Source organism: Pedobacter sp. (assembly GCF_031119335.1).
GTDB lineage: Bacteria > Bacteroidota > Bacteroidia > Sphingobacteriales > Sphingobacteriaceae > Pedobacter.
This window is the reverse complement of the sequence record NZ_JAVHXT010000001.1, coordinates 1-57,671: the sequence shown is the minus strand read 5'-3', so window position 1 is coordinate 57,671 and position 57,671 is coordinate 1. Positions and strand designations below refer to the sequence as shown.

The 57,671-nt window shown below is 37.2% G+C and carries 44 protein-coding genes (1 of these 44 running past the window's edge); 29 read left to right on the top strand and 15 right to left on the bottom strand.

Translation table 11 applies throughout. The annotated features are described in order from the left end of the window. Together REI64_RS00220 and asnB are read left to right on the top strand one after the other, a co-directional pair. On the top strand, nucleotides 1–1,607 hold the 3' portion of the coding sequence (locus tag REI64_RS00220) for a C25 family cysteine peptidase (RefSeq protein WP_308848064.1). The gene continues 3,325 nt to the left of window position 1, outside the view; the window shows 1,607 of its 4,932 coding nt (coding positions 3,326–4,932); its start codon lies off the left edge, out of view; it ends in the stop codon at nucleotides 1,605–1,607. Continuing rightward, nucleotides 1,607–3,433 carry an asparagine synthase (glutamine-hydrolyzing) gene (asnB, locus tag REI64_RS00215; protein ID WP_308848063.1) on the top strand — a complete coding sequence of 609 codons (1,827 nt, stop codon included), beginning with the start codon at nucleotides 1,607–1,609 and terminating at the stop codon, nucleotides 3,431–3,433. Before REI64_RS00220 ends, asnB begins: the two co-directional genes overlap by 1 nt. On the opposite strand, the gene REI64_RS00210 is transcribed toward asnB, so the two are convergent. From REI64_RS00210 to REI64_RS00200, 3 genes are all read right to left on the bottom strand, one after another. Continuing rightward, nucleotides 3,434–4,390, bottom strand: a complete 957-nt coding sequence (locus REI64_RS00210) for a hypothetical protein (RefSeq protein ID WP_308848062.1) — start codon at nucleotides 4,388–4,390, stop codon at nucleotides 3,434–3,436. It lies immediately after the preceding gene. A 78-nt stretch (nucleotides 4,391–4,468) separates the two neighbouring features. Beyond that, the gene (locus tag REI64_RS00205) at nucleotides 4,469–5,458 is read right to left on the bottom strand and encodes a polysaccharide deacetylase family protein (RefSeq protein ID WP_308848061.1); all 990 of its coding nucleotides are present in this window, start codon (nucleotides 5,456–5,458) and stop codon (nucleotides 4,469–4,471) included. A gap of 132 nt (nucleotides 5,459–5,590) precedes the next feature. Next, entirely contained in the window at nucleotides 5,591–6,457 is an 867-nt protein-coding gene (locus REI64_RS00200) for a TonB family protein (protein WP_308848060.1), read from the bottom strand. A 205-nt stretch (nucleotides 6,458–6,662) separates the two neighbouring features. Between REI64_RS00200 and REI64_RS00195 the strand changes: the two genes are divergently transcribed. The 5 genes from REI64_RS00195 to REI64_RS00175 all read left to right on the top strand — a co-directional run bounded on the left by REI64_RS00195 (nucleotide 6,663) and on the right by REI64_RS00175 (nucleotide 13,938). Further along, entirely contained in the window at nucleotides 6,663–8,846 is a 2,184-nt protein-coding gene (locus tag REI64_RS00195; RefSeq protein WP_308848059.1) for a glutamine synthetase III, read from the top strand. Nucleotides 8,847–9,082: 236 nt separating this feature from the next. Next, a complete protein-coding gene (gene lysS, locus REI64_RS00190; protein ID WP_308848058.1) occupies nucleotides 9,083–10,792 on the top strand; it encodes a lysine--tRNA ligase in 1,710 nt (569 codons plus the stop codon). Nucleotides 10,793–10,869: 77 nt separating this feature from the next. After that, a complete protein-coding gene (locus tag REI64_RS00185) occupies nucleotides 10,870–11,850 on the top strand; it encodes a Gfo/Idh/MocA family oxidoreductase (RefSeq protein WP_308848057.1) in 981 nt (326 codons plus the stop codon). A 298-nt stretch (nucleotides 11,851–12,148) separates the two neighbouring features. After that, nucleotides 12,149–13,405, top strand: a complete 1,257-nt coding sequence (locus REI64_RS00180; protein ID WP_308848056.1) for a type IX secretion system plug protein domain-containing protein — start codon at nucleotides 12,149–12,151, stop codon at nucleotides 13,403–13,405. Between the two features lie 5 nt (nucleotides 13,406–13,410). Next, nucleotides 13,411–13,938, top strand: coding sequence for a YfiT family bacillithiol transferase (locus tag REI64_RS00175; RefSeq protein WP_308848055.1), 528 nt, complete (start codon nucleotides 13,411–13,413; stop codon nucleotides 13,936–13,938). On the opposite strand, the gene REI64_RS00170 is transcribed toward REI64_RS00175, so the two are convergent. The 3 genes from REI64_RS00170 to REI64_RS00160 all read right to left on the bottom strand — a co-directional run bounded on the left by REI64_RS00170 (nucleotide 13,935) and on the right by REI64_RS00160 (nucleotide 17,164). Further along, nucleotides 13,935–14,702, bottom strand: a complete 768-nt coding sequence (locus REI64_RS00170; protein WP_308848054.1) for a hypothetical protein — start codon at nucleotides 14,700–14,702, stop codon at nucleotides 13,935–13,937. The two genes, REI64_RS00175 and REI64_RS00170, sit on opposite strands and share 4 nt — an antisense overlap. 136 nt (nucleotides 14,703–14,838) lie before the next feature. After that, nucleotides 14,839–15,609: a hypothetical protein gene (locus REI64_RS00165; protein WP_308848053.1), complete on the bottom strand. Its 771-nt coding sequence runs from the start codon at nucleotides 15,607–15,609 to the stop codon at nucleotides 14,839–14,841. Nucleotides 15,610–15,613: 4 nt separating this feature from the next. Then, complete coding sequence (locus REI64_RS00160) at nucleotides 15,614–17,164, bottom strand: phosphodiester glycosidase family protein (protein WP_308848052.1); 1,551 nt, start codon at nucleotides 17,162–17,164, stop codon at nucleotides 15,614–15,616. Nucleotides 17,165–17,431: 267 nt separating this feature from the next. Here REI64_RS00160 and REI64_RS00155 point away from each other — a divergent pair, with 267 nt between their 5' ends. From REI64_RS00155 to REI64_RS00140, 4 genes are all read left to right on the top strand, one after another. Beyond that, nucleotides 17,432–18,025: a sigma-70 family RNA polymerase sigma factor gene (locus REI64_RS00155; RefSeq protein ID WP_308848051.1), complete on the top strand. Its 594-nt coding sequence runs from the start codon at nucleotides 17,432–17,434 to the stop codon at nucleotides 18,023–18,025. A gap of 58 nt (nucleotides 18,026–18,083) precedes the next feature. Further along, nucleotides 18,084–19,301, top strand: coding sequence for a FecR domain-containing protein (locus REI64_RS00150; RefSeq protein WP_308848050.1), 1,218 nt, complete (start codon nucleotides 18,084–18,086; stop codon nucleotides 19,299–19,301). Between the two features lie 123 nt (nucleotides 19,302–19,424). Continuing rightward, entirely contained in the window at nucleotides 19,425–22,901 is a 3,477-nt protein-coding gene (locus REI64_RS00145) for a SusC/RagA family TonB-linked outer membrane protein (RefSeq protein WP_308848049.1), read from the top strand. A gap of 10 nt (nucleotides 22,902–22,911) precedes the next feature. Beyond that, entirely contained in the window at nucleotides 22,912–24,528 is a 1,617-nt protein-coding gene (locus REI64_RS00140) for a RagB/SusD family nutrient uptake outer membrane protein (protein WP_308848048.1), read from the top strand. Nucleotides 24,529–24,647: 119 nt separating this feature from the next. Here the strand turns inward: REI64_RS00140 and guaB are convergent, their stop codons facing one another. Next, nucleotides 24,648–26,120: an IMP dehydrogenase gene (gene guaB, locus REI64_RS00135; protein ID WP_308848047.1), complete on the bottom strand. Its 1,473-nt coding sequence runs from the start codon at nucleotides 26,118–26,120 to the stop codon at nucleotides 24,648–24,650. 348 nt (nucleotides 26,121–26,468) lie between these two features. Here guaB and REI64_RS00130 point away from each other — a divergent pair, with 348 nt between their 5' ends. The 4 genes from REI64_RS00130 to REI64_RS00115 all read left to right on the top strand — a co-directional run bounded on the left by REI64_RS00130 (nucleotide 26,469) and on the right by REI64_RS00115 (nucleotide 32,757). After that, on the top strand, nucleotides 26,469–26,858 hold the full coding sequence (locus REI64_RS00130) for a hypothetical protein (RefSeq protein WP_308848046.1): 390 nt from the start codon (nucleotides 26,469–26,471) through the stop codon (nucleotides 26,856–26,858). A 122-nt stretch (nucleotides 26,859–26,980) separates the two neighbouring features. Continuing rightward, on the top strand, nucleotides 26,981–28,807 hold the full coding sequence (locus tag REI64_RS00125) for a PQQ-binding-like beta-propeller repeat protein (RefSeq protein ID WP_308848045.1): 1,827 nt from the start codon (nucleotides 26,981–26,983) through the stop codon (nucleotides 28,805–28,807). Nucleotides 28,808–28,871: 64 nt separating this feature from the next. After that, nucleotides 28,872–30,860, top strand: coding sequence for a transglutaminase domain-containing protein (locus REI64_RS00120; protein ID WP_308848044.1), 1,989 nt, complete (start codon nucleotides 28,872–28,874; stop codon nucleotides 30,858–30,860). 1 nt (nucleotide 30,861) lies between these two features. Further along, complete coding sequence (locus REI64_RS00115) at nucleotides 30,862–32,757, top strand: DUF3857 domain-containing protein (protein WP_308848043.1); 1,896 nt, start codon at nucleotides 30,862–30,864, stop codon at nucleotides 32,755–32,757. A gap of 174 nt (nucleotides 32,758–32,931) precedes the next feature. On the opposite strand, the gene REI64_RS00110 is transcribed toward REI64_RS00115, so the two are convergent. Next, entirely contained in the window at nucleotides 32,932–34,206 is a 1,275-nt protein-coding gene (locus tag REI64_RS00110) for a pitrilysin family protein (RefSeq protein WP_308848042.1), read from the bottom strand. Then, on the bottom strand, nucleotides 34,199–35,437 hold the full coding sequence (locus tag REI64_RS00105) for a pitrilysin family protein (RefSeq protein WP_308848041.1): 1,239 nt from the start codon (nucleotides 35,435–35,437) through the stop codon (nucleotides 34,199–34,201). The genes REI64_RS00110 and REI64_RS00105 overlap by 8 nt, the downstream gene beginning before the upstream one ends. 540 nt (nucleotides 35,438–35,977) lie before the next feature. Here REI64_RS00105 and REI64_RS00100 point away from each other — a divergent pair. Then, the gene (locus REI64_RS00100; protein ID WP_308848040.1) at nucleotides 35,978–37,885 is read left to right on the top strand and encodes an ABC-F family ATP-binding cassette domain-containing protein; all 1,908 of its coding nucleotides are present in this window, start codon (nucleotides 35,978–35,980) and stop codon (nucleotides 37,883–37,885) included. Nucleotides 37,886–37,988: 103 nt separating this feature from the next. Here REI64_RS00100 and REI64_RS00095 read toward each other — a convergent pair whose 3' ends face one another. Then, entirely contained in the window at nucleotides 37,989–41,828 is a 3,840-nt protein-coding gene (locus tag REI64_RS00095) for a TIM-barrel domain-containing protein (RefSeq protein ID WP_308848039.1), read from the bottom strand. 210 nt (nucleotides 41,829–42,038) lie between these two features. Between REI64_RS00095 and REI64_RS00090 the strand changes: the two genes are divergently transcribed. Further along, nucleotides 42,039–42,251, top strand: coding sequence for a hypothetical protein (locus tag REI64_RS00090; protein ID WP_308848038.1), 213 nt, complete (start codon nucleotides 42,039–42,041; stop codon nucleotides 42,249–42,251). A 53-nt stretch (nucleotides 42,252–42,304) separates the two neighbouring features. Here REI64_RS00090 and REI64_RS00085 read toward each other — a convergent pair whose 3' ends face one another. Beyond that, nucleotides 42,305–42,850 carry a DUF2892 domain-containing protein gene (locus REI64_RS00085; RefSeq protein WP_308848037.1) on the bottom strand — a complete coding sequence of 182 codons (546 nt, stop codon included), beginning with the start codon at nucleotides 42,848–42,850 and terminating at the stop codon, nucleotides 42,305–42,307. An 85-nt stretch (nucleotides 42,851–42,935) separates the two neighbouring features. Here REI64_RS00085 and REI64_RS00080 point away from each other — a divergent pair, with 85 nt between their 5' ends. Both REI64_RS00080 and ung read left to right on the top strand, forming a co-directional pair. Further along, the gene (locus REI64_RS00080) at nucleotides 42,936–43,460 is read left to right on the top strand and encodes a thioredoxin family protein (protein WP_308848036.1); all 525 of its coding nucleotides are present in this window, start codon (nucleotides 42,936–42,938) and stop codon (nucleotides 43,458–43,460) included. Between the two features lie 13 nt (nucleotides 43,461–43,473). Then, the gene (ung, locus tag REI64_RS00075; protein WP_308848035.1) at nucleotides 43,474–44,148 is read left to right on the top strand and encodes a uracil-DNA glycosylase; all 675 of its coding nucleotides are present in this window, start codon (nucleotides 43,474–43,476) and stop codon (nucleotides 44,146–44,148) included. Between the two features lie 66 nt (nucleotides 44,149–44,214). On the opposite strand, the gene REI64_RS00070 is transcribed toward ung, so the two are convergent. Further along, entirely contained in the window at nucleotides 44,215–44,685 is a 471-nt protein-coding gene (locus REI64_RS00070; protein WP_097127375.1) for an Lrp/AsnC family transcriptional regulator, read from the bottom strand. Between the two features lie 140 nt (nucleotides 44,686–44,825). Between REI64_RS00070 and REI64_RS00065 the strand changes: the two genes are divergently transcribed. The 5 genes from REI64_RS00065 (at nucleotide 44,826) to REI64_RS00045 (ending at nucleotide 49,206) form a co-directional block, all read left to right on the top strand. Further along, nucleotides 44,826–45,479: a metal-dependent transcriptional regulator gene (locus REI64_RS00065; RefSeq protein ID WP_308848034.1), complete on the top strand. Its 654-nt coding sequence runs from the start codon at nucleotides 44,826–44,828 to the stop codon at nucleotides 45,477–45,479. Beyond that, complete coding sequence (locus REI64_RS00060) at nucleotides 45,479–47,338, top strand: Nramp family divalent metal transporter (protein WP_308848033.1); 1,860 nt, start codon at nucleotides 45,479–45,481, stop codon at nucleotides 47,336–47,338. The genes REI64_RS00065 and REI64_RS00060 overlap by 1 nt, the downstream gene beginning before the upstream one ends. 1 nt (nucleotide 47,339) lies before the next feature. Next, nucleotides 47,340–47,801: a GNAT family N-acetyltransferase gene (locus REI64_RS00055; RefSeq protein ID WP_308848032.1), complete on the top strand. Its 462-nt coding sequence runs from the start codon at nucleotides 47,340–47,342 to the stop codon at nucleotides 47,799–47,801. Between the two features lie 50 nt (nucleotides 47,802–47,851). Next, entirely contained in the window at nucleotides 47,852–48,337 is a 486-nt protein-coding gene (locus REI64_RS00050; protein ID WP_308848031.1) for a YdeI/OmpD-associated family protein, read from the top strand. Nucleotides 48,338–48,717: 380 nt separating this feature from the next. After that, nucleotides 48,718–49,206, top strand: a complete 489-nt coding sequence (locus tag REI64_RS00045; RefSeq protein ID WP_308848030.1) for a hypothetical protein — start codon at nucleotides 48,718–48,720, stop codon at nucleotides 49,204–49,206. Between the two features lie 73 nt (nucleotides 49,207–49,279). On the opposite strand, the gene REI64_RS00040 is transcribed toward REI64_RS00045, so the two are convergent. Further along, nucleotides 49,280–51,547 (bottom strand): TonB-dependent receptor, encoded by a 2,268-nt coding sequence (locus tag REI64_RS00040; protein WP_308848029.1) that lies wholly within the window; start codon nucleotides 51,545–51,547, stop codon nucleotides 49,280–49,282. Nucleotides 51,548–51,762: 215 nt separating this feature from the next. Between REI64_RS00040 and smpB the strand changes: the two genes are divergently transcribed. From smpB to REI64_RS00025, 3 genes are all read left to right on the top strand, one after another. After that, nucleotides 51,763–52,212 carry an SsrA-binding protein SmpB gene (smpB, locus tag REI64_RS00035; RefSeq protein WP_308848028.1) on the top strand — a complete coding sequence of 150 codons (450 nt, stop codon included), beginning with the start codon at nucleotides 51,763–51,765 and terminating at the stop codon, nucleotides 52,210–52,212. Nucleotides 52,213–52,303: 91 nt separating this feature from the next. After that, nucleotides 52,304–53,215: a methionyl-tRNA formyltransferase gene (gene fmt / locus REI64_RS00030; protein ID WP_308848027.1), complete on the top strand. Its 912-nt coding sequence runs from the start codon at nucleotides 52,304–52,306 to the stop codon at nucleotides 53,213–53,215. Between the two features lie 35 nt (nucleotides 53,216–53,250). Continuing rightward, the gene (locus REI64_RS00025; RefSeq protein ID WP_308848026.1) at nucleotides 53,251–53,856 is read left to right on the top strand and encodes a hypothetical protein; all 606 of its coding nucleotides are present in this window, start codon (nucleotides 53,251–53,253) and stop codon (nucleotides 53,854–53,856) included. Nucleotides 53,857–54,194: 338 nt separating this feature from the next. On the opposite strand, the gene REI64_RS00020 is transcribed toward REI64_RS00025, so the two are convergent. Next, nucleotides 54,195–55,034, bottom strand: a complete 840-nt coding sequence (locus REI64_RS00020) for an aminotransferase class IV (RefSeq protein WP_308848025.1) — start codon at nucleotides 55,032–55,034, stop codon at nucleotides 54,195–54,197. Further along, nucleotides 55,035–56,057: an RluA family pseudouridine synthase gene (locus REI64_RS00015; RefSeq protein WP_308848024.1), complete on the bottom strand. Its 1,023-nt coding sequence runs from the start codon at nucleotides 56,055–56,057 to the stop codon at nucleotides 55,035–55,037. Between the two features lie 187 nt (nucleotides 56,058–56,244). Here REI64_RS00015 and REI64_RS00010 point away from each other — a divergent pair, with 187 nt between their 5' ends. Together REI64_RS00010 and REI64_RS00005 are read left to right on the top strand one after the other, a co-directional pair. Next, nucleotides 56,245–57,237: a DUF6588 family protein gene (locus REI64_RS00010; RefSeq protein ID WP_308848023.1), complete on the top strand. Its 993-nt coding sequence runs from the start codon at nucleotides 56,245–56,247 to the stop codon at nucleotides 57,235–57,237. A 63-nt stretch (nucleotides 57,238–57,300) separates the two neighbouring features. Next, on the top strand, nucleotides 57,301–57,660 hold the full coding sequence (locus tag REI64_RS00005) for a pyridoxal-phosphate dependent enzyme (protein WP_375141983.1): 360 nt from the start codon (nucleotides 57,301–57,303) through the stop codon (nucleotides 57,658–57,660). The last annotated feature ends 11 nt before the right edge of the window (nucleotides 57,661–57,671 follow it).

The following is a 57,671-nucleotide window of genomic DNA, read 5'->3' as shown; positions in this document are numbered from 1 at the left end:
CTGGTTACCACGTTATTGGATTTAACGGTAGAAATGCAAATTTTTCTGCATTACCTGAAACCGTTAAAAGTGCTTTTATAAAAATTGGAGTAAGTAAAATAGGTAGTATTGGCTTAGGTGAACCCTACATGTTCTGGGGCACAAAAGATGCTACTGCTGGCACTGCCATTGAGAAAACTGCAGACTATGATAGTCCTGCTCCTGCCAGAAATCAACAAATTCGGTTTGACAATACTTACCCTTTCCCATTTGACCGAGGAAGTTATACGTCGAAACCAGCCGGCCCAGCGTCCAAATGGATAAATGCAAGTTACGAGATGAATAAAGAAACTTCTGACCAGGTAACATTTGACTTACTAGGGCACACGAAAAATGGCGCTGTCCAAGTATTACAAACAAATTTACCATCAAACAATGTTGATTTATCAAGTTTCGATGCAAAACAATATCCAAAAATGTCAATTCGGATAAATATTGTTGATGCCATAAGCCGAACAATGCCACAAATTAATAAACTAAGGTTTACCTACGAAGACATACCCGAGGCATCGATAAATCCAGACATAAAGAACACTTTCCATGCAAGAGATATGCAAGAAGGCGATACTATAAAATGGAATATTGGATATCAAAATTTATCTAAATATCCTTCAGACTCTGTGCATGTTTATTATACCTTAACCAAGCCAGATAGAAGTACCATAAAATTAAAAGCAGGAAAAATAGAAGAATTATCAGCCAGAGCTAATACAACTTTTGAAATTAAAATACCGTCTTTAGGATTAGTAGGAAACAATCTACTTAAATTAGACTTCACTCCTATCAATGACAATGACAGTTACGCTTTCAATAATTATATACAGCAAAGCTTTAACGTTACAAGAGACAATAAAGAACCTATTGTAGATGTAGCCTTTGATGGTAAACACATTATGAATGGCGAGATAGTTTCTCCCCAACCTAACATCGTGGTAAATCTAAGTGATGAAAATTCTTTTATACTGCTTAAAGATACTACAGTGATGAATATTCTATTAAAGTCGGAAACTGGAAGCTTTAAGAGAATTGCTTACACCTCTGGAATGTTAGATTTTACACCTGCAAATTCTGCAAATAACAATAAAGCATCTGTAGCGTACAAGCCAGCCAAATTAGCAGACGGTGTATATACATTGATGGTAGAAGCTAAAGATGCTAGTGGAAATATTAATAGTGTAAACAACTATACTGTAGACTTCGAAGTGATTAATGAATCTGCTATTACTCACTTCTACCCATACCCTAACCCTTTCACAACAGCAATGAAATTTGTATTTACGCTAACAGGAGACAAAATTCCTGATAAGATGAAAGTACAAATTATGACAGTCACAGGAAAGATAGTGAGAGAAGTATTTAAGGAAGAACTGGGAAATATTCGCATTGGAAATAACATCTCTGATTTTACTTGGGACGGAACGGATATGTATGGAGATAGATTAGCAAATGGCGTATATTTTTATAAGGTAATTGTAGAAAACAACGATAAATCGGAAATCAAACATAGAAGAACAGCTACGGATAATTACTTCAAGCAAAATACCGGAAAAATTTATTTGATGAAATAATGTGTGGGATTACAGGATTTATTGATTATCAAAAATCAATTAGTGAGGATGATTTAGTTAATGCATCGGCAGCAATTCGCCACCGTGGAGGAGACGGATTTGGACACATTTACGAAACGCAAGAAAAATACAACGTCGGTTTAGCGAATGAGAGATTGGCAACCATAGACCCTTCAAACAACAGTCGTCAGCCATTTACCACTTCATGCGGAAACTACACCATCACATTTAATGGCACTATATACAATTACCTTGAATTAAGAGCAACGCTCATTAAATATGGTATAACATTCAATACGCTATCTGACACCGAAGTACTTGTAGAATGTTATAAAAAATGGGGACATCAGCTTTTTGAAAAAATAGACGGTGCTTTTGCTTTTGCGATTTTAGATAGAAAACTGCAACAGCTCTTTTTAGCTAGAGATACCATGGGCGTTAAACCCTTGTATTTTTACCGGGATGAATTTTTTTTTGCTTTCTCTTCAGAATTAAGGGGCATGCTTCAATTCCCCATAGAGAAGAAAACCAATACAATTGCGTTAGAAAAGTACTTAAGGCGCGGCTATTTTTTTGGAGATGAGACCATCTTTGAAAAGATACAAAAATTCCAAAAACAGCACTATCTAGTAATTGATTTAAATAGTGGAAACTTTTTAGAACAAAAATTTGATAACTCAACATCATCATTAGAAATACCTGATAATGAAGATGGAATAATTGCAAAAGTACAAGAGTTACTTACCGAATCTATTTTGGGTAGAAATGTAGCTGATGTGAATGTTGGCGTAATGTTAAGTGGTGGATATCATAGTGCTGCTGTAGCTGCAATCCTACAAAAAAATCAGGCAAAAAAATTAAGAACGTTTACACTAGGCTTTGAGGAGAAAAGATTAAGCGAGGCTCCCTACGCTAATGACATAGCAAAACACCTAAACACAAACCATAGCGAATATTATATAACTAGTGCTGATGCTGTTGCTTCATTAGAACATATGCCCCAAATTTTTGATGAACCTATGGGTGATATTGGTGCAATTCCGTTAGCTTTCTTAATAAGCCAAATCGCTAAAGAAGATGTTAAGGTTTTACTTGGAACTGAAGGTGGCAACGAATTATTTGCTAGCTACTCTAATTACAAAAAGGCAATGTGGCTTTTTCAAAGGACTACAAAAACACCTACCATTTTAAAGAATTTTTCACTTGTATTTTCTAAAAAAAAGAAAACCAGCCTAAAAGAAGTATTATTTTCAAGCAATCTGCTCCATACTTACGAATCAGCCTGTTCATTCTATCCACATGAAGACATAGCTAACTTGGTTAATAAGGAGATAACAACGTTTGCACTGAACTCTAATCGCAATGACATCAAGTCGCTAATAAATTTCGATTTGCAGAATTACTTACCTAATAGTCTTTTGCTTAAATCTGATAGGACATCAATGTATCATGGAATAGATAGTCGTGATGCTTTGCTAAAAACAGATCTTGTAGAACTATTAAGCAAATTAGATGAAAAATGGTTTTCCAAAGAGGGAAGCTTAAAATATTTTTTGAAAGCCATAACCCATAAATACATTCCTAAAAACTTAATGGACAAACACCAAAGGGGCTTTAGAATTCCGTTTGTACAATGGATGAACACTATCTATAAACCATATATTGAAGAATATTTATCTCCAGAGCAATTAGATAAACATCGTTTTTTTAACATCGTAGAAGTGTTTAAAATTAAGACAAGATTTTATGTAAACGCAAATAGTTATGATGCAAAAAAACTTTGGCTTTTAATACAATTTCAAATGTGGTATAACAAATACCTGTAACTAAATCATCTTTTTAACAACTCTCTTTAATTTGGATAGAAAGGCGCTTATATAATTCTTTGTTGCCGAGTAGTCTACTTGATAATACACTTTTAAATTAGCAGTGAACTTACTTTTAAACTTAGCAATACTATAAACATTCGCACCCAAAAGATCTACATTTTCGTAACCATTTTTTTTAAAGTAGGAAAACATAGCATCGTATAAATATGCATGCATCGAATGATTACCCGATACCTTTCTTTCTATTTTACAAACAAAAGCTATATATGCTACTTTAGACATATCATCTAGAAGCACTATACTTGAAGCGAAGAGTTGATCATCAATATAACAGCCAAACAATTGCACAGAATTATATCCTTTAAGATTTCTAAATGAGGTGATTACGTTTACCATCTCAGAGCTGGAAAAAAAACCATTATCTCGAAGAAATCCAAAGTTTTTAGTTAAAATATCATCAGAAATAGGAAGTAGATCTACTTTTGCGCCTAAAGATTGAAACTCCTTTACGCTTCTATTTATATCAGCACTATAACCACCTTCAGAATTAGATAGATATTTTAGATATGTATATCTGTTTTTTGTGCTAAATCCACACCAACTAAATGGTCTTACATCTACTATGTTAGTATTTAAATTAAGAGAAATATGCGTAAAAGAAGTTGTTAGCGAATTTAAGAAATCTGTTACATAGGTGCAATATTGGGTATCTTTTAGTTTAGCAACCCAAAATGTAGAATAAATAAAATATAAGGGATCGATGATCTTTTTACCTTTTGAATACGCTATCAGGCTAATAACGACTTTGCCTCTAACCACATATACAATATAATTAGTTTCAAGTAAAAAACTTTTGGCTATAGCATCTACAAACTCTAATTTTTCATTAAAAAAAAGTTGTCTATCTTTTAGTATAGTAGACATCCAAACCTCCGCACTCAAATAATTAATCATCAGATTATAAAAATATACATTCTTTTAGTTAACAAGGAAGTCTTTTTCAATTATTGAATTCTGTAATAAATTACGCTCTCAGTATAACTTTCTACTGATATAGTATGATCCCGTCATTTTTCGAAAAATACGTGATGCTAAATATTTTTTAAGTATCTCTTTTACGCTTAAGTCATTTTGCTCAAAAGGAATACGCTGGTAAACGTTATTATAACGATCTTTTCTGCTGCCTGATGTTCCAAAAACAAGATCACACTCTTTCTCCAAGACACGGTTGTAAAAATTTTGCGTAACTCCATCATCTGTAAATGGAAATGCGAATGCACGATTATTAGCTCCGAAATTTTCGCACATAAAAGTGACTGAATCTTTAGTTTGTTTAACTTGCTCGTCTATTGTTAACTCACGAAAATGTGGATGGTCTACACTATGTGCACCAACATCAAAGCCCGATTTAATTAACGATTTAATTTGGTTGGTTGACATGTACGGAGAATTTCGCTTCAGATAATCATCAAACGACAGATTTAATTTTGAAGCAACATCATCAATTAACGGAGTGTCTTTATATTTAAGTGACTTTAAAAAATGGATATAGTTTTCGATTTTCACACGGGTGTTCAACATCGTAAATTTATTCTCGTTACTTTTAATCGTATCTATGATTAAACTTACTTTAAATCTGTAGAACAGATCATTATTATCGACAAAAGCACTATTAATAAAAAACACTGCTGGCACCGCTTTTTTTAATAAAATCGGAGCAATTACGTCGAAACACTGACTTAATCCGTCATCAAAAGTTAAAAGCATTAACGGCTTACTAGTATAACAATTAGCTCCTCTCCTAAGCTCAGATAAGTCTATTGGCTGATAGTGTCTAAGCAAAAAATCTAAATCGGCTGAAAACTTATCAATATTTTTAAAGCGGTACAAATGTTTAACATGACGCACTTCGTTATCCGAGATACAATGATAAAGAGGCACTATCAACTTTTCAGGATCGTAGCTCGACAAAGTATCAAATGGTAAAAACTTAGTTAATGATGTTAAAATTTGCTTTTTCAAACCCATCCCTCAAACGTTAGCGCAAGGTAAAAATTAAAAAACAAAAAAATCTAAATTTCACTGTGATAAAAAAGCGATGAAATTTCTTCCACCGCTCTCATTACAAACTTACAAATCAATATTACTTAAAAACTAATTCTGCATTACATAACTGATAGGCATGTTATATCTAACCCTTACTGGCAGGTTGTTTTGCATTCCAGCTTTCCAACGCGGCGATTTTTTAATTACACGCATTGCTTCTTCATCGCAACCGTAACCAATGCCCCTAGTTACTTTCACATCGGTAATAGTACCATCTTTCTCTACCACAAAACTAACAAATACTTTACCTCCTATCCCCTCATCTTGCGCTCTAGCTGGATATCTCAAATTTCTCTGAATATATTTTGCCCAAGCATCCATTCCTCCCGGAAACTCTGGGCTATGCTCAGCAATGCTAAGTATTTCTTCGCCATTACCTTTTGTTCCAGTTCCCGTACCTAATCCAGATCCACCGCCTGTTTCAGAATCTAAATCTGCATTCCCCCCTTTGCTTAAAACACCAGCTTCAGTGGTACTTGCAATAACAGCATCTTTCAATTCATCAGATGTTGGCGGTTGCGTTTTCACCAAATCATCGCTAACCACTTTAATATTATCCGTCATCCCCACGGTTTTTGCCTTTGGAGCAACGGTTTTCGGCGCAACCTGTTCCTGCGGTGTCGCTTCTGCTGGCTTAGGTTCTTCTACCTTTGGTTTAAGCTCATGAATGCTATTATCAATGGTTACGATACGCTCAGTTGGTTTCTCCACAACAACCTCATTACCCTTCAATGCAGAAACAATAGACGGGCCAACAAACACACCTATAAATAGAGGTGCAGTAATAAACAATGCCTTCAACAAAGTATCAGCAGATTTTTTTCTAAGCTGGTACGCACCATAGTTCTGGTTCCTGTTGGCAAATACGAGAGCGAGCCACTCGCGGTCGTATAAATTTGATGAATTATTAAACATAGCTATTAGGTTTTTTTAGCTATGATGCAAGCTTGCATAAAAATCCATAAAAATATTTTCAAGTGAACAAATCACACAAAAACAACAAAAAACAAGTGGAATTTTCAAAAAATAGCAGCAAAAAATATTTTATATCAAATTTTTAATAAAATTTTAATAAAAAATCATAAAAAATCATATTTTTGAATAAAAATTAATCAAATAAATGAAAAGCTTAAGAACCATAGCACTAAAAGAAGCACAAAACAGAGAAATTCCTGAAATATCAGCACCATCTACTAAACTTTCTGACTTCTACGGCTCAAACGTTTTCGATAAAAAGAAAATGAAAGAATATCTTTCTAAAGATGTTTTCGAAAAACTAATTTCTTCTATCAACCAAGGCGAATTGATTAACCAAGATGATGCAAATCAAATTGCAGCAGCCATGAAAGCTTGGGCAATGAGCAAAGGTGTTACTCACTACACCCACTGGTTTCAACCATTAACCGGCTCTACTGCAGAGAAGCATGATTCTTTCTTTGAACCAAGCGGCGATGGTGCTATCGAGAAATTTGCTGGTAGTGCTTTGGTACAACAAGAGCCAGATGCTTCAAGCTTCCCTAATGGCGGTATCCGTAACACTTTCGAAGCTCGTGGTTATACGGCTTGGGATCCTTCTTCTCCAGCTTTCATTATGGAAAACTCTGCTGGTAAAACACTTTGTATTCCAACTGTATTTGTGGCCTACACAGGCGAAGCTTTAGATTATAAAGCACCTCTATTGAAAGCACTTTCTGCTATCGACAAAGCAGCAGTAGATGTTTGCCAATATTTCGACAAAAGTGTATCTAAAGTAAATGCTTCTTTAGGTATAGAGCAAGAATATTTCTTAGTAGACTTAGCTTTATTTAACGCTCGTCCAGATTTAGTATTAACTGGCCGTGCTTTATTTGGCCACATGTCTGCAAAAGGACAACAACTAGAAGACCACTACTTTGGTTCAATTCCAGAGCGTGTATTTGCCTACATGGTAGATTTCGAAAACGAAGCCATTAAATTAGGTATTCCTTTAAAAACCCGTCACAACGAGGTAGCTCCTTCACAATTTGAGTGTGCTCCTATTTACGAAGAAATCAACTTAGCCATAGACCATAACCAATTGTTGATGGACGTAATGGAGAAAGTTGCTCGTCGTCACAACTTTAAGGTATTATTGCACGAGAAACCATATGCAGGCATCAACGGTTCGGGCAAACACAACAACTGGTCGTTGATTACCGATACTGGTAAAAACTTATTGGCGCCAGGCAAAACGCCTAAAAACAACCTAATGTTCTTAACTTTCTTCGTTAACACGATTAAAGCGGTACACGAACATGCAGATCTATTAAGAGCAAGTATTGCATCAGTAAGCAACGATCACCGTTTAGGTGCCAACGAAGCTCCACCAGCAATCATTTCTATCTTCTTAGGCCAACAATTAGATGAGATTTTAGACGAAATTGAGCATTCACGCTTAAGCAAAAAATTAAAGGAAGATAACTCATTATGGTTAGGTATTCCTAAAATCCCTCAGATCTTGTTGGATAACACAGACCGTAACCGTACTTCTCCATTCGCTTTTACGGGTAATAAGTTCGAGTTAAGAGCAGTAGGTTCTACAGCTAATTCTTCTGCACCAATGACAGTTTTAAACGCTATCGTAGCAGATCAACTAGTTAAGTTTAAATTAGACGTAGATAAATTGATCAAAAAAGGCGACAAAAAAGACGTTGCTTTAATGACGGTTCTAAAACGTTACATCAAAGAATCTAAAGCTATCCGTTTTGAAGGAAATGGTTATAGCGATGAGTGGGCGGAAGAGGCAGAAAAACGTGGTTTATCAAACATCAAAACTACACCTAAAGCTCTTGACGCTTACGTTAGCGAAAAAACTACAGAACTTTTCACTAAAACTAACGTATTCAGTAAACGCGAATTACATGCCCGTCACGAAATTTTGCTGGAGAATTTCTACAAAAAACTTCAAATCGAGGCTCGCGTATTTGGCGATGTAACTAACAGCCAAATCATTCCTGCGGTTATTGCTTACCAAAATTCATTGATCGAGAACGCTAAAGGCTTAAAAGAACTTGGCTTAAGCAAAGAGGCTATCGCTACGCCATTGGCAATTATAGACAAAATCTCTAGCCACTTATCTATTGTTAAAAACAGCGTAGATACCATGCTAGAAGACCGTAAACAAGTAAATAAAATCGAAGATACTCGAGAAAAAGCAATTGCTTACGACGAAAAAGTGAAAGCTCACTTCGATACTATCCGTTATAATGTCGACAAATTAGAGCAAATTGTTGATGATAGCGTATGGCCATTGCCTAAATTCAGAGAATTGTTATTCTTAAAATAAGCAGCAAATTTTCTTTTTATATAAGGTGCAGCAGTTATGTTGCACCTTTTTTATACATCACCCATTTGGCTTTCTAAAACTCTTATTTGATCTAACAGAGGCTGAAATAAAAGGCTAAGCTTTCCTTGGAGGTAAAATCAATTAAAAAACCACTAAAATAAGCATAACGCAATATTAAAGGCTTGTGTAAGCGGCAATAACGAAGTATTTTACTACTTTTGCAAAAAATTCAATTAATGAGTATAGGATTATCAGAACAGGAAATATTGCGTCGCGATTCGTTAAAACAGCTTCGCGAACTGGGTATTAACCCATATCCTGCAGAGGCGTACGAAATCAATGCTAATGCAGCAGACATTTTAGCTAACTACGAAAAAGATAAAACAGCATACAAGACAATTAGCATTGCGGGAAGAATTATGGGCCGCAACATTATGGGTGCAGCTTCTTTCGCTGAACTTCAGGACGCTACTGGTCGTATCCAAATTTATTTGAAGCGTGATGAGCTTTGCCCTGGCGATGATAAGACCTTATACAATACAGTATTTAAGAAATTATTAGATATCGGCGATTTTGTTGGTGTGGAGGGTTATGTTTTCACCACTCAAACTGGTGAAGTTTCGGTACACGTGAATAAATTAACGGTACTTTCTAAATCTTTACGTCCGTTGCCAATTGTGAAACGCGATGATGAAGGAAACGTATTTGATGGCTTTACCAATCCTGAATTGCGTTACAGAATGCGTTACGTAGATTTAACGGTAAACCCTGATTACAAACAGATTTTCATTAATCGTTCTAAGGTGATTAACACCATGCGTAATTACTTCGACAGCCAAGGTTGGATGGAAGTAGAAACGCCGATTTTACAAGCAGTGCATGGTGGTGCGGCGGCTCGTCCGTTTGCAACACACCACAACACTTTAGATATGCCTTTATTTTTGCGTATTGCGAATGAGCTTTACCTAAAGAGGCTAATCGTTGCAGGTTTTGATGGCGTTTACGAGTTCGGTAAAATGTTCCGTAACGAAGGGATGGACAGAACGCACAATCCTGAGTTTACATCGATGGAAATCTATGTAGCTTACAAAGACTACGTTTGGATGATGGGCATGGTGGAAGAGTGTTTGGAGAAAATTGCAGTGGCTATCCATGGTTCGCCTGTGGTGAAAGTTGGTGCACATGAAATTGATTTTGCTGGTCCGTACGAGAAATTAACAATGTACGAATCAATTCAAAAATATACGGGCATCGATGTTTCTGAAATGAGCGAAGAGCACCTGGCTCAAACTTGTAAAGATTTAGGTATTGAGATTGATGACAGCATGGGACGTGGTAAATTAGTGGATGAACTTTTCAGTGAAAAAGTGGAAGCTAATTTAATACAGCCTACGTACATTACCGACTACCCTATCGAAATGACACCTCTAGCTAAGAAACACCGCAGCAAAGAAGGTTTAGTAGAGCGTTTTGAGCTATTTGTAATGGGTAAAGAAATTGGCAATGCTTATTCTGAATTGAATGACCCGATTGACCAAAAAGAGCGTTTCGAAGAGCAATTGAAATTAGCTGCCAGAGGCGATGATGAAGCGATGGCAATGGATGATGATTTTGTTCGTGCTTTAGAATATGGTATGCCTCCTACTTCTGGTTTAGGTATCGGCATTGATAGATTGGTAATGCTAATGACTGACCAATCGACTATCCAAGAAGTGTTGTTCTTCCCTCAAATGCGCCCTGAGAAAAAGAAAATTGAGCTTTCTGCTGAAGAAGCTGAATTATATGCTTTGGTAAAAGAAGGTGAACAACAATTGTTGAGCGATATTAAAGCTCAGCTAGCAGACTGGAGCAATAAAAAGTGGGATACTACTTTGAAAGGCTTAACTGGCAAGAACATCCTTAAGGTAAATAAAACCGATGATGGTTTGTTTTTAGAGCATAAATAAGTTAATTGCGTCACAGCCATTGATTATAAAACATAAAGATTGCTTCGTACCAACTATTTACGCAAAAGCAAAAAATCATGACTGAAATTAAATGGGGAATTATTGGCTGTGGCGACGTTACCGAAGTTAAAAGCGGACCTGCATTTAACAAAGTAGCTAACTCGCAATTGGTAGCAGTAATGCGCAGAGATGCTGCAAAAGCAGAAGACTATGCAAAAAGACACGGTGTGCCAAAATGGTACAGCAATGCATCCGATTTAATTAACGACCCTGAGATAAATGCGATTTACATAGCAACTCCGCCCCTACAGCACGAAGAATATACCCTAGCGGCATTAGCTGCTGGCAAACCTGTGTATGTAGAAAAACCAATGGCGCTAAATAGTACTGCCGCACAACGAATGGCTGATGCTTCGCTCAAATATGGCGTTAAACTGGTAGTTGCGCATTATCGCAGAACACAACCATTATTTCTTAAAATCAAATCATTATTAGCAGAAAAAGCCGTTGGCGATGTAAGGTTTGTAGACTTGAAAATGCTTCAGCCCGTGGCTAGTGATATTATTGCCAATTCGGAAGAGAACTGGAGAATTAACCCGGCCATTTCTGGTGGTGGTTTATTTCACGATTTAGCGCCACACCAACTAGATTTAATGCTGTACTATTTTGGCGAAGCAGTGAATTTCCACGGATTAGCCAGCAAAAAAGATGTAACCGCACCCGTAGCTGATTTAGTAACTGGACATATCGAGTTTGAAAACAATGTAGTTTTTAATGGTTTGTGGTGCTTTTCTGCGCCTCAAAATGAACAAACTGATAGCTGTGAAATTATTGGCTCAAAAGGGAAAATCGCCTTTTCTGTTTTTGGTCAGTACATCAAAATCAGTATAGATGGCAAAGAAGAACTGCTAAACTTCGAGCCATTACAGCACGTAGAACAACCCATGATTGAACAGGTGGTAGCGTATTTTAGAGGTGAAGGTGAAAATCCTTGTTCTGCAGAAGAAGCTTTGAAGACCATGAAAATAATGGATGCTTTTACAAATACCGCTGATTAGAGCTTTGCCATGTTTGTGCGCCAGACGATATCAAGAAATCAAGTAATGCACATAATTAAATATCTAACTGACCCTGAAATAAATTTACTTCGTAGCTACTTCGTGGTCAGGGTGACGCATATTTTCGCTCCGTCATGCTGAATTTATTTCAGCATCAGTTTTAATAGATGTTCTAACTTTACATAAAAGATACAATTGCGTATATCCATTCTAACCCGAAATCTAAATATCGCTTTATTGCGGCTAAAATCAAAAAACTAATCCTTTTGTATTTTCGTTAAATTGATATATTTATAAAATGAAATACAGATTAATCATTTGCCTACTATCTTTCTTGTATCTATCTACGGCTAAAGCTCAGGGCGAATATCAAAATAAAATTTACAAGGATTACATTAAAACGGTTGAGTGCTACAATACCAGCAAAGAGCAATCAATTCCATTAATTAACCTAAAAACTACCGAAACTATCACCTTTGGTTTCGATGATTTACGTGGCGGTCAGAAAAATTACAGCTACACCGTAGAGCATTGCACTTGGGATTGGAAATCATCGAGAATTAACATTTTAGATTACTTAGAAGGTGTACAACAAGATATCCTTTTCAATTATCGTTATTCGTTTAACACTTTGGTAAAGTTTACGCACTACCAAATGACATTCCCCAACGACCAAATGAAGGTGAAGATCGGCGGCAACTATATTCTTAAAATCTTCGAAGACAATGACCCTAACAAAATCGTGATTACCCAGCGTTTTTTTGTAGTAAACAATACCATCAATATTGGCGCAGAGGTGGTTCCGGCTACAGATGTTACAGATAGAAACTCGAAACAGAAGATTAACTTCAGCTTGTTTCATCAAACACCAATCAACAATCCATTTTTGGAGGTAAAAGCTGTGGTAATGCAGAATTATATCCCTCAAACCGCCATTACCAATACCAAACCATCTTTTGTAAAACCTGGAACTTTGGTTTACAATGATATCAATACCAATCATTTTTATGGTGGAAATGAGTTTAGAAAATTCGATACACGTAGCTTTAGATACAAGGCAGAACACGTGGCTGATATTTATCGCGACAGCACACAAAATGTGATTTTATCTATCGATTTGCCTAACGCAAGTAGTAGATATAGCAATCAGTTTGATGAAAACGGAAATTTCTTTATCAGAAACACTGATGGTAGAGATAATGTGACTGATAGTGATTACGCTTATACGTTGTTCACTTTAGCCGCACAACCGCCTACCCTTAAAGGTAATGTTTATGTTGTTGGGAGATTTAATAACTATGCCTTAACCGAAGAAAACAAACTCACTTTCGAGTCTTCAAGACGCAGGTTTTATGGCAACATCAAACTAAAACAAGGTTTGTACGATTTCAAATATGTTTGGGTTGATGAAAACGGAAAGTTCAACGACACGGTTTTTGAAGGCTCTTTCTTTGAGACAGAAAACAGCTATCAGGTTTTTGCGTATTACCGTAGACCAGGCTCAAGATATGATGATTTGGTAGGTTTTACAAATATCAATAGCGTAAAGAGATAAGAATAATGAGCGAAAACATTGACCATTTAAAGTTTCCAATTGGCAGGTTTAATGCTCCTGAAGAGATTACTTTAGTGCATACTAAAGGTTGGATTGAAGTAATTGAAAGCTTTCCGGAAAGGCTGAATACTGCTACTGCAGAACTGAGCGAAGAAGAATTAGAAAAACAGTACAGACCAAACGGTTGGACGATAAAGCAAGTGGTGCATCACTGTGCAGACAGTCACATGAACAGTTTTGTAAGATTTAAACTTGCACTAACAGAAGATACGCCGACTATCAAGCCTTACCATGAAAATTTGTGGGCACAACTCTCAGATTACAAAACTCCAATAGCAAGCTCTATCAAAATATTGGAAGGTCTTCATAAAAGATGGGTTTTATTGTTAGAAAATCTTAATGAAGCTGATTTAGAAAAACAGTTTATTCATCCAGAAAACAATGAACTTATATCATTAAAAAAGAATATAGGTATCTACGCTTGGCATTGCAATCATCATTTAGCACATATATTAATTGCTAAAAACAATTAAGAACCAGCACCATATATCTCTATTTTTTCTCCGCCTTTCGAACGATCATCTTGAGTAGAATAAATAGAAAAGTTGTTTGCACTCGGACATCTCATATCTGTATAACGACCATCGTGAAATGGTGTTTCTACCAAATTTCCATTTACGATACGGTATAAATAACTGTTTTTCCATTCGGCAGCAACAACCTTGGTTTTTGTAGCTTGCACAGGTTTCCCTTCATTTGCCACTTGGTCAATGGCGTTTACACGTTTAAACTCACCCTTTCCTACAAGTGTATAACCTCCAGCCTCAAAATTCTTCTCAAATTTCTTTCCAGCACCTTCAACAGTCAACCTCAATATCCCGTTAGCAACAATTTTAACCGACATGGTAACTTCTTCGCCCTGGTACCAATAGTAACGAGCTTCGGCTGGAGCATTTTCATACAGAGCAGCTTGCCCACTTCCAGCATGTGCGGTTCTTCTTAAAAATGGTCTAAATGCTCGTCTATCTGCAGTAACAGCACCACTTTCATCACGAATTACTTCCCAAGTTAAACCAATATCGGTTTCTTGCCCGCCCATGTTGCCGCCCATATAAACAGACGGATTATCTAGAAACTGCGCAGGCTTAGCAGGATTAACTCTAGAAGGATCAAAAGTAATGGTGGGCAAAACCACTCGCCCACCAATACCTCCCCATACGTCTACACTCGAAACCAATTTACGATAATATGCACCTGCAAAGCAACTTTTTGAAGCTACTGGCTTAACCTCGCCCATAAAAAATGAGTTTGGGTTGCTTGATAAAACTGGAGATGCCGGCTCACCTTTTTTCTTTGCACAAGAAAAAAACAGGCAACATAGCACTAAAATTAGGTTACGAATGCTCACTAGACTTGGAGATTTTAATCAAACATTAATAATAAAATTTATACGCATTTTTTTCGTTAGCAGAAGCCAACAATGCAATTAACAATTGTGGTGGCGCATTTAAGGTATATTCCAATACGTTGTTCCCTTTTTGCAAAGAAATATTTTTTGCATTGAACAATACTTTACCACTAACATCTGAAACTGAGAAACTAGCGACTTTAGTAGTAGGTGAATAAACATTAACCTTGATACTCTGATTTGCTGAATTCGCAATTACAACTATATCTGTTTTGTTTAAATCGAATTGCACGGCAACGATAATAGACGTAGTGAAAGTACCGTCCCTATCTACACTTTTTAACTGGTAATAGTTCGTTCCATTTGCTGGTTTTGTATCCCTGAAAGAATAGTTTACCAATTCGTTGGAGTTGCCTTTAGCACCAACAGTGGTGATACGTTCAAATTTTTTACCATCTGTAGAACGAAGGATTTCAAAATGTTGCGCATTTCTTTCCATGGTAGTTGCCCAAGTGACATTTACAGCATCGGCATCTTTTTTGGCATTAAATTTTTGCAATGTGATTGGCAACACGACATTTCTTAGTGCTTGAATGAACGCTCTGTTATTTACGCCGAAGCCATCGCCCCAGCTCACATCTGCATAAGTGTTAATGGTAGTGCCCTGCTCGTTAGTTGTGGAGAAAGCTACGTTTCCACCGTTGATATCTTGTAAAAGCTTGGTTAAGTCTACGGCTTGTGCTTTTACAAACATTGCCGAAAATATAATTGCGGATAATATGATGATTTTCTTCATGAGCTTAGTTTTTAGATTTGATTAAAATTACGCCTGGCATAGTACGTTCTTCACCATTAGGATTAGATGGACGCACCGTTAACTGGTTGTTGATACGTAGTGTTGTAGAACCGCCGCCATCTAGGTTTAGCGCTGCCACACAACCCATATCTAGCATTAAATTAGACAAGTCGTTTAAGCTTAACCCCATAACGTTAGGACTAACGGTAGTATTGCCACCTTCCACAGCCAACAAAACAACCTTGCCATCCGCAGTATATCCAATAGCAGATCTACCTCTTTGAGCAGTGTTATCAAGATCAGCTAATTCTTGCGCCGAAGTAACGTTCACAACACTATTTTTAACCAACACAGGAGAACCCCCTATAGCACTTACTACATTCCAAATTGTTCCACCGGTAGTTGTTGGCACTGGCTGTGGTGCATCATTAACGTCGTTTGGTGACGGTACAGAGTAAGAATATACATTGTTACCAACTTTATAGGTCCAAGTAATATCTGGTTTCCAAGTTGGAGAAAGACCGAAAGTACCCCTAGTAGGATAATATGTGCTTGTGGTGCCGTTGTAAACACTACGATTAAGAGAAGCCACATTATTGGCAGCAGTTGTTCCATTGTATTGTATATGACTTAGTGCCGTAGTAAAAAAGAAACCACCATTTAAACAAGCCAGAACCGTTCCCGTTTCATCGTTTACAAAATTTTGCGGAGTTTTAAATGTAGCAGAATGTGTAGGTTTAAATTCTACCAACCTTGGATCAAACACTACTGCGTAGGCATTCATTTGTCGCCCATTATAAGGCGTTGTAGTACGAAAAACCTGAATCCCAGCGGGAAAACCAGCCATTAAAGCAGTTTCTTTTTGCCAATATAAAGGCAATGTGATTAAATCAGCGTTAGGATCAAAAGGTGTAGTATAAGTTGGTGCATTTGGCATAGTCAAAGCAACTACACCTTTTACATTGTTCCCTCCAGTATAACCATCTAACAAAGATTTCGGGCTCATAATTGCATTCCATACCGCTCTACTGTAGTAATTACCAATACCAACACCTAAAGCATGAATTGCTTTATTTGCACCATCACCGGTTGTACTTTCCGTATCAGCACTAATTAGAACAACTTCGTTAACAGTCATGTTCCAAGCTTTACCAACAGCAAGGTCTGTCATATACCTGGTGTCATTTACAGCAATACTTATTTTGAAATCAGAGGCATCGACATCTGGGGTATACGATCCCAATTCTGAGGCCGACATTCTGCGGAGAACTATCGTAGTTCCTGATCTAAGGTTTTTCCAAAGTTCAATATCATTAAAGCGAAACTTCGCACCGCCGTCATCTAAATTACTACCACCATTGGCATAATCTTTAACAACGTATTTTCTAATGTCTAAATGGTCTTTAACCACCACTAGTTCTACCACGTCATCTTCACCGGCAGTACCAGCGGCGGCAGTAGCACTGTTAAAATAACGGTTCACTAAAATGTCTTGTGCTTTGCTATAACTATAAAAGCAGATAGCAAAGCAAATAGTAAGTAAAAATTTGTTCATAAAGGTTAGGTTAATTTATTAATAAATAAAAAATTTAGCTAAACTTATTAAAATAAATTATTAAGTTAAAAGTATTTTTAATATTTATTTTAAATAAACAATCATATATTAATTTTTTTCAAACATTATATGTTCGTTAAAGTGGGTTAATCTTTAAGTAATTTCACCTTTATTCTATTTATTTTCTGCGACCAGTTTTCACAACGATTATTGCTTTCTTGAATATTCGTAATAATTTTGCTTATGAATAGCTATATTAGCTTATACATGAGTAGGACAGATAATCTAATGGATGATTTTCGTACTGGAAGCGAGATTGCTTTCCAGTATGTAATGAAACAACATCTGCATGCACTTACTTTCCATGCGTACAAAATCTGTCGCAATAAAGAAACCGCCGAAGAAATAGTTGCAGATACCTTCTCGAAATTATGGCAACGTAAAGAGAATTTTGAAAATGAAAGCAATATCAAATCTTTCTTATACATCACCACACGTAATGCTTGTTTCGATTACCTAAAATCAGCTGTGCAGCAAGCTAAAAACCTCTCTGTTGAGCTAGATGAAGATTTGATGTTGAACGATAACGACCCTCTAACTCACCTTATTCATGCAGAAGTTATCAAATCTCTATTTCAAGAAATCAATCGTCTTCCACACAGACAACAAGACGTTTTCAAAATGCACTACTTGGAGGGACTCACTACAGATGAAATTTGTAATCGATTAAATGTAACTCCAAACGCAGTATTTGTTGCCAAGAAAAAAGCATTAGCCGCTATCCGTAAAACATTTGTGGGCAAGGATTTACTGGCATACTTAATCTTTGCCAAAATATTTTTCTACAAAAATTTTAATTAGATTATTTTTTTTGGACAGATTTATCTTTTGATTTCGTTTCTATAAAAAAACGAGACAAGTGCACCAAACAGACCGTATAATAGAGCTACTAGGAAAATACCTAGATGAAAGCCTTAACGACCAACAATTGCTAGAACTTCAGCAGTGGGCTAATGCCGACCCGCAAAACCAGCAACTGATAGAAAGGCTTAATCAAAACAACTTACTAATCAAAGACATACGTCTTTATTGGGAATTATGGAATGATGACGAGGCCACTAATCGTGAGCAACGAATTTTAGACAAAGTTGCGCAGAGAACCAAGCAGCCTTCAATCGTGCCTTTATATTATCGTGTACGCAAATGGCTACCGTATGCCGCAGCATTACTAGTAATTGCAACAACTACCTTATTCTTAATCAATCGCGAGTCGCAAAAAAACACTGACAAAGAAGATGTAGTTAATGCAGCTGACATCCTTCCTGGCGGAAACAAAGCTACGCTTACACTTGCTGATGGCAGAACGATTGATTTGAACTCAAAGCAGTCGGGCATTGTTGTGGGAAAAGATATTACCTATTTGGATGGATCATCAATTGTAAACGACAAAAACGCTGCGTCAGAAACTTTAGTTTTAAAAACCCCTATAGGAGGCAACTATAAAGTAGTGTTGCCAGACGGTTCTCAAGTATGGTTAAACGCTGATAGCAAACTTACTTATCCATCTAGATTTGCATCGAACGAGCGAATTGTAAAGCTGGAAGGCGAGGCTTACTTCGAAATAAAACATCAACTCATCTCTGGAAATAAAATCCCTTTTAAAGTATTAAGTAATGGACAAACTGTAAATGTATTGGGTACTGAATTTAATGTTTCAGCCTATGCTGAAGAATTTCAACTTAAAACAACGTTGGTAACAGGAAGTGTAGAAATCGTAAATCTTTCGTCTAAGAACATTAACAAAATTGCGCCAGGCCAACAAGCAACTTTAAACGGATTAGAAACCAAAATCAGTAATGTTGACGTAGATAAGATTGTAGCATGGAAATATGGTCAATTTTCTTTTGATGATAAATCTTTTGACCAAATCATGAGAGAAATGGCTCGTTGGTACAACATAAAGATCGAATATGAAGGTGGCATCCCTACCGACAGATTTACAGGAAACGCATTTAAGACCGATAAACTTGCAACCGTTTTACGCTTTTTAGAAAGCAGCGCCATTAAATACCGTATTAAAACGGACCAAAACAACAATTATAAAGTCATTATTAATAACACAGCAAACGGGAGGTGAAATAGCGCATAAATACTAACTAAACAGACGTTCGGCTTGCGTCTCTTAAAAAAGGGAAAAACGTCAACATTTTCCTTAAAAAGCAGAACCAAACATTTTATTATCCTAACCTCAAACAATTTAATGAACCATTACCTATTTAGAGTATTGAGATTGATTATTATCTTTCTCACGGCGGGCTTCATTCATGTAAGTGCCGCCGGCTACTCCCAAACCATAACTTTAAAGGCAAACAAACTGCCGTTTGAAAAAGTATTAGACAACATTCGTAAACAAACTGGCTACGCTGTTTACGCCAATGTACTTCACTTAAAAGAAACTAAACCAGTATCTATTGCAGCAACCAATATGCCGCTTGTAGACTTCTTAGATAAAATCCTGGTAGATCAACCGTTACAAGCTTCTATAGAAGATAAAACAATTGTACTTTACAAAAAGCAACCAAACGCTGTAAAGCCAATTTCAAAACTTGGAAACATTGAAACTAAACAAACACAGCAACAACTCACTGGAAAAATAGTTTCTGCGGAAGATGGAAATCCAATCCCTTTTGCCAACTTAACTATTAAGGGAACAACAAAAGGTACTTCAACAGATAGCGAAGGCAATTATCGTTTAGATGGAGTAAAAGCTACTGATGTGTTATTGATTTCATCGGTTGGCTACCAAAACTTAGAAATTGCTGTGAATGGACGTTCAAAAATCGATATTAGAATGTCGCCGCAGTTAGAAACCCTGAACCAGGTAATGGTTGTAGCTTACGGTACTGCGAAGAAAAGTACGTTTACTGGTTCTGCAGCTGTCATTAACGAAGATGTTTTCAAAAACAGACCAAGTACGGAAGTAACACAAGCGTTGGCAGGTACTACACCTGGCTTACAAATAGGAACATCCAACGGACAACCGGGGTCTGAACCTACGATCCGCATTAGGGGGCTTGGCTCGCTTAACGCAAGCAATAATCCATTAATTATTTTAGATGGTATTTATTATGACAATGCCATTAGCAGCATTAACCCAAATGATATTGAGAGCATTACAGTTTTAAAAGACGCAGCATCTTCAGCACTATATGGTGCTAGAGGAGCAAATGGCGTTTTATTGATCAACACCAAGAAAGGAAAATCTGGAAAACCTGTAATTGTGGCAAAATATAACTTTGGTTTAACATCGAGGCAAAGTACAGATTATGAACGTTTAAACGATAAAGATTACATGGAGCTTTACTGGGAATCTCATAGAAACTCTTTGTTATTAAACGGTAGTACGTTACAAAATGCCAATGCGCAGGCTGGTCCCAACTTATTGGCTGGCCTTAGTTACAACCCTTATTTGATGAGCGCATCAGAATTGTTTGACAGCAATGGAAAGTTAAATCCGAATGCTGTTAATCACTGGGCAGATGATACCGATTGGTATGGAGGCATTACACAGACGGGAAAAAGGCACGATGGTACCATCGCTATAAGCGGAGGAACAGAAAAAACAGATTATTATACCTCTTTAGGCTATATGAATGAAGAAGGTTTTATCATTGGCTCTGGTTTTAGCAGAATATCAGCAAAAGCAAATGTTAATTCTCAAATAACCAAATGGCTTAAAATGGGAAGTAATCTTAATGTTGGCCACTCAAAATCTTTTGGCGAGCAATCAGAAACTAGCGGCGCAATTTCTAACCCGTTTAGAGCTACGAGATATTTAGGTAATATTTTTCCAATCCATTTGCATAATCCAGCCACTGGTCAGTATATTTTGGATGCAGAAGGCAATAAGATTCCTGATTTCGGGGGCGGATGGACTTCTGCAGATGGTTCTATTGTTATCCCGAAAAGAGATGCTTATTCAGGTAGTAACCACCCATTTCAGGTTCATGATAATTACAGAGGGCTTTTACGCCAAACGATAAACCTTACAGGATATACAGACGTAACCCTTGTAGAAGGTTTAAAATTTACAGCGAATGGCACACTAGGCTCTAACATGTTTCGTAGCTGGAACGGAGGATTTGCATATCCCCAATTAGGTACGGCAGGTTCATCGGCACAAAATACTTCCAATACCACAACGTGGACATTCCAACAGCTTTTGAATTATAATAAGAACTTCGGCAAACACCATTTTGATGTTCTTGCCGGACATGAGAGCTATCAATTTCAATACTGGTATCTTTCTAGCTCAATGAAAACGCAAACCATTATAGGCGATAATTTTGAGTATGCAAACTTTACAGAAATTAACGCAAATCCTAACTCATATACTCATAATTATCGTGTAGAGGGCTATCTATCTAGGCTAAATTATGATTATGACGAGAAATACTTCGCATCGGCATCTTTTAGAAGAGATCGTTCTTCTCGTTTTTATCAAGCTGTTCGTTGGGGTAACTTTTGGTCGGTAGGTGCAGGCTGGGCTATCCACAAAGAAAATTTCATGAACAACGTAAAATTTGTAAATCAGTTGAAATTAAGAACTTCGTATGGCGTAGTGGGCAATGATGATTTGAGCGACTACTATCCATGGAGAGCACTTTACGCTCCTAGTAATAACGGCGAACCAGGATACGTACAATCTAGCTTAGGAAACCGAGAGTTAACTTGGGAAGTTTCGAAAAGCTTTGATGTTGGTGCAGAGTTTGCTTTATTCGGCAACCGCTTAAATGGATCTTTGGAATATTTCAATCGTGTATCTAGTAATTTGTTATTCAGCGTTCCCCAGGCAATATCTACCGGAATAGGAACAATTGATCAGAATGCAGGATCGATGTACAATAGAGGCGTAGAAGTAAATTTGAATACTCAAGTTTTTAAAACAAATGATTGGACTATAGGCTTTAATGTAAATTCTACTTACATCAAAAATAAGATCACTTCTTTACCAGTAGATCCATACACGAGTTCAATCTATAAAATTGAAGCAGGGCATTCAAGATATGATTTTTGGTTAAGAGAATGGTATGGTGTAAACCCTGAAACTGGCTTTAACCTTTTCCGAGCAGATCTTGATCGATTTACCTTTGCTCCTAACGAACTGAAAGAAATAGATGGCGTTCAGTACACAGAAAATGTGGAAAAAAGCTTGTATGGTTATACTGGCACCGCAATGCCGAAATTAACTGGCGGATTTGGAGCCGATGTTACATGGAAAAACTTTAATTTGAGAGTTAATTTCTACTATCAGTTAGGCAGTAAATTCTATGATGGAGGCTATAGATCTTTTATGACAGGTTCATTAACATACGGCAGCCAACACAAAGACTTGCTTAACAGATGGCGCCAACCTGGAGACATTACTGATGTAGCTATTGTAACTTCAGGTACTAACCCTGTTAATATCGAAGCAGCAAACTCTACCCGATGGCTAGTATCATCTAATATGTTAGAGTTAACCAATATCAATTTATCTTACAACGTACCTAAAAGCTTTTTGAAAAATAAAAATATATCAAATGCGCTTATTTACTTTTCAGCAAATAATGCTTGGTTAACCACGGCTAGAAAAGGAATGTATCCTAGAAGGAACTTCCAATCAGGATACATTGGTAACGATGATGTATATCCTCCTTCTACTATCGCATCTTTTGGTTTATCCTTAACTTTTTAATCTATTAACCATGAAGAAGATTTTATTATTAATATGTGGATTTATTGCGGTGACAGCGCTATCTTGCAAAGATGAATTATTTGAGACAAAATCTACCAGTGCAGTAGACCAGTCGATAATGTTTAAGGATACCAAAACAGCTTTAATGGCTATTAATGGAATCCATCGCTTAATGTACGAAAAAGGTGATTTTGCACCTAAAATGGGTTATCAGTATTATATGTTGTATATGGATTTTTTGGGTGAAGATCTGGTTTACACTAAATCCAATGCACAATTTCGTACAGAAACAGATTGGACACGTCATAGACAGCCAACCAATCAGTATCCTCGTCATATATACGAGTACATCTACAGAATTATTGCCAACGCCAATATGGTGATAGAGAATATAGACGGAGCAGAAGGTCCTCAAGAAGAAAGGGATTATATTAAAGGACAGGCTACATTTTATAGGGCTTTTTCTCATTTCTGTGCTGTACAAATTTATGGCAAACGTTACGATCGTGCAGGAAATAATACCCAGTTAGGCATTGTGCTAAGAACAGAATCATCTACTGAGGCCAAAGCTAGATCTACAGTAGAAGAAACCTATACTTCTATTAACAATGATTTAGATGAAGCTATCCGTTTACTCTCTAACGTTAGCTTTCAACGTTCTACCAAAATGCATATTAACGTACATGTGGCAAGAGCTATCAAAGCTCGTGTTTTACTTACACAAGGCAAATGGCTAGAAGCAGCAGAAATGGCGAAATTGGTAGTGGATAATTCGGGCGCAAGAATGGACAAAAGTTGCTACGATTACAAACAAGGTCGTTGTGCCGATGCTAGAAACAACGAATGGATTTGGGCTAAAATAGCACAGCCAGCTTTGGAAACCGCTACCCTTTTTAATTTTTACAGCTACATTTCAAACACTAACATTTCTTACAATAAGAATACGCCAAGAGCTATCTATAACTTACTATACGAGAAAATCCCTAGTACAGATATCAGGAAGCAACTTTGGGTTAATAATGTGGTTGGTCACCCTGGTTTGGTAATTCCTCCGGCCGGAAATGCATTCAAGTGGATGAGCCAAAAGTTTATTGTAGATTTTCCAGACAGTAAGTCATCGTCTTACAACGGAGCAATTATCACTGCCGACTTAGCCTTGGTGCGTCTGCCAGAAATGTACTTGATTATGGCAGAAGGTTATGCAAGAAGTGGCCAAGAAGATGTAAAAGCACGTGCTGCTCTATTTACTTTAGCAAAAGATCGCGACCCAGCTTATGTATTAAGTACTAAAAGTGGCAACGATTTGGCAGAAGAAGTAATGTTCCAACGACGTGTTGAGTTATGGGGCGAAGGCTTCCGTTTCCTAGATCTAAAACGTTTAAATATGAATTTAGATAGAGGTCCAGCTCCTAGACCAGGTTACAACCAAGGCGGTTCGGCCAATAATTGGAAACACAATGCAAATCCTACTAATTTAGATCCTTTGGCTTCTAATTTCAATATGTACGAAGAAAAAGCCGTGGGTGAAGCCAGTAGATTTTTTCCTGCTGGAGCAAAAGAGTGGCAATTTGTAATTCCAGATCTGGAAATACAACGTAACCCACTTGTTAAACAAAATGAGTTATAAAATTATAGCGCTGAAAAAAAGCCGTTGTCGAGAGTTTCGACAACGGCTTTTTTATGATGCTAGCAAATCATTTACGAGAATTTCATTTTAAATAGATTTTCTCTTACAGATTTACGAATCTATTTACTAGTGTAATTTGGTGCTTCTTTAGTAATGGTAATATCGTGTGGATGACTTTCACGCATACCTGCAGCTGTAATTTGCACAAATTGTGCTTCTTGCAATTTCTCTATGCTAGCAGCGCCACAGTAGCCCATACTCGCACGTAAACCGCCAATATATTGGTACATAACCTCGGCCAAAGTTCCTTTGTATGGTACGCGACCAACAATTCCTTCTGGTACCAATTTCTTGATATCGTCTTCTACATCTTGGAAATAACGATCTTTAGAACCTTGTTCCATCGCTTCGATAGAACCCATACCACGATAAGATTTAAACTTACGTCCTTCGTAAATGATCGTTTCACCTGGGCTTTCCTCTACACCTGCGAATAACGAACCTGCCATTACGGTGCTCGCTCCTGCAGCAATTGCTTTTGCAATATCGCCAGTGTGTTTAATACCACCATCAGCAATAACCGGAACACCAGTACCTTTCAATGCTTTAGCACACTCAAAAACAGCGTATAATTGTGGTACACCTACACCAGCAATAATTCTGGTGGTACAAATAGAACCCGGACCAATACCAACTTTAACGGCATCGGCACCTGCCTCCGCTAAAAATTTAGCTGCTGCACCTGTTGCAATATTACCAACAATCACCTGCAATTCTGGATATTTAGCCTTTACTTCTTTCAACTTATCTACCACACCTTTCGAGTGACCGTGAGCCGTGTCAATAGTTATTACATCAACACCAGCTTTTACCAAAGCATCTACACGCTGTATCGTATCTGGCGTTACACCAACCGCAGCGCCAACTCGTAAACGACCACGTTCATCTTTACAAGCGTACGGATAGTGTTTTACTTTTTGGATATCCTTAAAAGTGATTAAGCCGCTTAAAAAACCTTCTGCGTTAACCACAGGTAGTTTCTCAATTTTATGGTCTTGTAAAATTTCTTCTGCTTGTTTTAACGTAGTACCTTCTGGTGCAGTAATTAGGTTTTCCTTGGTCATTACCTGTGCAATTGGCTTGCTCATATCCTTTTGGAAACGCAAATCTCGGTTAGTAATAATACCTACCAACTTATTATCAGCAGTTACTACCGGAATACCGCCAATTTTGTGCTCCTTCATTATTTTGAAAGCATCTGCCACTACCGAAGTTTCCAACAAAGTCACCGGATCTTGGATCATTCCACTTTCCGAACGCTTTACTTTGCGAACTTCCTCGGCTTGTCTATCGATACTCATGTTTTTATGCAACATACCTATACCGCCGTTTTGCGCAATGGCAATAGCTAATTCTGCCTCGGTAACGGTATCCATAGCAGCCGAAACCAAAGGTACATTCAGTTGAATTTTCTTGGTTAAAAAGGTGCTGGTGTTAACATCACGAGGTAAAATTTCTGAGTATGCAGGCACTAACAAAACATCGTCGTATGTTAAACCTAAAGCAATAAATTTTTGGGGATCGAGTTGCATAGCAAATAAATTAGTTTTCTTATTTGCGGGGCAAAGATACAATATTTCACCGTAAAATGAAATAGCGATTGTTATATTTAAGTAAAGCTATTGTTGTATTTCATGGGCATAGGAAGTCCTGCTGTACGCTGTTATCTTTTTTGAACCTTTGTCATCCTGAGCTTGTCGAAGGACGCCCATCGCAACAAGGCTTCGATAAACTCAGCCTGACACAAACATTAATGGTGAGGTTACAAAAAAGTATAACCATTACCATCAGGTTTATTTAACAAAAAACAATGCTACTATTTCCCACCTTTTGTAGCGTTTAGCAAAATCACTGCGTATGGGCAACAAAACCTAAAATCAATGAACAGACCAAATCTATTCCTATACCTTATCATAATTTGCACTATTGCATTTATGAGTAGCTGCGACAAAGAAAAAACCCAAGCTAAAGACCAGCAGGAATTGGAGCAATTATTTAATCAAATTAAAGGAATTGCCGAAAGTAGCACCTGTGGGCAAAACCAAGAACTAAAATATATTGCTATTGGTGCAAAAGCCTGCGGTGGTCCCACATCATATTTGGGATATAGCTCTAGCATTAATGTATCAGAATTTGAAAATATGGTAGCTAAGTATACTGAAATGCAACAAAACTACAATAAAAAGTGGAATGTTATTTCTGATTGCATGGCGCTCGCCCCTCCCAAATCTGTCACCTGCGAAAACGGAAAACCTAAATTAGTTTACTAACCACCAATTAATTTAATAAAACATGGAAAACCTCATCATATACGTCAAAATTTCGCTAGAATTCTTTTACAACAGATATTTATCCTAATTTCAACTAGTAGAACTATTAGGAATATCATTGAATGAAAAATTTGTTTGTCGCAGTCTTTTTGTTGATTGCCAATTTTAGCTACGCACAGAATTTTAAGTACGCTTTCGTAACCGATACGCATATTGGCACAGCTACTGGAGAAGAAGATTTGCGTAGAACAGTTGCCGATATCAACAAACAGACCGATTTAGATTTTGTGATTGTTACTGGTGACATTACCGAAATGGGCACCAATGAAGAGCTAAAATTGGCGAAAGAAATCCTTTCTGGCTTAAACAAAAAGTTCTATGTTATTCCAGGCAATCATGATACTGGTTGGTCCGAATCTGGCGGTGTTTCTTTTATCAAAGAATTCGGCTACGATAAATTCACTTTCGACCACAATGGATATCGCTTCATTGCCTGCGCATCTGGTCCGTATGTACGCATGAGCGACGGGCACATTCCCCGCGATGCCACCGTTTGGTTGGATAGCTTGTTAAAAGCAACACCAAAAGCTACGCCCGTAGTTTTCGTTAACCACTACCCTATCGATAACAGCTTAGACAACTGGTACGAAGTTACCGACCGTATCAAAACTAAAAACATACAGTATGCCATTTGTGGTCACGGACACCAAAATAAAGCCTATAACTTTGAAGGCGTAGAATCTACAATGGGTCGCTCTAACCTAAGAGCAAAAGATAGCATTGGCGGCTATAACATCGTAAACATGACGAAAGACACTGTTTACTTCACTACAAGAAAACCCAATGGCGAGGTTTTGCCAACTTGGAGAAAAATTGCCTTAAAAACGTTTGTAAATGATGGTAAAACTTACGAAAGACCAGATTTTTCAATTAACCAAAAATACAACAACGTAAAAGCCGTTTGGGCTTACCATTCCAATGCCAATGTAGTAAACACACCTACTTACAATAACGATTTGGTAATATTTGGCAATAGCTTAGGCTTGGTTGAGGCATTAAACAGAAAAACGGGTAAGCCAATTTGGACTTACAAAACTAAAGGCGCTATCTATTCCTCGCCCGTAATTAGCAACGGCTTAATCATTTTAGGTTCTGGCGATGGAAATATTTACGCTTTAACTTTAGCCGGAAAACTTGCTTGGAAGGCATCAGCAAACAAATCGGTTTTAGGTGTGCCAATTGTTGAGGGCAACACGGTATTTATTGGTGCTAGTGATAATACTTTCAGTGCTTTTGATGTTAAATCGGGAAAACTAAAATGGCAATTCAAGGAAGTAGAAGGAACCATCGTTGGCAAGCCCCTCATCTATCAGGGCAAGATTATTTTCGGTTCTTGGGGCCGACACTTATATGCTTTAGATGTGAGTAGTGGTGCTTTAGCATGGAAATGGAACAATGGAAATGGTAACAGAATGTTCTCTCCCGCCATGGTTACACCGGTAGCTACAAATAATACTATCTACATCGCTGCTCCAGATCGTGTTTTAACTGCAATTGATGCTACTACTGGGCAAACTTTATGGCGCAACAGCGAGGCAAAAGTACGTGAGTCTATCGGAATTTCTGCGGACAGCACTTTAGTTTACGGCAAAACCATGCAAGATGAAATTGTTGCCTACAAAACTACTCGTACTGATGAAGGTTTAGCGTGGAAATACAACGCTGCTTACGGCTATGAGCACACACCATCAGATTTAATTGAAAAGAACGGCAAGCTCTTCTTTGGCACTAAAAACGGAACCGTTTACTGCATCGACCCTAAAGAGAAGAAAACCTTATGGGCACACAAGATAGACCACTCTATGGTAAACACCTTTAAAGTAATTGATAGTAACACTTTATTAGTGAGCACGATGGACGGGAAGATTGCTTTAATTAAAGCGAACTAACTTCTTTTTTATTTTTCTCTTTTACTGCAGATTTTCTTGCTATCTTGTGATATAAAGAAAAACCATGCAAATTAAACGTCTAATCTCTCTAACGGGAATCGTATGCCTATCTCTCTCCGCCTACGCTCAAAAAAAAGAATTCAAATTTGGGAAAATAGCACTTGAGGAGTTTAACGCCAAACCATTTGGACAAGACTCTGCCGCTGCTGCGGTAAAGTTATTCGATGTTGGCGAGTGCTTTTTCCAGTATAACGACCGTACCGGATTTGAATACATATTTGAACGTCATGTGAGGTACAAAATCATCAACAAGAACGCTTATGACCTAGCTGATTTCCAAATTCCGCTTTACAAGAGCAGTACAGGCAACGTTAGAGAAGATCTTATCAGAATGGAAGCTGCCACTTACAATTTGGAGGCAGAAAAAATTGTGACTACTAAACTAGGTAAGGAATCTAAATTCACTGAGGAGTTTAATAAAAACTATCAGATTAAAAAATACACGCTTGGAAATGTGAAAGAGGGTGCAATTATTGAATACAAGTACGCCATAAGATCTCCATTTACATTTCAGCTAAAGGGATGGTCGTTCCAAGGGAATGTACCTACTTTGTATTCAGAATACAATGTCAAAATTCCAGAGTACTTGATCTACAAGCCATCTTTTAACGGTTACTATAAAATTAACCAAACCAAAAGAGAAACTATTAACGCTCACTACGTAGCAGGCCTTACTTCTAACGCAATATACACACAGTATGTGCTAGAAAATGTACCAGCTATGAAATCAGAACCATTCATTACTACAATGGATGATTACATTACATCTATTGATTTTGAATTGATGGCCACCAATTACCCTGGTGATATTTACCGTAATTTCACAGGCACTTGGCCCAAAATAATTGGAGGCTTGGTAGAAGATGAGAACTTTGGACTGTTCGTCAAGAAAAATTCTGTAGCGAAAACGTTGTTACCTACTATAATTAAAGGTGAAACCGATACACTAAAGATTGCAAACCTAATCTATAACTACGTAAAAAGCAATGTAAAGTGGAATGAAAATTACAGTTTGTACAGTAGCGAGACAAATCCTAAGACTATTCTCGACAAAAAAACTGGATCTACTGCCGACATTAACCTTTTGATGCTAATGTTATTGAAAGAGGCCAAAATTGATGCAAATCCAGTTTTAATTAGTACGCGTAGCAACGGCATGCATCCTGGAAACCCGGTGATCTCTAAATTTAATAGTGTCATCCTCAATGCAAACATTGGAAATAAAGATATTATCTTAGATGCAACAGACAATGACCACTTCATAGGCATGACCGCTTATGAAAGCTTAAGCCATCAAGGTTTTTATGTAGATTTAAAAAATAAAGTAGGCGTTTGGACTACTATCGAGCCCACTCACCGAAATGAAAAAATTTACAACTACAACCTTACACTTGATACCGAAAATAAACTTAAAGGTTCAATGGTGCAGTACTATAAAGGTTATGGCGCACTTTCGTTAAGAAATAGGTACCGCTCTAATGCTTCAGAAACTGAATTTGTAAAAAGTTTGAAAAAGGACAAGCAAGGTTTAGAAATAGATAAATACAAAATAAACAATCTAAATGATTTCGATAATTTGCTAAGTGAAGAACTAACCGTAACCATTGAAGATAACGTGGAAGAGGCCGGTAACTTAGTGTACCTAAACCCACTGCTTTACGAGCGAACCAAAGAAAACCATTTCAAACACGAAACCAGAACCTTCCCAGTAGATTTTGGCTATGCAATGAGAGAAACAATAAGGAGCACGATTAATTTCCCAGCTGAGTATGAGATTGAAAAACTTCCAAAAGGCAGCGCATTTAAACTGCCAGATAATAAAGGTACATTTAGCATCCAATTCCTAACACAAGACAAGGTTGTTTTGGTAACAAGTATCATCGAAATCAATAAATCTGTTTTTTCTCCCGAAGAATATTTCGACATCAAAGAACTTTTTAAAATAATTGTGGAAAAACAGGCCGAGCAAATTGTCTTCAAAAAGAAATCTTAACATGAAAAAACAGATCTATTTAGCTTCATTATTGGTGCTTGGGTTGATATCCGCGAAAGCGCAAAACATATACGACGCCAGTAAAATACCTGAGCAACTTAGGCAAGATGCCGTGGCTGTAGTTAGAAACGAAGAACAAGTTTACGACTACAAAAATCCCGGTTCTGGTACAATCAAATATAAAACGGCAATTACCATTTTAAGCAAAGCTGGCGATGGCTATGCCGAATTTGCGGAAGTTTACGATCGCTTTTCTAATCTCTACGGCATTAAAGCAGCTTTATATGATGCTAACGGTAAGAAAGTTAAAGATTACAAATCTTCAGACTTTAAGGATGAAAGTTTAATTTCCAGCTATACTATTTTTCAGGATGATAGGATTAAAACGCTAACATTTTCTAGCACTACTTATCCGTATACCATAGAATATAGCTATACACAAGATTTCAACGGCATTTTGACGCTTCCATCTTGGAGATCCCTCAAAGGTTATCACATATCCACCGAAAAATCTTCTTATACTTTTCAGAAAACTTCTGGATTAAATGTTCGCTTTTTAGGTAGTAGTGATTTGAAAACAGATTCTACATCAGTTAATGGCAAAACTTCATATTCATGGGTAGCCGCTAATGCACCTGCTGCAATTAAGGAGCCGCTGAGCACTGGTTTAGAGCAATTAGCAACCTGGGTAAAAATAGCTCCAAACCAGTTTGAATTCGACAGTTCTAAGGGAGATTTAAGCTCTTGGAATACAATTGGCGCTTGGATTTCAAAGCTTAACGAAAATGGAGATGCATTGCCTCCCGTTAAGAAATTGTTAGTCCAAGACTTGATTAAAGACGCTAAAACTGATAAAGAAAAAATGCAAATCCTTTATCATCATCTACAGCAAAACACCCGATATGTGAGCGTGCAGCTAGGCATCGGAGGTTTTAAACCTATTCTAGCAGAAAAAGTTGCACAGGTAAATTACGGCGATTGTAAAGCTTTATCTAACTATATGAAAGCCTTACTTAAAGAAGCTGGAATAAAATCGAACCTGATTGTGATTGGTAGCGGCATTCCGGAATTAAACAAATCGTTTTCGAGCATGGGGCAAGCAAACCATATGATTTTGGCAGTTCCATCTGCAAAAGACACCACGTTCTTAGAATGTACCAGCCAAAATTATCCGATGGGATATATAGGTTACGATAATTCGGATAGAAACGTACTGATGGTTACCGAAAATGGAGGACAGTTGATTAGGACACCGAAATACCGCAGCACAGACAATTATCAAGTGAGGAAAACAAGCATTCAGCTGGCCGAAGACGGACTAGCCACGGTAACAATCAAATCAAATTATGGTAGTGCACAGTACGAAGACAACCTGTCTAATCTGCTGTCTGAGCCAACTGAAGTTAGGAAAATAGCTGTACAAAGCATCGGCTTTGCCGATGCCGAACTGCAACAAGTAAAATTTGAGCAGACTGACAAGAAAGTTCCAGTTATTAACGAAGAAATAAGCTACAAAACGAGACAATTGTTAAGCAAAGGTGCAGATAAGCTGTTTTTAACCATAAATCAAATCAATAGAAAAGAAACAGTTCCTGAGAAAATAACGAACAGGAAAACAAATTTTAGTATACCTTTTGACTACGCCGACGATGATGAAATTATTTATACTTTACCTAAAGGCTTAAGCTTGGAGTTTATTCCAAAAGACGTAAAACTTACATCTGAGTTTGGAGAATATAGTGCTTCATTTTCTACACAAGGAAACACCATTGTATATAAGCGTACGCAGATCATGAATGCTAAAGTATTTCCAGCCGAAAAGTATAACGAATATGTTGATTTTTATAAGAAAATTTATCAGGCTGATAAATTAAAAGCCGTATTAACTAAAATATAAACCGAATAAAAAATCCCAGATAAATTTATATGGGATTTTTTATAATTACCAAAACCTTAAAAAAACTTGAGCTCAATGCGTCATTGCGATGCACGAAGCAATCTTAAAGCGACAAATTAATTGTACAACAATAATTATGAGATTGCTTCGTACCTCGCAATGACGACAGTTTTACTACTTCTTCCCAACCACTACCCTAGTCATCGCGTTCCAATCTAAATACTGGTTAGCAATAACCTTTAGGTGCTCGGCTGTTATGTTTTTCACCGTGTGGATGTAGTTATCGTAATAATCATAACCTAACCCAGCGAAATGAATGTTCTTGAATTTATCGGCGTGAGAAAAGGCATTCTCTAAGCTACCCAAAAGCGAGCCTAACATATAATTACGAACTAAATCCAGTTCTTCATCAGCTATCAAATCTGTTCTCAGAATGTTGATTTCCTTTTCAATTTCTGTTAGCGCACTGCCGCAAACATCGGCGCCAACTTCTGTAGCTAAAAAGAAGTAACCGGCTTGTTTTAAAGAAGCAATACCAGAGCCAATGCCGTAAGTATAACCTTTGTCTTCACGAATGTTCGCCATTAAGCGAGAACCAAAATATCCTCCAAATACACAGTTCAAAATTTGCAATGCCGGAAAATCCTCATGCGTACGATTAATACTCAAATTACCCATTCTAATGGCCGACTGTAAGGCTTCTGGTTTTTCGATATAAATATCTTTGCCACCATCTGCTACAAACTGAAAATCGTTTTTTGCTACCGCAGCGTTATTTTCCCAAGCACCACCAAAAACATTGTTTAGCACATCAAAATCTTGAGCCACAAATTTACCCGCAACGATGATGGTACAATTAACTGGTTGAAAAGCTGCCTTATAATAAACCAACAAATCTTGCTGTTGTAACTGGTCGTAATCTGCAGCGTTGATATCCGAACCATAAGCCGTATTCCCGAAAATAGCGTGTGCAAAGGTTTTACGAGCTAGGTAATCGTTCTTTTGCAAGCTTACCTGTAGTTTCTGCTTTTGGTTCTGCTTGTAAATATCCAGCTCATGCTGCGGAAAAATACTTTCATTTAATACCGACCATAAAATTGGCAACACCGATGGCAAATGTTTAGTAAGTGTATAAAGTGTAATAGTGGTATGATCTGCACCGTATTCGGTCTGCAAAAAGGCACCATAATAATCTACCTTTTCTGCAATTTGCATGGCAGTTAAAGTCTTTGTACCACTATTAATTAAACCATTTGCAGCTACTGCTTGCAAGGGTTGGCGCACATCCCAGTTTACATTTTCAAAAATAAACTCAATGCGTACCAATTCTGTTTCGCCAGCATTAATGGTATAAACAGGTATGCCGTTAGCCAAATTATTCGCTGTTGGCTTAATAAAATTGATATCATTTACCTGTCTAAAAGCAGGCGCAATTGTTCTGTTAAGCATTAGCTAAATAATATAAGGTTGATGATTTTTCTTTCTTAAACGTTTCTTGCGCCACTTGTTGAATTTGCTCTGGCTTAATGCTCAAGTACTTGTTAATTTCTACATTCAACAAATCAGCATCACCAAGTAGCTCATAATAAGCTAAATTCATGGCTTTGTCCAGCAAGTTCATTTCAGAAAACACCATAATCGATTCCGATTTGTTCTTCACTTTCGTCAATTCGTCTTCGCTAACTGGCGTAGAAGCAATCTTTTGAAGCTCAGCCCAAATGGCATTTTCTGCTTGCTCCATCGTAACGCCTTCTACCAATTTACCGTCTACAATAAATAAACCTTCGTCTAAACTGCTAGTGATATAAGCGTTAATTTCACTAAACAATTGCTGCTCTTTCAACAAGCTATTGAACAAACGCGAAGACTGTCCTTGAGATAAAATATCAGACATTAAATCGAAAACTTGGTAATTGTGATCCAATCTGGCAGGCATTTTAAACGTAACATAAATTGCGTTTAGAGGCACATCGGCGTTTACTGTTAAAGTTCTTGCTGTTGCTTGCACCGGTTCTTTTGGTAAATCTCTCAGGTATTTTTCTCCCGATGGAATTGGCTCAAACCATTTCTCTGCCAAGGCTTTTACTTCTTCCGTATCTACATTTCCTCCAACCACTAAAATGGCATTCTGCGGATTGTAATGTTTCTTGAAAAACGCTTTCACATCTTCCATTTTTGCATTTTCTATCTGTGCTAAATCTTGCCCAATAGTTGCCCAACGGTAAGGATGTTTCTCGTAAGCCAACGGACGTAACTTTAACCAAACATCGCCATAAGGTTGGTTTAAATAACGTTGCTTAAACTCTTCGCAAACCACATTACGTTGCGTTTCCAAACTCTTTTCAGAGAAAGCCAAGCTTAACATCCTATCACTTTCTAACCAAAAAGCAGTTTCAATATTTGCTGCAGGCAAAGTGATGTAATAATTAGTGATATCGTTGCTAGTAAAGGCATTGTTTTCTCCACCTACTCGTTGCAGAGGCTCATCATAACTTGGAATATTAATAGAACCTCCGAACATTAAATGCTCAAATAAATGCGCAAAACCCGTTCTTCCCTCCTCTTCGTCCCTTGCACCAACATCATAAAGTATATTTAAAACAGCCATTGGCGTAGTCTTGTCTTCGTGAACCAAAACTTTTAACCCGTTGGCCAGTGTAAAGCGATTGAAATTTACCATAGTCGGCAAAGATAAATGAATTGTTGAATTGCTAGATTGTTTTATTGTTGGAAGATTGTAAAGTTGAAAAACCTCGGCGTGTAAAAAGCACATTTAGTGTTGTTTTTTGAAAATGTTCTAATGAGTTTCATCGCTGCTGTTGCCCCACTATCCGCTGTAGTCCCTCGTTTGCAAACGCTCTCAAAAACTCTCCCCACGCTCTCTCGGGGCTGCCGCTACTATTGGGTTTATCTAACTTAAACCTACGCACAGCACTTACAAACAAGGAGCAAAACCGACATAGTTTAATTTTAGCGCAGCATTTTGTTGACTAAACCTGATGACAGTGGTTATACTTTCCGATAATTAACTTGTCATACCTATAGAAGCATGTTTTCCTTTTAAAATACTTCGACAAGAATAACAGTATCCAACAAAAAGATTAGAATCTAAAAGCGGGACTGATATTTAACAGAACTACAGTCAATGCTTTTCTAAATATTAGGCAATTACCTAATCTAAAATCGTATATCGTAAATCTATTGCTATCTTTGCGCCACAATGATTTCTATTAATAACCTTAGTTTTTTAATTGGCTCTAGGGCCTTATACGACGAAGCCGATTGGCATATTAAGCCGGGCGACAGAGCTGGATTGATTGGTGCGAACGGAACTGGAAAGTCGACCTTGCTGAAAATAATTGTTGGCGAATACGCACCTTCATCGGGCAGTATTTCGATGGCCAAAGATTTACGTATTGGTTATTTGAACCAAGATTTGCTTTCGTACGATAGCCACAACCCGATTTTGCAGGTAGCAATGGAAGCTTTTGACCGCCAAAACAAGCTACACGAAGAAATTGAGGAACTTTTAAAGGTTATAGAAACTGATTATAGTGAAGATGTTTTAAACAAGTTAGCCCAAAAGCAAGAGCAATTTGAGGCTTTGGATGGCTATAACATTGAGTACCGTGCTAACGAAATTCTGGCTGGTTTAGGTTTTAGTTCTGAAGACCAAAAAAGACCTTTAAACACCTTTTCTGGCGGTTGGCGAATGAGGGTAATGTTAGCAAAAATTCTTTTGCAAGACCCCGATATTTTGCTACTAGATGAGCCTACCAACCACATGGATTTGCCGTCTATTAAGTGGCTAGAGACCTATTTAGCCAGTTTTGAAGGCGCTATTGTGATTGTTTCTCATGATAGGTATTTCTTAGACAAAATCATTAACAGAACGGTAGAGAGCCGTAAAGGAAAACTAACTTCTTACGCTGGAAATTATACTTTCTATCTGGAAGAAAAAGAATTGAGATCTGAGATACAACGCGGTGAGTTTAAAAACCAGCAAGCGAAAATTAAGCAGGAAGAGCGTTTAATTGAACGTTTCAAGGCAAAAGCGAGTAAGGCTAAAATGGCACAATCTCGTATGAAAGCTTTAGATAGAATGGAGCGTGTGGATGATGTTGATGACGACAATCCTACGGTAAATTTTGCTTTTAAATTCTCGAAACCATCTGGTCGACACGTAGTGCGTTTGGAAAACATTTCTAAGAGCTACCCGAACATCGAGATTTTAAAAAATGCCGAAGCTGTAATTGAAAAAGGTGACAAAATTGCTTTGATTGGCGCCAATGGTAAAGGTAAATCTACTTTACTGCGTATCATTGCTGGCACCGAGAAATTTGAGGGCAAGTGCGAAATTGGCCATAATGTAACGACCACTTTCTTTGCGCAGCACCAGTTGGAGTCACTGCACTTAGACAATGCTATTTTAGAGGAACTACAAGCTTTTGCACCTAAACATACGGATACCGAATTACGTGGTATTTTGGGCTGTTTCTTATTTACCGGCGATGATGTTTTCAAGAAAATAAAGGTATTATCTGGAGGTGAGAAGTCGAGGGTGGCACTGGCAAAATCGTTAACTACAGACAGTAATTTCTTAATTCTGGATGAGCCTACCAACCACTTGGATATCCAATCGGTGAATATTTTAATACAGGCTTTACAACAATACGAAGGAACGTTTATTTCTGTTTCCCACGATAGGTATTTCCTAGATAATGTGGCGAACAAGATTTGGTTCATCGAAGAAGATAAAATTAAGGAGTATCCTGGAACTTACGCTGAGTTTGAAGAATGGGATTCGAAAAGAATTAAACCTGTTCCAAAAGCAATTCCGGTGAAACCAGAGGAAAAGAAACCTGTGGTTAAAGAGCCTGTTACCGCAAACGTACAGCAACAATTAAAAAAACTGAACGAAAAATTAAAGCGTACAGAAGATGAGATTGCGGTGTTTGAGCAGAGTGTTAAAAATTGCGAAGCTGAGCTAGCAAAAGAAGAAGTTTTTAGCAATCAGCAAAAGCTGGATGAGGCTAATAAGAAATATTTGTCTGAGAAAGCTTTGTTAGATGCAGCTCAAAATACTTGGGAAGAATTGGCTGCCGAGATTATGGAGCTAGAAGGGTAATGCCTCTTGTCGTCATCGCAATTGCGAGGTACTAAAGGATGTTATAAAAAAAACCCTTGTGCTTATCCAAACACAAGGGCAATCTATATTCAAACCTAAAATTTTAAAATTGTACTACGTTCAAAGCCTTATCTACCAACAAACCTTCGTTAGCTTTCAATCCGAACTTCACATTGCGTTTTGCTTTTAGCTTTATCGTAAATAGTATTTGCGAACCACTCAACGTTGCTTGATTGCCTACATTCACAAACGTTGGATAAAGCACTTTACTCCTATCCGTATGCAATCTATCGTAAGTTAAGTTCTCCATCTTACCCACATTTGCAGCTTGTATATTTACAAATTCATAATCCTCCGCATCGTAAGGCAAAGCAAAGCTCAAAGCATTAACTGCTGATAAGCCATCTCCTTTAACTTGTATCTCAATAGTTTCGCCTTTATTATAGCTTTGTTTATTCGCACTTAAAACCAGCTTTCCTGCAATTTTTTCTTCTTTGTTGATTTTAGCTTTTCCTTCAATTTGTGTAGCGACTACCGAAATATCATAAGCGTCAATCAATCCGTTTTTATTGATATCCCCATTGCTGATATAACCTTCAAAATCCCCATCGCCTTTGCGCAAACCTGTATAGTTCATGTACGAAGTAAGGTCATTTCTATCCAACACTTTATCATTATTGATATCGCCTTGCAAATAGCTTTCTGTGCCTTCTACTTTGAAAACATACAATTCCCTGCCCGAACCGAAATCGCCAGTAGCTTTTGTTACCACAATTTTGATGTAGCGAACCGATGGTTTTTCTGCAAAAGCAATATTTTTTGGTTTATCGTTTCTAGCCCATGTAAAAGGTTTAGCTTTCGACCAGTTCAGCTTATCGCTGCTGTAAGCAATGGTTCCTTCTAGTATATTGCCATTCCCCCCACCCTGACGTGGCAAATATTGAATTTTCTCTAACTGATTTACGGTCTTCAAATCAATCAACATATCAAACGGAACTGCTTTAGTGCCCCATTTGGTATGCCACATATCACTTTCATCAAAATTGAAGAGTTTGTTGATACCTTCACCACCTTGGTTAGGAGCAGATGTTTCAGCCACAATACCTTTAATTGCAAATTCTAATGGGTCGTTTTTAGTGGTAGCAGCAAAGGTCGACCATTCCGATTTACCATCTTTATTTACTGCTCTAATTTGAAATTGATAATCTGTTTCTGGCTTTAAGCCTTCAAATAGCAATTCGCTTTCCTTAATGGTAGAATAAAGCATACCATCGAACTTAATCTCGTAATAATCGGCATTTGCCTTTTTATCCCAAGTCGGTTTTAAGGTGTAAGCTGTTGCATTTTCGATATTAACCTTTGCTAATGGAGCAGATAATTTACCGCTTGAAGCTAAATAACGATTAACTGGATTGTAAATATAACCGTTTACCGTAACTGTAACATCAGTTTTTGTTACATCAACAGCATCAAGTTTTACCAAAACCTGCGGGCTTTTAGTGATCGCTACGTTTTCAAAGTCACTACCCTTAGTGCTGTGTTTATTTAGGTTTGGTGCTGCATCATAAAAATAAGCATTGCTGGTTTTTAGCCAAGCATTGTAAGATGTCACTTCTTTCAGCGCAACCGTTTTAGTTCCTATTTTAACAGTGATGCTTTTCGGTTTAGCGGTGGCGTTTATCTTCAACTCTGTAGATTGCATCTTCTCAAAACCTTCGAAACTACCTTTGGTTGGCTTAATGGCTAAAACTGCTACTTGCTTGTCTAACTTACTTTCAATTAAAGTATGAGTTCCTTTTTTGCCTTTATAAGCTTCAGTTGTACCATCATCATCATATAAAGTAAAGCTTGTTTTACCTGCCGGATAAAACTCTAAAATACGCAGTTTTTTATTGATTTCTTTCGGATTGTTTGATGGATTGCTTAACGGAATAATAGCACCTGCTTTCACAAACACTGGCAATTTCCAAATCGGTGTTTCAAAGTTATTGATGATACGATTTCCTTCATATTTCTCTCCCGTGAAATAATCTATCCAAGTACCCTCTGGCAAATAAATACCATTACGGATATCGTTACCCTTTTCATCTATTTTTGTTGCCTGATAAATTGGCGCCACTAAAAGACTTGGCCCGTACAAAAACTGATATTGCGTAGCTGTTCCGTTGGTATAAGCATTTGGATATTCCAGGAACATTGCCCTAATCATTGGCAAGCCAGTTACAGCTTCATTTGCGATGCTGTAAGCATAAGGCATCAACTCCGATTTTAATTTCAAATAGTTGCGATTAATAGATGCTGCAGGTTCGCCCAATGCGTGAGGATATTTTTCGTTACTTCCCCAACCATCCATATTCAACTGCATTGGTGTAAATGTTTTCCATTGAAAATCACGCACATTTACAGCAACGTTCTTACCTCCAAAAATGCCGTCCATATCTGATGAAATATTCGGCTGCCCCGATAAACCGGAGCCTAAATAAGTTGGAATATGGAAACGAATGTACTCCCATTGTCCACCGGTTTGGTCGCCCGACCAGATACCTGCGTAACGCTGCGTTCCTGCCCAACCATCTAACGAAATAATAAACGGACGAGCATCATTACCATATTTTGGCATAATCTGCCCAACATCGGCTACGCCATTTAAACCAAATGAATAACCTGCGCCAACCCAAGCCACATCCGTTTTTAAAACACGAACACCCGCGTCTTTTACTTCTTTAACAATATCACGTTGTAGCAAAGGAGAAATTCCAGCTTTTGGATGTAAATCTGATTGTGTCCATAAACCAATTTCTACGCCATTTTTACGAGCGTAATCGCCGAAGTTCTTTAAATTAGCCATATTGCTATCCAAGGTTGATGTTTGGCCATAACCAGCTCCGTAACCATCGTTTGGCAATATCCAGCCCAAAGGCATGTCGTGTTTTTTATAGCGGTCTATTACTCCTCTTGCCGAAAACTGATAATTGTTTTTTTCTCCGTTTAACGTTTCTTTAATTCCACCGTTATCTTTTTGACTTTCTTTGTAACGTTTACCGTCTTCAAATAAAATCCCTTTCTCGTCTATAGCCCAATAATCTCTGTTGTAAGCATTCAAATGTCCTTGGTAAAAGCCAAATTTTGGCATTAATACAGGATTTCCAGTTAATTGATAAAAACTATTCAGCAGAGGAACAGCACCATCGCCGACCATAAAAAACACATCTAGATAATCTGCTTCGTGATATAATTTCACTTCCCCTTTATCTTTTGCACCGAAATCGTATCTACCTTTTTTGAAGGTATACCACATCATCCCGTAGCCAGCGGTAGACCAATAAAATGGTGTTGGAGAAGCTACTCCGCCGTCCGTCCAGCTATTTTGGTTTTCTATAGCAATGCTTTTCCCTTTATGCGAAAATCGGCCATTTTGTACACCACCGCCGTAGAAGTATTCGTTGGTGTTTTCTTTTAACGTCAAGCTCACCTTATCTTTTTCGAACAAGACAGGCTTTGCGAACTCCAATACCGTTGCCTTAGTATTTTGGTTAATGACTTTAAACAACTGGCTTTGTTTATCAATTTGTATAGTAGTAGTTCCCGAAGAAATAACTATCTGATTTGCAACATCACTAATAGCCAATTTACTTAGAGGTTTTCTTGGGTTATTTACCAATATCTGTGCTTCGGGTTTAGCCTGTGGAGCTCTCATTTCGCCACCAGCGTTATCTTGAAATAATCTGAAGATATTTTCACCATAGAAATCAACGAGCATCTTCTTTCCATCAGCATATATAAGCTCTACTGTGGTTTCGTTTATTTTTTTAGCAGATTTTATAACATCTTGATTTTTAGCAATAGGTAATTTTGCGCTAATCGCTTGAAAATTGCCGAGCATCAAAATTGCGACTAAAAGGACAGTCCATTTGTTTGATTTGGCATGGATAAGGTTGGTCATTTGTGGTGTTGATTAAGCTATTTCTATTTGGTTTCGTAATAATTTCATACAGTAGCGATAAACCAAAAATATAACTTTTAGCATCTCCTTTCGAAGTTAAAACAGCGCAAACGTTTGATTTTAGCAATTAACAAAAAGATAACAAATTGTTAAAGCTTACTTTCCGTCTTTTTGAGCTAGCTTCTATAATTTAGGAGAAAAATAAAACTTATGAATAGTTCAAGTATCGAAATTACGGAAAACGAATATTGCATCAAGTTAAGCAAAGACACTTTTGACTTATCGCTAATTCGTCAGTTGATTAAACGCATCCAGGCCGAAGAGTTGTTCTTCAGTAAAAAAAGAATGGAAGATGATGATGATTTGTTGAGCAGAACAGATGCTGCTTACGAAGAAAATTTTGACCGTTTATGCGACAAATAAAAAGAGCTAATTCCTTATCGGCATTAGCTCTTTTTTTAAATTTTAATTCTCTTCTATCTGTGTCCGTAGCGCACTTGTTGTTGCTTATCTAACATACCCAGCTGGTCTTTCATTTGCTTAATCTGGTCAGCCAACAATTTGTTCTTATCTGCCTTTTTAGCTTCTGTTAAATACATTTGAGCTTCGCGTTTATTGCGTTTTCCCATAGCAATACCTGCTAAACTCAATTTTGCTAAAGCAACATTATGGTCCATATGCAAACCTAAGTTTAAAGCTGCTTTGAAATATTTTTCAGATTTCATTGGTGCTTTTCTAGACTCCATTAAACCTAATAATAGATTATAATAACCAAATTGCATTTTGTTTAATTGTTTCTCGTAGTTGGTAATTCTCGCCAAAAAAGCTTCTGCTTTAGGCATATTATCCTTACGCAAATACCATTGTGCAATCAGCATATTTTCATTATAGAAATAAGTAACGAAAACAAAAATGCTAATGAATACTGTTGGAATACCCCAACCCCAATAACCGAAGATAAAAAGTGCAACTGCTGCACCAAGTAAAGCAAAGCCTATAATTAGGCGTACTAAATTTGACATAGTTTTTCAATATTTCTGCAAATATCGGTTTTATATAGCAGAAAATAGCGATTTAATTTATAATTTCAGCAAAAATTAGATAGCCATGAAATACGCATTTACCATTATACTAGGGTTATTTTTCGTTTCTGCGAATGCCCAAGAAATCAATAAAAAATTAGAAGACCAGATAAAACATAAGCAAATCATGTTAAACGAGTGCTCAAGAGAGGGTTTGGTAGAATTCCCAGAATTTAAAGCTAGCTACGATGCCAACTATGAAAATTACAAAGTAGATTCTGCATCTGTACCTCAACTGGAAAAATTGATTAAAGGCAAGAAAATTAAAGTTGTGCTGGGTACATGGTGTGGAGATAGTAAATATCAAGTACCAAACTTCTTAAAAGTAGTTGATGCCGCTAAAGTAAAAGAAACTGATGTTACTTTTATTGCTGTAGATGGCGCAAAAAAAGCAGAAAATGGTTTAATTGATGGACTTGACATTCAACGTGTACCTACGTTTATTGTATTTGATAAAAAAGGAAAAGAATTAGGTCGTATCATCGAAAATCCTAAAAAAAGCTTAGAGCTAGATTTAATTGACATCCTGACTGTAAAAAAATCGAAGTAAAAACAATATAACAATGGCTGTAGATTTAGAACCAGGTTGGCTTAAAGTATTGGAGGGCGAGTTTGAACAGCCTTACATGAAGGCGTTAAAAAACTTTCTTCAAGAAGAGAAACAAGCTGGTTTTACAGTTTTCCCAAAAGGTTCTGATATTTTCAATGCGTTTAAGCACACACCTTTCGAAAAGGTTAAGGTCGTGATTTTGGGGCAAGACCCTTATCACAACATCGGACAAGCACATGGTTTGTCTTTCTCCGTACAAAAAGGTATCGTTCCGCCTCCTTCGCTAAAAAATATCTATAAAGAACTGGCGGATGAATTTCCCGATTTCAAAACACCTAACCACGGCGAACTAACTGCTTGGGCAGACCAAGGAGTGCTGTTATTAAACGCAACGTTAACCGTTAGGGCACATACCGCTGGTTCGCATCAAAAAAGAGGATGGGAACAGTTTACCGATAAAGTAATTACAGAATTATCTGCAAAAAGGAACGGCATAGTATTTATTTTGTGGGGCAACTACGCTAAACAAAAGGAAGCATTGATAGACAAAGGCAAACATTTTATCATTAGCTCTGCACATCCATCGCCGTTTTCTGCCTATAACGGCTTCTTCGGTTCGAAGCCTTTTTCTAAGACCAACGAAATCCTCAAAAAAGAAGGAAAAGAAGAGATTGATTGGACCCCCTAACCCCCTAAAGGGGGAATTGCCAAAGTTGGCGAATATGCAGAAGTCCCCTTTAGGGGATTTAGGGGTTTAATACTCCAATGGCACAATCGGTTCTTTCTTTGTCGTAGACATAATCATCATCGTCTGGAAAGTTTTCACTACAGAAATCTTACTGATTTTATCCATAATTAAACGCTCGTACGATTTGATATCGCTTACATAAACCTTCAATAAGAAATCTGCCTGACCAGTTACATGATGGCATTCGGTTACCTCTTTGATTTGGTTTACTTCATCTAAAAAGATTTGGATGGTATTGTTTTTATGGAAATCTAGCTGAATTTGAATAAAGGTTTTGATACCCAAACCTAATTTTTCTTCATCAACCAAAGCGTGGTAGCTTTTAATATAGCCAGACATTTCCAGCTTACGAACACGCTCTAAAGTTGGCGCTGGCGACAAACCTATTTCTTGCGAAAGCAGTAGATTGGTAATTCTACCATTTTCTTGTAATAACTTTAAGATTTTGAAATCGATTTTGTCTAATTCTAATGCCATACCTTTTTATTTGAATTGCCCAAAGGTATAACAGAAAGGCTAACTCACAAAATTTTATTCTAAAATTAATGTAAAAATTTAGCGAATATTTTATATTAAAATTTTTAGATTTGTCTAAACAATAAATTAGAAAGCCTAAAATGCAATCTTATACCGAAGAGAACTATCTTAAAGTAATTTACCATTTGTCGGAGGCTAATCATCCGGTACAAACCAATGCCATTGCAGAGCGTATACAAACCAAAGCAGCGTCGGTAACCGACATGATTAAGAAGCTTTCGGAAAAAGAGTTGGTAAATTACGTGAAGTATCAAGGAGTTACTTTAACGGAAAAAGGTAAGCTCACTGCCATCAACATTGTTAGAAAACACCGCTTATGGGAGGTTTTTTTGGTAGATAAACTCAACTTTAAATGGGATGAAGTGCATGAAGTAGCCGAAGAACTGGAACACATTCAATCTAACTTGTTAATTGAGCGACTGGATGAGTTTTTAGATTTCCCAAAGGTTGACCCACACGGCGATCCAATTCCCGACAAACATGGCAATTTCGCAGAACTTGCTTTTGTTAAATTAAGCAAACTCAATTCTGGAGATAAGGGAACCATCACAGGAGTGAGCGAACACTCGTCTTCTTTCCTTAAACATTTAGAAAAACTAGGTTTAACCTTAGGCAAACGTATAGAAATTATTGAAGTTTTAGAGTTTGATGGTTCTGTAGAACTTTTTGTAGAACAACAAAAAACGAATATCAGTAGAGAAGTAGCCAAACATATTTTAATCACCAAAAACTAATGGCAGAGAAGCAATCCTTAAGCGAAGTACACCAGAGCGTAGCTACCAACCAGAGGAAAGGTTGGCGCAGGATATTGGCTTTTTTAGGACCTGCATATTTAGTAAGCGTTGGCTACATGGACCCTGGAAACTGGGCTACAGACATTGCTGGAGGTAGTAAATTCGGCTATCAGCTTATTTGGGTGCTGCTAATGTCTAATTTAATTGCACTGCTTTTGCAATCTTTAAGTGCTCGTTTGGGTATTGTTAGAGGATTAGATTTAGCACAAGCATCAAGAAACACTTATCCGAAATGGGTTAATTTCCCATTATTTGTGTTGGCACAAACAGCTATCATCGCCTGCGATTTGGCTGAAATCATAGGTATGGCCATCGGTTTAAACCTACTTTTCGGTTTACCGCTCATTTGGGGTATTTCCATTACCATTTTCGATACCGTACTATTGCTTTTCTTGCTCAACAAAGGCATGCGCAAAATGGAAGCTTTTATTGTTTCTATGGTGTTTATCGTGGGGCTTTCTTTTCTGGTAGAGATGTTCATTGTAGAACCATCATTAAAGGAAATAGCCAAAGGTTTTGAACCTTCAATGCTTAGCGGAGAAGCACTTTACATTGCCATTGGTATTATTGGTGCAACGGTAATGCCACACAATCTGTACTTACACTCTTCTCTAGTGCAAACCCGAAAATTTGAACGAGATAGTAAAGGAATTAAGGAAGCCATTAAATTCAATTTTATTGATACCGCAGTTGCTCTTAATTTGGCATTTTTCGTTAACGCAGCCATCTTAATTTTAGCCGCAGCAGCGTTCTACAAAAACGGTTTTCACGAAGTTGCCGAAATACAAGATGCTCACGAACTACTGACCAATATTTTCGGAAATGTGGCTCCTGCCCTATTTGCTATTGCATTAATTGCTGCAGGACAAAGTTCTACCGTTACAGGTACACTTGCGGGACAAATTGTAATGGAAGGTCACTTAAACTTAAGGATACAACCTTGGTTAAGAAGATTAATCACACGTTTGCTCGCCATTGTTCCTGCATTTTTCACTATCCTTTATTTTGGTGATGATGCTTTGGGCGGATTATTAATTCTAAGTCAAGTAGTATTGAGTTTACAGTTAGGCTTTGCTGTAATCCCTCTAATCCACCTTAACTCTGATAAAAAAGAGATGAAGGAGTTTGCCATTAAACCTTGGGTAAAAATATTGGCTTGGTTAAGTGCTGCGGTTATTGTTGCATTGAATATTAAACTCGTTATAGAAGAAATTGACGGTTGGATGGCCTCTTCAGACGCTTGGTATATCTATGTCATTGTACTACCAGTGGCTGTTCTTGTAGCTTTATTACTAGCGTATATTTTCATCTATCCTTTTGTTGGTAAAAAACAGCGTATTGGCAATGTGCCGCATGGCGATGCTTTGGCAATTGGAAACGTCGAAAAAATCAATTACGAACGCATTGGCATCACAGTAGATTTTTCTGAAAACGATAGAAAAACCATTCGACACGCTTTGATACAAGGCGGAAAAGATGCACACTACTACTTAATCCATGTGGTAGAAACCGCAGCTGCCCGTTATCACGGTAAAACTGCAATGGACCATGAGACCCAATCGGATATTGACAATCTGAAAAAATACCAAGAAAATTTAGCAGAATTAGGTTATCAAGCTACACCACATATTGGCTTCGGAGGTACTGCAAAAGCCATTGCCGATATCAGTAACTCAAATGAACTGGAACTTTTGGTAATGGGTGCTCATGGTCACAAAGGTCTAAAAGATTTGATATTTGGTACCACTGTAGATTCTGTAAGACACAAAGTGGATATTCCTGTATTGATTGTAAGGTAAAATGGAAGGATTAAGAAAATTACAAGCCCACGATGAAATCCCTTTTCAACTGTTATTGCTTGCCGATGAAACTGTTGAGGCAATAGAAAAATACATCTACAAATGTGACGTATTTGTTCTAAAAAAAGATGGCTTGTTAATTGCCGTTTTCGCATTATTGAAAGTTGACGAACACGAAATAGAAATTAAAAATATTGCAGTAGACAACAATTTGCAAGGTCAGGGGATTGGCAGTCTATTGCTTTCAAACATAAAAGCCATAACAAAAGAAACTTTCTTTAAAAGGATTATAGTGGGAACACCTGATATTAGTCATTTACAAATTAATTTCTATGAAAAGAACGGCTTCGTTAAATGCGGTATTAGAAAGAACTTTTTTATAGAAAACTATAAGCTACCTATCATAGAAAATGGCATCCTATTAAAAGATATGCAGATGTTAGAATATCTTATTGAGCAATAAACTATATTTATTTTGTAAATACTATTTTTTGCACTACTCAAATCAGAAAATTGACACATTCTTTCAAAGCTTTTTTGGAAATCATCGGCATAAACCCTTTTGTATTTATTCCGAATGAGATATTGATACAGCTTTTTTCAGCTTACGGAAAAGATAAAGGTCATATCCCTGTCTGCGGTAAAATCAACGCGAAACAGTACATTCAAACATTAATCAAATATCAAGGCGAATGGCGTTTATATATCAACACCACCATGCTAAAAAACTCTCCAAAACGAGTTGGAGAAGAAATTAGTGTTGAAATTCAAATCGACACCACAGACCGAACTTTAACTCCTCACCCAAAACTGGTAAGAGCACTAAACGAAAATCCAACTGCTAAAGAAGTATTCGAAAATTTAACCCCATCCAAACAGAAAGAAATCATCAAATATATCTCCTTTCTAAAATCTGAAAAAAGTATTGATGAAAATATTGAAAAAGCAATTGGCTTCTTGCTAGGTAAAAATCGCTTCATTGGAAGAGATAAGCCTTGATATAGCCTTCCCTTATCTAAAATTATATCCAATCTTCGGAAATTGTAATTCCAAAATTCTTATCGGTGGATTTGTAATTCTTACTTAAAAACCATTCGAATATTTAAAGATTTTATACCAGTTTTAAATACATCTGATAGTCGATTTCATTTCAGATTAAAAGTGGAATACATTTTTTAAGTGTACCGTTCATCAATGAAATGGTGTCTTTACGTACTCCGTATGTATTGGCATTTTATTAATAATAAAAACACGTAGAAATATTAGGTTGGCATCAAAACAAGGTACAATCAACAAAATTTAATTTATTTTTCTAGATTAGCATCATTTTTAAACTCAAGTTAAGTCAACTCTCAAAATAGCAAGAATACTGACACTCAATGACGGCAACAAACATCACAACGCATAGAAAACTGATAAGGATTTCAGGCACAATCTTAATCAATAAAGATGTAGAAGGTGTATTCAATTTTTACGCTAACCCAAGCAATGACCATCTGTGGCGTACAGAAATAAATAAAAGTACATTGGATGGCGAGCTTCAGTTAGGTGTAACAGCGGCCGAGTACTCATACTTATCTAAAAAAGCTCCAAACAATCTATTGGAAATGAAATGCACTCAGTTTAACAAAAACAAAATTGCAATTTTTGAAACACTACAAAGCGAAAAATTTTACTTAAAAAGCGAAAGAATAACAAATTCCTTACCCGACCTTACTACAGAAATAACTTACAAACTTGAATTTGACAAAAACATTGTAAAATTTGCCACAGGTATTAGCTTACCAATTTTTCTAATTTCATGGAAAGCAAAAGACGACCTAAGAAAATACTTACAACAACTAAAAAAGTATATTGAAAAGGATTAATAATGTGCTGACAATTAATTAATAGAGAATAGAATACTTTAAAACTCACTTTTTGGAATCCACAATTAAAACCCTACCTCAAATTATACCTCAACCCAAAGAAACCTCTAATTCCTTGGTTTGGTGCATATACATAACTTGGGTCAAAGGTTAAACCATAAGGATTGGTTGCAGGGTTTACTACAGGTTCGCCAGTTACAGGATTAAAACTTCCAGGTTCTCTATCAAAAGGGTCGTTCGCTCTGGCAATAATAAAAGGATTATTTCTAGTTGGTTTAAAGTTCAGTATGTTTTTAACGCCACCATAAACTTCCAAATTTTTAAACCCACGATAAGTAAACTGGATATTCTGTAAACTCCAAACCGGCGAGTTGGGTTGGCGTGGGTCAAATTCGTTCAACAAAGGCAAGCGCATTGGTCCGTAAATATTACCAGTGTAGTCAATTCCCAAATTTAGCTTGTTAATGAGGTAAGAAACCGACCAAGTTCCCATCCACTTCTCCGTTAATATTTGCTGAGTTTTAACATTATCTTCTACCAAACCAACATCTTGCAAAGTGATACCAGCATTCAATTTCAGCCCAAAATTTAAGCTGACATCTAAATTTCCAGTTAAGCCTTTGCTTACTGCATAACCGTCTAAATTATCGTATATAATCTGGTTGGTATTGGTTTCGTAATCTGCCACAATGCGGTTAGTAAAATGCGTATAAAAAGCAGACACATCAAACGTGAATATATTACCGTTGTCAGCATAAAGTTTCTTTAAGTAATTCAAATTCACATTATAGGTTTTCTCGGGCTTCAAATCGTTTTTAATAATTACATCCCTTGCTCCTGTTAGCGCAGCGTGGTCTTCTGTAAAAATATTCACCACCCTAAAACCAGTTCCAGCATTTAACCTTAAAATACTCATTTCATCGAAATTGATTTTATAAGCAAAGCGTGGTGTAAAGATATTGCCGTGGTTAGAATTGTAATCATAGCGCATGCCCAACAACACCGAGTGCTTTTGAGCTAGCTTAATTTCATCTTGTACAAACAAACCTGGCAAGTAAGTATTTTCTGGTTGTGAGAAGGTTGCAGGAGTATTATCATCATAAAACGTATAACGAAAGGCCGCACCAAATAGTAAATCGTGGTTATTAATTTTCTTATCCCAAGTGAGCTGCGAGAAAGCAATATTTTGTTGAGCAATGTAAGATGTCGTTCCATATCTACTATCCTGATTATGGTTCGTTAATGAAAAAGCAAAGAACATCTTTTCCTTAATTGGTAACTGGTAGTTTCCTAAAACTTCGAAACGTTTGGTATAAATACTTTCACCATAAACTTCGTCGCCACCTCTGAATTGCTTGCTCCAATTCATCTCTCCGCCCCATCTATCTTCATATAAAAACCTACCGGCTAATGAAAACAAACGATTTTCCTTTCTGCTAAAATTCCATTTTTGAAAAACAGAAATGCGGTCCTGCAAGGTGACATCAGTAAAATTATCGTGGTTATAGTCCACTTTGTTTCCATATTTAAAATAATTCAAACCGGTCAGCACATTCACTTTGGGGTGGATTTTCGCTTTGAAACCTAAATCAAGATTATGCTCTAAATAACTTGTAGTCATAAAATCGGCACTTAAAGAAGGTGCTTTACTTACATCTTTAGTAATGATATTGATTAAACCACCAACAGCCTCGCTACCATACAATGAAGACGCTGGACCTTTAACCACTTCTACCCTTTCTACTAGGGAATTCGGAATTCCAGACAGCCCGTAAACCGTAGATAGGCTACTCACAATGGGCATTCCGTCAATCATTACCATTGTATATGGGCCTTCCAAGCCATTGATGTGGATATCTCCAGTATTACAGATATTGCAATTGAGTTGAGGGCGAACACCGTTGATATTTTGCAATGCATCGAAAATACTTGGTGTTGGATTTTTCTGGAAGAATTTAGCCGTGTAAATCTCTACCGGAACAGGGCTTTCCAAACGATTAACCTCCTTCTGTGTTCCCGTAATTACTACCTCACGCAAATCTTCCTTCTGCTCAATCAAATTGAAAGCCAGCACAGTATCCGAAGAAATGTCAATCTTATTTACTTGTGATTGGTAACCTATAGCCGTAATTCTGATTTGATATTTACCTGCTTTTAACGCTACGAACCCAAATTCTCCATCGATATCTGTTTGTGTAGAGCGTTGCAGTTCTATCAAACGTAAACTAGCTTTTGGAACAACAACTCCGTTGCTCTCTACTTTTCCTTTTAGGATAAAATCTTGAGCTAAAACATTAGTTAACAACAAACAAAAGGCAACTGCAAGTAAAATCTTCTTCATTTAATTAGCTTTACAAAAATATAAATTTAGACAAATCTAAAAATATATTTATAAAAAATAAAATCTATTTTTAGCCGCAATAAAACATTAAAACATGTTATTAAAACGCGATACAACTTCTGGACGAATGAGAATATCTTTGGTATTTTACCACATCCTGTATTTTTCAGCAATTCTACAATTAAACAATTAAGCAATTAACCTATCTTTGCACCATGCCTAACGATATACAGATAAAGAATAAGCGAGCATATTTTGATTACCATATTTTAGATAAATATGTAGCCGGAATTGCTCTGCTTGGCACAGAAATAAAATCGATAAGACAAGGAAAAGCCAACATAACCGATGCTTTTTGCACTTTTATTGGGGGTAGCCTTTATGTAAGAAATCTTCATATTTCAGAATATAGTCACAGCTCATTTTATCATCATGATATTAAGCGAGACCGCGTTTTACTTTTGCAAAAAAAAGAGTTAAGGAAAATTAGGATTAAAGGCGAAGAGAAAGGTTTCACCATTGTTCCGCTTCGTATTTTTATTAACGAGAGAGGTTTTGCAAAAATTGAAATTGCACTAGGACAAGGTAAAAAGGAATTTGACAAACGTGATAGCATCAAAGAAAGAGATGGCAAACGTGAGTTGGATAGGGCGATGAAGTTTTAACCCCTAAATCCCCTAAAGGGGACTGACCAAAGTTTGAAAACAATAAATCCTATTTCCCCTTTAGGGGCTAGGGAGTAAATTTATTAAATACATGAAAATAGTTTTTATGGGTACGCCCGATTTCGCAGTAGCTTCGTTAAATGCACTGAAAAATGCGGGTTTTGATATTGTGGGTGTAGTTACTGCAGCAGATAAGCCTGCTGGCAGAGGACAGAAGTTAAATGAAAGTGCCGTAAAAAAATATGCTGTAGAAAATGGCTTGAAGGTTTTACAGCCTTTAAAACTGAAAGACCCTGAATTTATCAGCGAACTAAAATTGCTAAATGCAGATTTACAAGTGGTAGTTGCTTTTAGAATGCTACCAGAGATTGTTTGGAACATGCCAGCAAAAGGCACCATTAATCTACATGGTTCTTTATTGCCTCAATATAGAGGTGCTGCACCTATTAACCATGCCATTATCAACGGAGAGAAAGAAAGTGGTGTAACTACTTTCTTTTTAAAGCAAGAAATTGATACTGGCGATGTGATTTTATCTGCAAGTACTCCAATTACAGAAGACGATACTGCGGGTACACTTCACGACAAGTTAATGAATATTGGGGCAGAGCTGATTGTAAAAACGGTTAAATCTATAGAAGAAGGCAATTACAAAGAAGTGCCGCAACCAATGGATACCGAACTAAAAGCTGCTCCGAAAATCTTTAAAAACTTCTGCGAAATTAACTGGAAGCAGGACAATCAAACAGTTTACAATCACATTAGAGGTTTAAGCCCTTACCCTACTGCTTTCACTTTTTTAAATGAAAAAACGTTAAAGGTTTTTAAGGTTGAAAAGGAAAATGTAGTGCCAACTATAGAAGCTGGAAATTTCGAAACAGATGGTAAGACTTTCTTAAAATTTGCTACCAACAATGGCTACATTAAACTATTAGAGATACAATTAGAAGGCAAAAAGCGTATGCAGGTTGATGAGTTTTTAAGGGGCGTGAGGTTGGGTTAATTGATGAACTGGTTAACTGGTTAATTGAAACCTAAATGAACGAAAATCAAAAAGGTGCTTTAGCAGCGAAAAAACATCAAATACAGTTGCGTATTAGGGTTGATGATTTTATAGACAGGCATTTATTAAATTGGCTGGAAATTTATGAAACTATCTTATCTTGCAATATTGACTATGAGCTCGTACAATTGGCAAACGTCGCAGAAGAGGAAATTATTTTTTGGGAAAAGGCCTTAGCAAAAGCACCTTTTAACACTTATAATTTCGACACTAAAAATCTAAATACCGACGAGGAAAAAAGTATTTCCGGTATACTTTACGATATTTATCCTTCTACCTATCCGCTAAGATTTATGCCTAGCGATATCTTACCTTATTTGATTTCGGATAAAGCGGAGGAAATTATAACTGATTTTGCACAACAACTGGGATTGAGCTTAAACCAAGAAGTTTACTTGATGTATTTGTACTACACACCAATTGTAAAATTAAAACTGAAGGATATTATTGCTTACGCTCCGCAGCTTTATGATTTTCCGATGGAGGATATTTTAATTGCTGCAACAAGTTTTGATTGGATTATTTTCCGTTCGATGGAGGATGAATGGCGATTTTGCCGAAGAACTACCAAACTGAGTTAATTAAACCTTATTGCAGCGGATGCCGATTTTCATCGGCAGAAGCGGAAAGAAGGACTGTTGTTAGCGACGAACTCAAGACATTGTTTTTCAAAAAATCTAAACCTTTCTTAAAGATTACTTTCCCGAATAATCCTATCGTGTGGACACAAATATTGGAAAATGTTGTTTTCCTCCCCCTGCCCTCCCGAATAGTCGGGACAGGCTCTCGGAGAGGGGGATATGCAAATGCTTAGGCACAGTGTGTCCCCCTCTCCGAGGGGGATTCAAGGGGGAGGAACGAGATGTGTCCACACGATAGAAATAATCGGGATAAACTATTACTTGCAATGACGAATTGGCTAGATAGACTGATTTAACCAGCCGCTAAACGCCCTTGCTACTTCATTAAAATACCGCTTACGACCGTAGCCCATCACCCATCTCACACCACCAATGGCATTGGTTAGGAAAACTTCTTCGGCTTCGTTTAATATTTGCGGATTAATTTGTGCTTCGATTAAAGGCAATTGATGTTGTTTAGCTAGCTGCATAACCACGTTACGCATTACACCACTAACGCAACCTTCGGAAAGTGCTGGTGTATAAATCTGGTTTTGATAAACTACAAAAAGGTTTGAACTGGTACTTTCGCACAAAAAACCATTTTGGTTTAATAGTAAAACCTCGTCTAAGCGATGTTGTTTTTGGTAGATTGCAGCCATTACAAAAGGTAGGGAATTAGTAGTTTTATAGTTGGAAAGTTTGTTTATAGGCTTGGCTATTTCATCGTAAACATCTACAATAATTCCTTTTTTATTCAGTTCGTAGCTAGCCGTTTCCAGAGGTTTAACTTCTAGTAGATAGCCAACTTTGTTGGTTTCGGGTGTGTAAAGTCCTTCGCCCTGCCTATAAATGGTTAAACGAAAACGAGCATTGCCACTAATTTTATTTTTACGTGCTAATTCGGCTGTCTTCTGCTTTAAGAAATAGTCGTCTAGCAGGTTGTAGCCGTCCATTTTTAAGGCCTTCATTGTAGCTCTAATCCTATCGGCGTGTAGCTCTGGAAATTTCAACTTACCACTACACATCCGCATAGACTCGAAAAAGCCATCGCCAAACTTAAAAGCTCGGTTGGCAGCTTGTAAAATAGCCGTATCGCTAGTAAAAAACTGGTCGTTAAATAATATGTATTGCGACATTTATGCGATATAGTTACGCCATTTATTTAAAACTGCTTCAAAATCTGCCGGCATTGGCGCCTCGAATTCCATATACTGTTGTGTTGTTGGGTGAATAAATCCCAATGTTTGCGCATGTAATGCCTGACGGGGCATCAACTCGAAACAATTGGCCACAAATTGCTTGTACTTAGAGAACGTAGTTCCTTTTAAAATCTTATCGCCACCGTAAGTTGCATCACTAAAAAGTGGATGACCTATGTGTTTCATGTGTGCCCTTATTTGGTGCGTACGGCCCGTTTCTAATTGGCAACTCACCAAAGTTACGTAGTTTAAGCGTTCTAAAACTTTGTAATTGGTTACCGACCATTTGCCCTTTTCCTCATCGTCGTACACATCTTGGATAATCCTATTTTTTAGGCTTCGCCCGATGTAACCTTCTATTCGTCCATCGCTTTCGATATCGCCCCAAGCCAAAGCTAGATATTTACGGGTAATGCTGTGGTCAAAAAACTGTTTCGCCAATTTAGTCATGGTGATTTCGTTTTTGCTGATGAGTAGCAGTCCAGATGTATCTTTATCTATACGATGCACCAAACCGGGGCGGCCATCATTTCCTGGTAGTGTTGGTAATTGCTCAAAATGAAACGCTAGTGCATTTACCAAAGTTCCAGTATAGTTATTAAAACCAGGATGCACAACCATTCCGGCTGGTTTGTTTACCACCAACAAATCATCGTCTTCGTAAACAATATCAATTGGAATATCTTCTGGATAAACTTCTGTATCGCGTGGGGGCTGTGCATAAACTATCGATATTTCGTCGAAAGGCTTTACCTTATAGCTAGCTTTAATCTGTTGTTTATTAACCAGCACATTTCCAGCATCAATGGCATTTTGTATTCTATTGCGTGACGCATTTTCTATACGGTGCATCAAAAACTTGTCAATTCGCAACAAAGACTGTCCTTTATCTACGACAATATTAAAATGTTCAAATAAATCTTGTTCCTCTTCTTCTTGCCCTATTGCGAAATTTTCCATGTTGCAAAAGTAATTCATCAAAAATGATATTCCTAAAAAACAATTTGGCTTATTTGTTGTAGTGTAGTTGACGAATTAATGATGTGTGTATGAAAAACTTCTCCGAGAACTTTAGGATTGTAATTAATTTTTTTCCTTATTTGATTAGAAAGATATATTTTCGTGTCTGATAATCAAACAAATAAACATGGAAAATAAATTTAGGGCGTTGAGGAACATGGTGTTACTTAGCGCTTTTTTTATGCCGTTAAGTTTAGTGGCACAAGATGAAGTTGGCGACGTTTTTAGAGGAAGCCCACAAGATGCCGGTAAATTGGCTGGTGCCTATCTCTTACCTGCAACTACCGGTTTTGGTCTGGGCTTAAATTCTGGATGGTATACGTCGGCAAAAGCGAAGGGAACTTTACGTTTCGATTTGCGCATAACTGGTACGGGCGCTTTCGTTCCCAATAAAGACAAAAACTTTGATGTTGGCAAATTAGGTCTAACTAGTATGAGTCCCGTTGCTGGCTCTAATCCGATTAGCCCTACAATTGCTGGTCCTAAAACTGATGGCACTAAGATGCAAGTCGGTAACACAGTAGATCCTTCCAAACAATTTAATTTGCCTGATGGAGTTGGTTTAAATATTATCCCATCTCCGCAAGTACAACTTACAGTGGGTTTGCCGAAAAACATTGATGTTTCATTCCGTTTTGTACCTACAATAGATCTTGATGATGTTGGTAAAGTAAATCTATTTGGAGTTGGTGCCAAAGTTGAACTTTTACCAATCATACTTGGCAAAAAAGAAAAATTATTACCATTTGATTTAGCGGTGGCTTTTGGCTATACGCAATTAACATGGAATATTCCTTTAGAAGTTGGTACTAACCCAGATCCTAATCAAAATATCGATATTAAATTATCTGGCATTAGTACAGATGCCATTATTTCAAAAAGACTGTCGGTATTCACTCCCTTTTTTAGTGTAGGTTACAACAAGTCTAATACAGATATTAGAGCTTTAGGAACATATAATTTTGATGGAGAAGTACATAAAGATCCTTTTCAAATTAAAAGAGATGATGTAAATGGTATGAGAGCCTCTGCAGGTTTCCAACTACACTTGGGTTTCTTCAGATTATACACATCTTATACCCAAGCTACATATGGTTACGTAAACGCTGGTATAGGCTGAGGAATCGGAAAATAAAATTTTCAACAACGCTTAAAAAAGCTTCTCTTTGGAGAAGCTTTTTTTATGCAGTTACCCAGCCCAATACATCAGATTACTTACAACAATAATTCTTTTTCTGTTAAGAGGGATGATTTGATTGATCCCTTTGTATCTGGTAACAAATGGCGTAAATTGAAATACATCCTGCTAGATGCTGCTGCTAAAAACAAAAAGCACTTAGTAACATTTGGCGGGGCTTACTCGAACCATTTATTGGCTACCGCAGCAGCCGCTGCAAAACGTACACTAAAAGTTACTGCTTTTGTAAGAGGTGAAGAAGTTGAAAACCCTATGCTATCGCTTTGCAAAATATTCGGCATGCAATTGAAATTTGTGGATAGAGACAGCTACAGAAACAAAAGACGTTTATTTGAAAAGTTTTAAGGAACTGATGA

Bases quoted from the DNA above. Each gene is read 5' to 3' on its own strand.
- asnB (WP_308848063.1), top strand. From the start codon at position 1,607: ATGTGTGGGATTACAGGATTTATTGATTATCAAAAATCAATTAGTGAG.
- REI64_RS00210 (WP_308848062.1), bottom strand. From the start codon at position 4,390: ATGATTAATTATTTGAGTGCGGAGGTTTGGATGTCTACTATACTAAAA.
- REI64_RS00200 (WP_308848060.1), bottom strand. From the start codon at position 6,457: ATGTTTAATAATTCATCAAATTTATACGACCGCGAGTGGCTCGCTCTC.
- REI64_RS00195 (WP_308848059.1), top strand. From the start codon at position 6,663: ATGAAAAGCTTAAGAACCATAGCACTAAAAGAAGCACAAAACAGAGAA.
- lysS (WP_308848058.1), top strand. From the start codon at position 9,083: ATGAGTATAGGATTATCAGAACAGGAAATATTGCGTCGCGATTCGTTA.
- REI64_RS00185 (WP_308848057.1), top strand. From the start codon at position 10,870: ATGACTGAAATTAAATGGGGAATTATTGGCTGTGGCGACGTTACCGAA.
- REI64_RS00180 (WP_308848056.1), top strand. From the start codon at position 12,149: ATGAAATACAGATTAATCATTTGCCTACTATCTTTCTTGTATCTATCT.
- REI64_RS00175 (WP_308848055.1), top strand. From the start codon at position 13,411: ATGAGCGAAAACATTGACCATTTAAAGTTTCCAATTGGCAGGTTTAAT.
- REI64_RS00170 (WP_308848054.1), bottom strand. From the start codon at position 14,702: ATGGGCGAGGTTAAGCCAGTAGCTTCAAAAAGTTGCTTTGCAGGTGCA.
- REI64_RS00165 (WP_308848053.1), bottom strand. From the start codon at position 15,609: ATGAAGAAAATCATCATATTATCCGCAATTATATTTTCGGCAATGTTT.
- REI64_RS00160 (WP_308848052.1), bottom strand. From the start codon at position 17,164: ATGAACAAATTTTTACTTACTATTTGCTTTGCTATCTGCTTTTATAGT.
- REI64_RS00155 (WP_308848051.1), top strand. From the start codon at position 17,432: ATGAGTAGGACAGATAATCTAATGGATGATTTTCGTACTGGAAGCGAG.
- REI64_RS00145 (WP_308848049.1), top strand. From the start codon at position 19,425: ATGAACCATTACCTATTTAGAGTATTGAGATTGATTATTATCTTTCTC.
- REI64_RS00140 (WP_308848048.1), top strand. From the start codon at position 22,912: ATGAAGAAGATTTTATTATTAATATGTGGATTTATTGCGGTGACAGCG.
- guaB (WP_308848047.1), bottom strand. From the start codon at position 26,120: ATGCAACTCGATCCCCAAAAATTTATTGCTTTAGGTTTAACATACGAC.
- REI64_RS00130 (WP_308848046.1), top strand. From the start codon at position 26,469: ATGAACAGACCAAATCTATTCCTATACCTTATCATAATTTGCACTATT.
- REI64_RS00125 (WP_308848045.1), top strand. From the start codon at position 26,981: ATGAAAAATTTGTTTGTCGCAGTCTTTTTGTTGATTGCCAATTTTAGC.
- REI64_RS00120 (WP_308848044.1), top strand. From the start codon at position 28,872: ATGCAAATTAAACGTCTAATCTCTCTAACGGGAATCGTATGCCTATCT.
- REI64_RS00115 (WP_308848043.1), top strand. From the start codon at position 30,862: ATGAAAAAACAGATCTATTTAGCTTCATTATTGGTGCTTGGGTTGATA.
- REI64_RS00110 (WP_308848042.1), bottom strand. From the start codon at position 34,206: ATGCTTAACAGAACAATTGCGCCTGCTTTTAGACAGGTAAATGATATC.
- REI64_RS00105 (WP_308848041.1), bottom strand. From the start codon at position 35,437: ATGGTAAATTTCAATCGCTTTACACTGGCCAACGGGTTAAAAGTTTTG.
- REI64_RS00100 (WP_308848040.1), top strand. From the start codon at position 35,978: ATGATTTCTATTAATAACCTTAGTTTTTTAATTGGCTCTAGGGCCTTA.
- REI64_RS00095 (WP_308848039.1), bottom strand. From the start codon at position 41,828: ATGACCAACCTTATCCATGCCAAATCAAACAAATGGACTGTCCTTTTA.
- REI64_RS00090 (WP_308848038.1), top strand. From the start codon at position 42,039: ATGAATAGTTCAAGTATCGAAATTACGGAAAACGAATATTGCATCAAG.
- REI64_RS00085 (WP_308848037.1), bottom strand. From the start codon at position 42,850: ATGTCAAATTTAGTACGCCTAATTATAGGCTTTGCTTTACTTGGTGCA.
- REI64_RS00080 (WP_308848036.1), top strand. From the start codon at position 42,936: ATGAAATACGCATTTACCATTATACTAGGGTTATTTTTCGTTTCTGCG.
- ung (WP_308848035.1), top strand. From the start codon at position 43,474: ATGGCTGTAGATTTAGAACCAGGTTGGCTTAAAGTATTGGAGGGCGAG.
- REI64_RS00070 (WP_097127375.1), bottom strand. From the start codon at position 44,685: ATGGCATTAGAATTAGACAAAATCGATTTCAAAATCTTAAAGTTATTA.
- REI64_RS00065 (WP_308848034.1), top strand. From the start codon at position 44,826: ATGCAATCTTATACCGAAGAGAACTATCTTAAAGTAATTTACCATTTG.
- REI64_RS00060 (WP_308848033.1), top strand. From the start codon at position 45,479: ATGGCAGAGAAGCAATCCTTAAGCGAAGTACACCAGAGCGTAGCTACC.
- REI64_RS00055 (WP_308848032.1), top strand. From the start codon at position 47,340: ATGGAAGGATTAAGAAAATTACAAGCCCACGATGAAATCCCTTTTCAA.
- REI64_RS00045 (WP_308848030.1), top strand. From the start codon at position 48,718: ATGACGGCAACAAACATCACAACGCATAGAAAACTGATAAGGATTTCA.
- REI64_RS00040 (WP_308848029.1), bottom strand. From the start codon at position 51,547: ATGAAGAAGATTTTACTTGCAGTTGCCTTTTGTTTGTTGTTAACTAAT.
- smpB (WP_308848028.1), top strand. From the start codon at position 51,763: ATGCCTAACGATATACAGATAAAGAATAAGCGAGCATATTTTGATTAC.
- fmt (WP_308848027.1), top strand. From the start codon at position 52,304: ATGAAAATAGTTTTTATGGGTACGCCCGATTTCGCAGTAGCTTCGTTA.
- REI64_RS00025 (WP_308848026.1), top strand. From the start codon at position 53,251: ATGAACGAAAATCAAAAAGGTGCTTTAGCAGCGAAAAAACATCAAATA.
- REI64_RS00020 (WP_308848025.1), bottom strand. From the start codon at position 55,034: ATGTCGCAATACATATTATTTAACGACCAGTTTTTTACTAGCGATACG.
- REI64_RS00015 (WP_308848024.1), bottom strand. From the start codon at position 56,057: ATGGAAAATTTCGCAATAGGGCAAGAAGAAGAGGAACAAGATTTATTT.
- REI64_RS00010 (WP_308848023.1), top strand. From the start codon at position 56,245: ATGGAAAATAAATTTAGGGCGTTGAGGAACATGGTGTTACTTAGCGCT.
- REI64_RS00005 (WP_375141983.1), top strand. From the start codon at position 57,301: ATGCAGTTACCCAGCCCAATACATCAGATTACTTACAACAATAATTCT.